The organism is Mesorhizobium sp. WSM4819, from assembly GCF_055811215.1.
Map to the genome: position 1 here is coordinate 1 of NZ_JBVVQO010000002.1, position 56,994 is coordinate 56,994.

The following is a 56,994-nucleotide window of genomic DNA, read 5'->3' on the forward strand; positions in this document are numbered from 1 at the left end:
CTTACCCTTCCACGGGAATCGGTGATCGCAACGTCACCAGCGTGCCATGGCCGCCCCTCGCCTCAGAGTAAGGGCTGTTCTCTCTCCAAAGCTTTTTGCAGAACCTTCAGGACACTATCATGGTAAGTCTTTGTTCCGATCGTCTTGGACATCGTTTTGTCGTCCATGTACTCGTCAGCCCTGATGCAGTCACTTCCCTTTTATCGGCGCTTATCCAATATGCGATAGTCCAACTTGGATTGGCCATTCTCTCCGAAAGTACAGGATAAACAGATAGATTTTTGATATCCGTGTCGTTCTGGTCGCTTCGTTGTCGCGCGGATTCTTCGGAGTGCACGAAGTAAGCGAGTGTTGCCACAAGCACAGCCCCGGCCACCACCACGCTTACCAGCAGCGAAAGAGCGATACCGAACTTCTCTTTCAGTCCATAGTAAGTAACGAACGCAGCGATGGCGGGAAACATGCCCACCGTTTTCGCCAGCACCAACGCAGCGATCCCCGGAAGAACCCAGCCGAATGATCCACCACCACTTTTCTTTGCTGTAGCGTTTATTGTCTTAGTATTTTGATCCACGATGCCCCTTAGTCTTGGAACGCTGTGACTGCTAAGCCCGCTTTCTCATGGCCGTATCCAGGCGGTCACTGCTTTCTCGTCTGACACGCCCATTTCGGCGATCCCTGAAACTTGGTTTCAGGGATACCAGATCGGCCGTTGAAGTTGTGGTGGCGGTTGCTACCTAATGGCGGGATTTTCAACCGCCGCTAAAATGCGGAAGGATCTTGGTCGTTTGCTGCTCGGACCTTTTACGAACCCGAATTTCGATACGACGCCGCGCTTTCACGTCACCCTGTTGTGCGCCGTCCGTAAGCCTGTCTCCGGGGAGGATGAGTTGGCCGCCGGACATCGGCAGAATGGTGAACCCGTCTAGTTCCGGTAGCCTTTCGAGCAATTCTGCAACCGAAATCGCTCGGGCGAGCCCCAAGCCTGCATTGTCGGCCGGGTGCAGCGACCCGATCGGCTTCTCGCCGTCGAGAACTGGCTTTAGGCCGCTGTCCATATTCGAAAAGTCACCTGCCATGACCTGTTCGTCCGTGTGGCCGATTACCTCGATGATGTCGACGCGATACTGCTTGGCGGTTTCCGCGATTTCCGCCGATTTGTCCTTAAGCTTGGTTCTGAAGGTTTCTGACAGCTCGGCGCTGCCGACCCTGAAATTATAGCCCTCGAGTTCGCTGAGACTGATGATGGGCGGCCATTCATGCGGCTTGGCGTCGCCGTCTGCGGCTTTGGACAATGCCGCCGTCAATTCCGCGGCTGTCTTCTCAGCATAGCCGCTGTCCTTGAGAGCCTTCATGGATTCGGCCATTGCCGCCGCCTGTTCCGGTGAGATGCCGTGTTTCGCCAGTTTCTTCATCGCGGACACGAGTTCTTTCGCCATCTCTTCGACGATGGCGTTGTCTCGCAGAACTTTGGTGGCGGCCGCGTACTCGACGGCTTCCTCAAGTGTAAGCCCAGTTTCGGCGATGGCGGCGGCGGCGTTCCTGGCGGTGACCAGCTTGTCCCAGTCGTCATCCGGAATCGGGCGTCCGGTTGCCGCCCGCATGAGTTTCCCCACTTCGGCAAGCAGCCGTTCCCTCTCATTTTCCGCCTTCGACTTCTCCAGTTCGGCCTGCAGGACGCGTTCCTCACCGGCCTCGACCGCCTTGAGCGCTGCCTGGGTTTCCTTTTCCTTCTTCGAGATGATCGCGCCGGCGGCCAGCAGGAGGCAGAAGACGAGCAGCAGCATCGTTTCGGCCATGGTGAGGCCGAGGATCAGGCCGCGTGCGTAGCCTTTCCTCTCGAAGTTGACTGACGTTGAACCGAGGCCGTTCATCGGCTCCACCAGGCTCTTCTCGGTGCCTCGGCTTCGACGGCAGGCGGCGCTCCGTTGGCGTCCGGAAGGTGTCGGGATACGGCGGCGGTTCGACGGATGCGGTTCCTTGATCGACAAATTCCTGCGCGGCATCTTCGATCAGTTTTTCAGCCTCCGACGTGAGCGCCGTACCGCGTTCGCTTCTGTCCACAAGACGGGTCATCAGCTGCTTCGTCTCCTGCGACTGCTGCTGCATTAGCTTGACGACCGCTTCCATGACCCGCTGCTGGCTTGCCGCGGCCTCCATCGACTTTTCGACGGCCGCCGCGGATTTTTCCGCCGCCGCTGCGGTCCTGTCCGACTTCTCGACCATCTCGCGGACGACAGACGTGATCTCGGAAATCCGGGCCTGCTGCTCGACCGACGCGGCTTCCGTCTTGACGGCGTACTGGGCGACGGCGTCCGACAGCGACTTGACCATCGGTGCCAGTTCGTTTTTCAGGACTTCGTCAGGAATGACGACCTTCTCGAGCTTCCCGGCGACGCTGTCGGCCTGCTGGCCGAGCTTGAGGACCGACGCCGACATCGCGCCGTTCGCCCGGTCGAGCAGTTCCGCCGACGAATCCACCTTCTTCACGATCTGGGAGAACTGCGTTTCGATCCTACCGAAGTTCTCCTCCATGGCGTTTCCCAGCTTGCCCGACGCCTCCTGCACGGGTTTTATGGCCTCCATCGCCATCTTTTCGAACGACGCCCTGATGTGCTCGCCGTTGCGGCCGGCCTGTTCAGCGATCTCCCCGAACCCTTCCTCCAGCATCTGGTTGCTGACGCGCCGGAAGTCGGCGAATTCGCGCGAGACGCTTTCAAGCTCGGCCCTGACGCGCCTTGTCATGGTCGCCAGCTTCGTGCCGCGCGGAACGTTCGATGTCGGCAGGATCGCGCCGCATCTGGTTGTACAGGATCCTGAGCATGATGCCCGCGATCGTGGACGTGATCGCGACGCCGAAGTTCCTGACGATCTCATCGGTCGAGGTTTCCGAACCGAACTGGAAGAGGGCGACGCCGAGGCTGGTGAGCGTGAACAGGAAGCCCATGTAGTACAGGTTGTCGCCTGTCTGCTCGTCGTGGAGCCTGAGCCTGCCGACAAACATCGGCAGCAGGCCGTAGGCGAGCATGAGCAACACCGGAGTCGCAGTCGTGACCAGCCTGTCGATGCCGTATGTCTTTGACGCGACAATGAACAGGATTCCCGAAACCGTGACGCCGGCGTATGCGAACAGCGGCAGCCTGGGGTTCGACAGGAATGCAAAGCCTTGGCGTCTTGCCATCAGTTCAATCCTTCAAGCTTTTCGGCTTCTTCCCAGTCGCCCCCTTCGTCGCGGACCCACGTTGCCCAGAACTCCACGTGCTCGCGGCTGCTGAAGGCTTTCTTTTCGCGGTTGACGTAGAGAACCTTGACGGCAATTCCGTCGAGGCTCGTGCCGTAGATTTGCGCGGCCTTGCTCTCCTTGAACGCGCCGTAGTCCAGGCTCGACCGGTACTGCGAATAGAGGCTCGTGTGCTCGATCATGTCGGAAGCGACAATCAGGCGCTTCGCCGCCTTTCTCGATATTTCGGCGTCGAACAGCATCAGCTTGACCTGCTGGATGGCCGCCATGATTGGCGACTGGTCCGCCGACGAGCCGTTGGCGACTTCGTCCGGGAGCTTTTCAAGCGGTTTTCCGAATTCCTCTTCCCATTTCTTCTGTTGCCGCTTCGGATTGCTGGTCCAGATGTCCACGGTTGACCCATCGCCCGGATTGCAGCCGTCGAACAAGGTGACGACTTCCCCCGGCTCCGCGGTCAAGCTGACGATGCGGATGTACCCGCCCGGCCCGACCTTCGATCCTTCGGTCCTGAAATGGTTCTTCAGGTCGCTAAGGGTGACCTCAGACAGCGGGTCCGTCGTGTCGAAAAGGAACGCCGTGGCGCTTGACGGCCCGGCGACAGGACAGTTCGTGTCGGGGTCGAGCTCCACCGTTTCGGCCGACTTGACGAAGAGGAAAATGAGGCCTGCGGCCATCGCGGCGAGCACGACGCCCAGTCCAGCGATTCCCAGGATCGTGGAACCGTGGCCTTTGCCGCTTCTTTTCCTGGCGGCGCTTCGCCTACGTGGTCGTCTGGACATTCATGCTATCCGGAAAGAGGTTGTCGAGTGCCTTGTACTGTTCGATGCCCTTCTCGCATTCCAGCCCGATCAGCTTCACCTGGGCAGAAAGCTCGTCCTGCGCCGTGCGGATGTCGGCAGACAGGTCGGCGTCGTTCCACGACCCGTCCGACGACACCTTCACCTTGACGCGTTCGAGCTTATAGGCGTTCGAGAAATGTTTCGGCGGCGGTTCGGCGCGCGCCTCAATGTTGGCCTCGCGGTATTTGGCAAGCAGCTGGTTGCAGGCGCGCTCAAGCTGGACCTGGTGCTGCTCGAACAGTGAAACGAGCCTCGCCCGGTGGTCCACTATGGCGTTGAATTCCCGCTTCCTGCTGCCGAGTTGCTTGACCACGTCCTCGGCTTTTCGTTATGGTCGTCGCGCGTATCCTTCAGCGTTTCGATCAGGTCGGCCTTGGCGTTCACGTATTCCTCGCGCGCGGAGCGGAGCCGCTTCTCGACGCTTGAGTAGCCCCAGTAGGGATCGACGATGAAGCAACCGTCGATGAACGCGATCAGGGAGAAGACGAAACCGATCAGGAACAGCAGGATCGAGTTTACGTCGGTCAGGCCCAAAAGGTTCTCCCTCATGCTGGTCAGCACGAGGGTTCCCGCGTTTCCTGTCCAGTCTTCCGACATCCTGGTGCTGACCTCGCGGTAGTGCGCGAGGAGGAGGTTCAGCCCGAATGCGAACGCCAGGTAGAGGAGGATGGCCGTGCCTCCGACGGCTCTCCTCAGCCACGACCTGTGGGTCACAAGCCGGGCGCAGAACACAGCCGCGAGCACCGCAACGACGATGTTCAGGAACGAAAACATCCACGCCAGCATGATGCCGCCGAAAAAGCCCTGCTCGCTGCCGGTGGCGAGAAGGCTGGCGTTGCCGATGGTTTCCAGCCCGAACATCACGATGAGAAGCATGAACCTGAAGATGTGCCAGGGTCCCTCGTGCAGCCGCGCGGCCCGGACAAGTCCGTGCTTCTCCTTGAACCAGGTATGTTCGGTTTCCGCCGTGTTGAGCGCCCTGCGCAGCCCGTGCAGCATGTCCAGGCCGACGGCGATCTCGCCCTTGAAATCCGCCAGTCCCGACGCGTTCGCCTGCCGTAGAGCGCTGAACTGTTCGTCGAACTCGAGGCTGCCGAGCCTTCCCGAGAAGGACTGCAGCTGGTCCTCGATCGTCTGGTGGGATTTCCGCTTTTCTTCCTCGACCAGCTCGATGACCGTGTGCTCCAGGTCGTCCGGGTTCCTGGATGCCTTGGCGGGCTGATTGCTCTCGCCGCGGCGTTTCCCTGCGGCGACGAGATCGAGATCCCGAGCGACCTTGTCGACGTTAAGGCTCGAGAAGATTTCGGTTCCTCCGCGGAAGTCGTGGTCGGACTCCCGAAGTCTTTCCCTCAGCTTTTCAAGCGCCTCGAATTTTACTGCCAAGTCCCACCCCCACAGCGAGATTCACAATGTTCTTGATGCGGCCGCTACTTGCGGGCCGGCCGCCAGCCTGCGGCAACCGCTTCGGCATCGCTGCAGAACCAGCGTTCGCCCTTGCCTTCAGAAATCCTGGTGCGGGCGTAGTGCTCCTGTCCGGGGACATGGAAGATGCGCTCGCCCTTCGCGCTGATGTTTCCCTTGATTTTGCAGCCGCTTGCGGCTGAAACTTCGGCCAGCGGGGTAAGCAGCGGGAGGGCTGTGGCAGGCTCGCTCCTGCTTGCCCGCCATTCCCAGGGAAGGTCGAAGGATCCGGACCACAGGCCGCGCTTTGAGGCGCGCGCTTCCTTCTGCTTCCCGGCATAGGTTCCGTTGCTGTAGCGCGGCCAGTCGAGAGCGTGACCGTTCGCTACGAGCCATTCCTGCACGCTGGCACCGTCTGCCCTGAAGCAGTTGCCGACAAACCGCCCGTAGCGGTCCCGTTCAACGAATTCGCAAGCGGTCGGCGAAGATTTCGAGAGATACGAGGCAAGTGCATCGGCTGACTTCGCGCCGCAGCCGTATTTCGTCCCTTTGCCGTTCAGGCAGACCTGCGCCGATTCGGGCGCGTCGACCCCGTTGAAGCGGATGCTTTCGCCGTGGATTTCGATCGTGTCCCCGTCAACGACGGAAGCCTTGCCCTTCAGCACCTGCCCGGCGGAGGCAGCCGGCCACGCGCACGAAACCGCGCACGCCGCTGCCAGCAATGCATTCCGGACGCCCGAAAGAGGGAATCCCCCCTCACTAAAAGATTTCATTTAGCCCCCGCAGGCTGTTATGCGGCTACCTAAACGACAGCCGCCAATTATGCAATCCTTGATGTTCCAAATCGGCGAAGATCAGAAAGTCCGGTTTCTCTCCCGCTCTTCCGTCTATCTCAAAGACTAGGTTGTTCCCAATTTACAAGGACGTGCTGCCCGGTCGAGCGTGGCGGCCATCAAGGCGAGCTTTGATCACCCCCATCGACAGTTCTTCGATATGGTGGTTCATGGATTTGCCCCGTTGACCGACTGCTGCTTCATGCTCGAACATAGCGGGGGTGACTGCTTGCTGCATCGAGATGGATAATCGAATGAGAGTGCTTTTCCTTTCTTGGTTTCTCTTTGCCACACCGGCGGCTTTGGCCCAAGTAACCACCTGCTACGGCGATCAGTGCACTATCGAAGAAAATGGCACCAAGAGAGTACTGACTGTCAAAGAGGTCGGAAAAGTCAAAAGGCAAAACGCCCGGACAGCGCTGGGAAATGTCGAATGCAAAGCTGCCACTGACCCCGCTGTCTACGAAAAAATGATGACCGAGCTTTCGCCCAATTCCCCTATTAGCCCGATCGGTACGGTTCAGATGGCCCGCTCGACGCGCTCGCGCCTCAACCCACCACTCCCACGGACGAGGAGTGGGCGGACGGGCGGACGGCCATGCGCGCGGTCCTGACCGACGCGGCAGACGCGCGCGTGGTTCTCGGCGGGCGCGTGAGCGGCTACAAGGGGCGCATGCCGGGTATCGCCTGAGGAGACGCTCTTTGCGCTCCAGGCCGGACAGCCAGTTTTCCTCCTCGGAGGCTTTGGCGGATGCGCGCGCGACATCGCGCAAAAATTGAAGCTGCTTGCGCCCAAAGCCGCGCCGCTGGCTTGGCCCGGCCGAAATGCTTTTGACGGGTTCGATCCTTCCAGCTTGAACAATGGCCTGACGGAGGAGGAGAACCGCAAATTGGTACGGACAGTTCACGTTGACGAAGCGGTCGCCTTGATCCTGCGGGGTCTGCTGAGGCTGGCCGGCCGCTCGGCTGGGAGCGCCTGACATGCGCTGCTGACCGAAGCGTAGATGACGCAGAAGGCGGCCACCGCGATGGCCGGAACCTCGATGGCTAGAGCGATCAGAGGTCGGGAAATCGGAGGCAGCGGACCTGCGATTTGCTCACGCACCATGGAATGCGATCGAGAGGACTTATCTGGACCAAGCTCGAGTAACGACAGCAATGGGCTTTTGAGATAAGGTTGGGACGCGATGGCATTGAGCAAATAGATCCGGGAACCGAGACAATCCACAGAAATATTTTGTTGGTATTTTTGTTGGCTAGTCCTGCTATAGCGTGAGTCCTAACGATTTGGAAACAGAGAGAGTTTTCCATCGTTTGGATTCCGCCTCTGGGCACCATTTTTCCAAGGCAATTTCAGCAAGTTGCGCATGACGCCCGCTTGGCTGAAATCGGTTGGGGGAATTCAGGTCGCCGTGTTGCGGCAGGTTGCGTAGCGGTTCTCGGCGACCTCCAATCATTTTTCCCGCGCCCGACAGGGCCGGCACTGCCGAAACTGTTTGCTCGCATTGGGCGAATGACGGATTTGATTTGCTTGGTGATCCCCTATCCTTAGGGCAAACTGCCCGCTGGGGCTCCAGGAGGCGAAATGAGAGCACGCGCAGCAACGGTTGGAGATCTGGAAAGTGTTTTCCGTGATCTGTCCAAGCGGATATCGGACGAGTACGTCGCGGCCGGCAAGGACAGCAAGATCGCCTACGACAATCTGATGATGAACTTGAAGGAAGGCCGTGCTCATGCGCTCGTGCAGGGCGAAAAAACCGTAGCGCTCATCGCCTGGCACGAGAATAGCGACGCTGCCGATACGCTGTTCGCCGCGCAGGAAGATTTCTTCAGCGCCGCGACCGTTCGCTTCTGCAAGCGGCACATTCGCCATATCCAGGCGCTTGCAGGCAACCTCCCCATTCACTCGCGCAGCTGGCTCCAGAGACCGGACGTCGCAAAATGGTTCCGGATAATCGGCTATGTCGAGCGCGGCCAGGAGAATGGCGCCCATCTGTTCGAACTGCCGCCGGCTCCCGCCGCCTGACAAATTTCGGCGGGCTGCGAAACGCTGCCGCAACCGGTAGCCACGTTCGGGGCCGATGCTCTAGCCAAAAAGGCCCGCCGCTCCATTTGCGAAGCGGCGAGGCCCGATATTCGGGAACGACTTCCGGGCCGTTGCCCCGGCATTGGTTACTGTGCAATTCAGGTGCCAGACGGGTTGACCGATAATGGGACACCGCACCGGGAAAGCGCGAACCATCTTCCGCGATCACACCACTGCCATACCGCGCCATTCCTTGCTATGTTTGCTCGCGGCGGACCTGATTTCCGCTTGGCCGGCGCCCATCAGGCAATCTACCCCAACGCCCCCCCAAAGTGGCGCCGGCCACTCTTCACCACCAACCCAATCTTCGCCGCCGGCCCAATCTTGGCCACCGGCAACTTCACGCGCGGTCAGGCTGAAGCCAGGACCGCGGTTCTGCTCCAGAGCGGCGGCCTTTCATGTCAAAACGCCCTGACTGGCGATTCCAGTGCGACAGATCGCCTGGAACGGCAGCACGATCCGACCTGAAGCGCGTCGCGTTTGACCGGCGACGCGCTTCAGGTTGTTGTTTTTTTGCATGTCGTTACCGCAAAACCGCTGCACACCCTCGGGTCAGGCCCAAGGGCATGCTTGTGCGCGACATGCATTAAATCCAAAAAGACGGTAGCAAGCCGCGGCCAGAAAGTGTTGAAGACCGTGCCGATGGCATTGAACGCGTCGCGATCCGGTTGCACTCGGCAAGGCTTGATGATTTGTTGCCGCTTCAAGGAGAATGAATGATGCACGAGCCTGCCGGACAAGACGAATATGGGTCGGCCAGCCCCTTCGACCCGGACGACCTGACGACGTTGAACGTGATGGGTCCGGGTGTGGCCAGCAACGATTTCGAGAAATACGCTGTCGCCGTGATCATCGTGTTCGGCGCCCTCATCATTGGCGGCTTGATGGCCGCAAACCTTGCCCTGGGGCACCGTAACGGCTTCCTGTACGCACTTGGCGGCGCCACCGCGGCGTGGATATCGGGAAATGCGCTGCTGCTCGATCGGCCGCGTATCTATGCCTTGTTCGTCGGCATCGCAGCGGTGATGCTGATTGCGTCCACCATAACGCTGGTCATCTGACGGGCCCGGCGCGGCCTGACCTGAATCTCAACAGACCCGGGGCGCACGAATCTAATATCCAATCGCCTCGCCGGACGCGGCGCGGCTGTCGATGGCGCCATTGTAGCGGGCGCCGCCGCCCTTTTCGATCTCGGCCAGGCTCTTGCCGCCGACCAGGATACCGGCCGCCTGACCCCAGGTCGCATCGGCGACATCGAGGTGGTAGCCCATCCCGGCAAGCAGTTTTTCGGTATCGGGCGACAGGCCGAACGGTTCGACATAGACCGTGTCGGGCAGCCATTGGTGATGGATTCGCGGCGCGTCGATCGCCTCCTGGATGTTCATGCCGTGGTCGACGACGTTGACGATCGCTGCCAGCGTGATGGTGATGATGCGCGATCCGCCGGGGCTGCCGATAACCATGAACGGCTTGCCGTCCTTGGCGACGATGGTCGGGCTCATCGACGACAGCGGCGTCTTCCTCGGGGCGATCGCATTGGCCTCGCCCTGGACGAGGCCGTAGAGATTGGGCACGCCCGGTTTCTGGGTGAAATCGTCCATCTCGTTGTTGAGCAGGATGCCGGTGCCGTCGGCGACGACGGCGGCGCCGAACGAGCCGTTCAGCGTATAGGTCACCGCGACGGCGTTGCCATCATTGTCGACGATCGAATAATGCGTCGTCTCCTGGCTCTCGCCAAAACCCTTCGGCATCAGATCCTGCGACACGCCGGCCCGGTACGGATCGATCTTTTCGCGGATTTCTTTCGCATAGTTCTTGTCGAGCAGCTTTTCGACCGGATTGTCGACGAAGTCGGGATCGCCGAGCGCCGAATTGCGGTCGACATAGGCATGGCGCATCGCCTCGACCATGACTTTGACGGTTTCGGCAGAACCCGCGCCGAGATAGGACAGCGGATAGAATTCCAACACGTTGAGGATCTCGCAGATGATGACGCCGCCCGAGCTCGGCGGCGGCGAGGAGGTGATCTCATAGCCGCGGTAATCGCAGGTCACCGGCTCGAGTTCGCGGACCGCGTAGGTCTCGAAATCCGCCTTGGCCAGAATGCCGCCCTTCTGCGCGCTCGCCTTGACGATGCCGTCGGCGATCGGTCCTTTGTAGAAGGCATCACGACCTCGTTCCGAGATGGCCGAGAGCGAGGCGGCGAGATCGGCCTGGACAAGGCGCTCGCCGACGGCATAGGGCTTGCCGTCAGGCTTCAGGAAGATGGCGGCCGCGGCCGGGTCCTTGGCCAGCCGCGCGGCGCCGCCTTCGAGCGAGGCGACATCACCCTGCTCCAGCACAAAACCATCCCTGGCATAGCGGATGGCCGGCGCCATCAAGTCCTGCCGCGTCAGCGTGCCGTATTTTTCCCGTGCGGTCTCGAAACCTGCCACCGAGCCCGGCACGCCGACAGCGAGATAGCCGTCGAGGCTGGCGCCTTTCACCGGCTTGCCGTCCTTGTCGAGATACATGGTTTTCGTCGAGGCGAGCGGCGCGCGCTCGCGGAAATCGAGGAACGTCGAGCGGCCGTCCGTGAAGCGGATGGTCATGAAGCCGCCACCGCCGATATTGCCGGCGTTTGGATAGACCACAGCCAGTGCGTAGCCGACGGCGACCGCGGCATCGACGGCGTTGCCGCCCTTCTTCAGCACCTCGACGCCGACTTCAGACGCCAGATGCTGGGCGGTCACCACCATGCCATGCTCGCCCTTCGCCGGCTGCGGCGAGGCGGCCAATGCGGCCGCCAGCGGCGCAAAGGTCAAGGTGAGGGAAAGACTGAGTGCGATTAGGGTGCGGCGGTGCATGGCCGTTCTCCGGGGCGTGGGATGCGCCTAGAAAAGCCGTTTGGAGCGGTTGAGTCTACTGACAATAAAGAAGATTTCGGCGGGCTTGCACGCCTGCGCCGGTTCGGTTCGTAACCACCGTTGCGATCTTTGGCTGATGTAACGGCATGGATCCTAGGGTCTCCGCGACGTCGCTTCGCTCCTGCTCCGCCCTAGGATGACGAAGGCGTGTTGGCTTGTAGCTAATCGCAGATGGCGGAGATTTGGCAGTTGCGTCGCAGCTTAGGTAGGCTGATGACAAGCGAAGGCTTTCGAAATTAGCCGACGCCTCTCTCGCATCGCGCCGCAACCCGCCTCAGGCGGGTTTTTTGTTTCAGGCCGACATCAAACAATCCCACCGCCGCCGCCGGCAACCGCCGGCCGTTCCGCCGCGACCTTGGCTCGGTAGCCGGCGGCGCGATAGGTGGCGACCGGATCGATGGCGCCGCCCGTGTTCAGCCGCGCCATGGCGAGGATCGGCTCGACATCGGTGCGATAGGCGGCTTTCAGCGTCTGCGTCGCCATCAGCGCGTCGTTGGCATCCTGATAGCCTTCCAGCGCCTGGCGATCGACCAGCAGCGCCTGCGCATAGGCGCGCTGCACCTCGACCGCCGACAACATCAGGCTTTCGATCGGGTCGGTGACATTGTGGCTCTGGTCGAGCATGTGAGCCGGATCAAAATCTTCGGCACCGGCAAGCTCGGCATCGACCAGTTCGTTGAAGACGAGGAACAGCCGGTAGGGATCGATCGAGCCGGCATCGAGATCGTCGTCGCCATATTTCGAATCGTTGAAATGGAAGCCGCCGAGTTTCTTGAACTGGATCAGCCGCGACACGATCATCTCGATATTGACGTTGGGCGCATGATGGCCGAGGTCGACCAGGCAAAAGGCCTTGTCGCCGAGCTCTTTGGCGATGATGTAGTTGGTGCCCCAATCCTGCACGACCGTCGAATAGAAGGCCGGCTCGTACATTTTGTGCTCGGTGAACAGCTTCCAGTCGTCCGGCAGCTTGGCGTAGATCTCCTTCATTGCGTCGAGATAGCGCTCGAACGCCTTTGCGAAATTGACTTGGCCGGGGAAATTCGAGCCGTCGCCGATCCACACCGTCAGCGCCTTGGAGCCCAGCTTCTTGCCGATCTCGATGCATTCGAGATTGTGCTCGACCGCCTGCCGGCGGGTGCCGGCGTCGGCATGCGACAGCGAGCCGAACTTGTAGGACAGTTTTTGATCACTGGCGTCGGAGAAGGTATTGGAGTTCATGGCGTCGAAGCCAAGGCCGAAGCGCGAGGCCGCCTGTTTCAGCCGGTTCGGGTCGGCCGTGTCCCACGGAATGTGCAGCGAGACGGTGGGTGTCGCCTGCGTCAACTGCCGGATGACGGCGCAGTCCTCGATCTTGTCGAAGATATCGCGCGGCTCGCCGGCGCCGGGAAAGCGGGCAAAGCGGGTGCCACCGGTGCCGACGCCCCAGGACGGGATCGCCACGGCGAATTTTTCGACCTTGTCGCGGATGGCGTCGACGGCGATGCCGCGGCGGTCGAGGCGTTCGCCGAGCGCATCGTAATCGCGCTTGAGCCCGGCCGCGCGCGCGAGATTGTCCTTGTCGACGATGTCAGCGGAGATGATGGTTTCGGACATGGTGCTTCCTCCCAAATGCGTTCGGTTGGCGCTGCCCCTCATCCGCCTGCCGGCACCTTCTCCCCGTATAGCGACGGGAGAAGGACAAGCGTGTCCGGCATTGGCGACCCCCTCTCCCCGTTGTTCGCGGGGAGAGGGTAAGGGTGAGGGGCAGCGCCACCCTCAAAAAATGATCGCCTAGCGCGTAAAACTCTGGGCGTTGCCGGCGTCGACATTGACGATATTGCCGGTCGACTTGGCCGACATGTCGGAGGCGAAGAAATAGATCGCCTCGGCGATGTCTTCGGGGAACACCGAACGCTTCAGCATCGAGCGTGAGCGGTAGTGTTCCTCAAGGTCGTCAGTCGACATCTTGTAGGCGGCGGCGCGCTGTTCCTTCCACTCGCCGGTCCAGATCTTCGAGCCGCGCAGCACGGCGTCGGGATTGACGACATTGACCCTGATCTGGGCCTCCGCGCCTTCCAGCGCCAGGCAGCGCGCCAGATGGATTTCGGCGGCCTTGGCCGTGCAATAGGCGGCGGCATTGGGCGATGCGGCAAGCCCGTTCTTGGAGGCGACGAAGACGACATTGCCGCCGATCTTCTGCGCCCGAAACAGCCGGAATGCTTCGCGCGACGCGAGGAAATAGCCGGTCGACAAGATGTCCATGTTCTTGTTCCACAGCGCCAGCGTCGTCTCCTCGATCGGCGCCGAGGTTGCCAGGCCGGCATTCGACACCAGGATGTCGATGCCGCCGAACTCGACAGCCGTCTCGGCGAAACCGGAGATCACCTGGTCCTCTGACGTGACGTCGATCACCACCGGCCGCACGAAATCCTTGCCATGGGCCTTGGCCAATTCGTCATTGGCGCTGGCAAGGGCGGTCTCGTCGATGTCGGCCAGCACGACGCAGGCGCCCTCGCGCAGCAGCCGGTTGGCCGTCGCCCGGCCGATGCCGCCGGCGCCGCCGGTGACCAGCGCGATCTGGCCGGCAAGCGCTTTCGGCTTTGGCAGGCGCTGCAGCTTCGCCTCTTCGAGCAGCCAGTATTCGATGTCGAAGGCTTCCTGCTCGGGCAGGCCGACATAGGTCGACACTGTCGAGGCACCGCGCATGACATTGATGGCATTGACGTAGAATTCGCCCGAAATGCGCGCCGTCGCCTTGTCGCCGGCGAAGGTGAACATGCCGACGCCGGGCATCAGATAGACCACGGCGTTCGGATCACGCACCGGCGGCGAATCCGCATGCTTGCACCTGTTATAATAGGCCTGGTAGCCAACGCGATACTCGGCCACATCGTCGGCGAGACGGGCGATGACGGCGTCGACATCGGGATTTTTGGGATCGAATTCGATGACCAGCGGCCGGATCTTGGTGCGCAGGAAATGATCCGGGCAGGAGGTGCCGAGCGCCGCCAGCGGGCGCAAATCCTTCGAATTGACGAATTCGAGCACGGCCGGCGAATCGTCGAAATGGCCGAGCTTGTGGCTTTTCTCCGAGATCAGGCCGCGGATCCTCGGCATCAGCCTTGCCGCCACGGCACGACGCGCCGGCGCGTCGAGCGATTTGACGACTTCGCCGCCGAAGATCGGCTTGCCTTCAGACTTGCGCTCGAACCAGTCGATCGCCTGGTTGATCACCGAGATCGTCGTCTCGTAGCATTCCTTTGGAGTGTCGCCCCAGGTGAACAGGCCATGGCTTGCCAGCACAACGCCCTTGGCCTCAGGGTTTTCGGAGCAGAATTTTTCCAGCCACAGGCCGAGCTCGAAGCCCGGACGCTTCCATGGCAGCCAGCCGATCGCGTCACCGAAGATCTCCCTGGTCAGCGCCTGCGAATCCTTGGCGGCGGCAATCGCGATGATGGCGTCGGGATGCATGTGGTCGACATGCGGCTTCGGCACGAAGGCGTGCAGCGGCGTGTCGATCGAGGCCGCGCGTGGGTTAAGATTGAAGGTGCAATGGGGCAGATAGGCGACCATCTCGTCCTCATGCTCGAGGCCGCGATAGAGACCCTTCAGCGCGCGCAACTTGTCCATGTAGAGGGTGGCGAAACCGTCTGTTTTAATCGAGGCGCTGTCGCCGCCGGATCCCTTCACCCACAGCACTTCCACGCTTTCGCCGGTGAGCGGATCCTTTTGCCAGATCTTGGAAGAGGTGTTGCCGCCGCCATAGTTGGTGACGCGCTTGTCGGAGCCAAGAACATTCGAGCGATAGACGAGACGTTCCGGCTCGCTCATTCCCAGGGCTGTCGCCTCATCCCAAAGATTGGCGAGGCGCGTGCCGGAGCGCTTGTCAAGCATAGGTAATCCTCCCGTGACGTGAGACGCGCAAACGGTGCGGTCAATTGCGACCGCATAGCGGGTCAGCTTCGGTCGAATGTCCACGGAAGCAGCGGCATTGTCAATCACAAACGATCAAGATTGATCATATTGCACTGCACAATGGAATTATATGATCGGAAATGATTGACACTGCGCGTTTTGGGTGCCTAGATGCTGAAGCAGGGAGGAACCATGCACGAGAAAGAGCGCCACAGGATCATTTTGTCCGCCGTCCAGGAAAAGCCTGTGGTGACGGTGCAGGAGATGGTCGACCTGACGGATTCATCCGAGGCGACGATCCGGCGCGACATCGCCGCACTGCATGTGCAAAAGCGCCTGCGCCGGGTGCGTGGCGGCGCCGAGGCGATCACCCCGCCGCAATTCATCGGCCTTGCCGGCCGGCCTTTTTCCGTCAACGAGACGATCAACGCTGCGCAGAAGCGGGCGATCGCGCGGGACGCCGTAGAACTGTGCAAGGACGGCGAGCCGATCATCATCAATGGCGGCACCACCACCTTCCAGATGGTGCATTTCCTGACCGGTCGCCGCATGCCGATCTTCACCAACTCCTTCCCGATCGCCGAGCACCTGCTCAAGCACTCCAAGAACACGGTGATGCTGTCGGGCGGCACCATCTACCGCGAGCAGAACATCATCCTGTCGCCCTTCGACAATGACGTGACGCGCAATTTCTATGCGCGCCGCATGTTCATGGGGGCGCAAGGGCTCGGGCCACTCGGCCTGATGGAAGGCGATCCGCTGCTGATCCAGGCCGAGCAGAAACTGATCGATCAGGCCGACGAACTGGTGGTGCTGGTCGACTCGTCAAAATTCCGCAAACGCTCGAGCCTGATCCTGTGCGGCCTGTCGCGCATTGCCACGGTCATCACCGACGACGGCATCGAGGATCGCGAGGCCAAGATGTTGGAGGCCGCCGGTGTGACGCTGGTCGTCGCCCGCACAACGCTAGGCAACAAGGAAGAATCTTCGCTGCAGGCCTGAGACGACCGCAGCGGTGATGGAATGCAACGCTCAAGGGAGGATATTCGAATGAGCTTCTTGAAGAAATTGATGGTCACGGCGGCGTTGTCGGCCGCCATGTTCGTGAATGCGGCCTATGCCGAGAACGTCAAGATCGCGCTGGTTGTGAAGTCGCTCGGCAACGGCTTCTTCGATGCCGCCAACAAGGGCGCCGAAGAGGCGGCCAAGGAACTCGGAGATGTCGACATCATCTACACCGGCCCGACAAAGGCGACCGCCGAAGCGCAGATCGAGGTGATCAATTCGCTGATCGCCCAAAAAGTCGACGCGATCGCCATTTCGGCCAATGACGCCGACGCGCTGGTGCCGGCGCTGAAGAAGGCGATGGATCGCGGCATCACCGTCATCTCGTGGGATTCCGGCGTCGCTCCGGAAGGCCGCCAGCTCCACCTCAACCCGTCGGACACCAACCTGATCGGCGAGACCATCATCAAGCTTGCCGCCGACTATCTGCCGGAAGGCGGCGATGTCGCCATCCTGTCGGCTTCGTCGACTGCGACCAACCAGAACGCCTGGATCGAAGCGGCCAAAAAGGTGCTGCCGGAGAAATTCCCCAAGATCAATCTCGTCGCTACCGTCTATGGCGACGACGACTCGGCCAAGAGCACGGACGAGGCCAAGGGCCTGCTGAAATCCTATCCGAACCTCAAGGCAATCATCGCACCGACCACCGTCGGCGTCGTCGCCGCCGCCCAGGTGGTGACCGACCAAGGCCTGATCGGCAAGGTCAACGTCACCGGCCTGGCGCTGCCGTCGGAGTTCAAGAAGTTCATCGACAACGGCGCCAGCCAGGCGGTTGCGCTGTGGAACCCGATCGATCTCGGCTACTCGGCCGTCTACCTCGCCCATGATCTGGCGGTGAAGAAGGAAGAAGCCAAGCCGGGTGCGACGCTGTCGATCGGCCGCGTCGGCAAAGTCACCCTCGACGACACCAACTCGGCCGCGATGGCTCCGCCCTTCAAGTTCGACAAGTCGAACATCGAAGAGTTCTCCAAGATCTATTGATCCTGGAGCGCTTCAAGCCGGCGCGGCGGGGCTCAGGTTCCGCCGCGCCTTCAAACGAACCTTGCTTCAGGGCTTGATACGACCATGGACACGACAGCCCAACTCGACCCGACCACCGAGCAGCCTTTGGCTGCGGCTCCGCGCCTGACCCTGGCCGGCATCTCGAAGAGTTTTCCCGGCGTGCGCGCGCTGCACGACGTCAGCCTGTCGCTCTACCCCGGCCAGGTAACCGCGCTGATCGGCGAGAACGGCGCCGGCAAGTCGACGCTGGTCAAGATCATGACAGGCATCTACCAGCCTGACACAGGCACGATCAGTATCGATGGCCAGGCCGTCACCTTGCCCAGCGCGCATGCCGCCTTCGGGCACGGCATCACCGCCATCCACCAGGAAACCGTGCTGTTCGACGACCTGACGGTGGCCGAAAACATCTTTCTCGGCCATGCGCCGCGATCGCGCTTCGGCACCATCGACTGGCGCACCATGCGCAAGAATGCCCGTGAAGTACTGAACACCATGGGCGCCGGCCACATCGACGCCGATGCGCGGCTGAAGGATCTCGGCATCGCCAACAAGCACCTCGTCGCGGTCGCCCGCGCCATGTCGATCGATGCCCAGATCGTTATCATGGACGAGCCGACCGCAGCGCTGTCGCTGAAGGAGATCGAGGAGCTGTTTTTGCTGGTCGAGTTCCTGAAGAGCGAAGGCAAGGCGATCCTGTTCATCAGCCACAAGTTCGACGAAATCTACCGCATCGCCGATCGTTATACGGTGTTCCGCGACGGTGAGATGGTCGGCGAAGGCCTGATCAGGGATGCCGGCCAGAGCCAGATCGTGCGCATGATGGTCGGCCGCGCCGTCGATCACATCTTTCCGCAGCGCAAGGCCGAGATCGGCGCGCCGGTGCTTGCCGTCTCCGGCCTGTCGCATCCGACCGAGTTCGACGACATCGGCTTCGAGCTGCACAGGGGCGAAATCCTCGGCTTCTACGGCCTTGTCGGCGCCGGCCGCAGCGAGGTGATGCAGGCGATATCAGGCATCACCCGCACCAGCAGCGGCACCATCACGCTGGAAGGCAACTCGATCGCCCCGAAATCGGCGGCGGATTCGATCGATGCCGGTATCGTCTACGTGCCGGAAGAACGCGGCAAGCAAGGCGTGGTGATCGGCCTGCCTATCTTCCAGAATATCTCGCTGCCCTCGCTCAAGCGAACGTCCAAGTCAGGTGTGTTGCAACTGGCGGAAGAGTTCGCGCTGGCCCGTGCCTACACCGAGCGGCTCGACCTGCGCGCCGCCTCGCTCAGCCAGGATGTCGGCACGCTGTCGGGTGGCAACCAGCAGAAGATCGTCATCGCCAAATGGCTGGCGACCGCGCCCAAGGTGATCATCCTCGACGAGCCTACCAAAGGCATCGACATCGGCTCGAAGGCCGCCGTGCACGGCTTCATGGCCGAGCTGGTCGCTCAAGGGTTGTCGGTGATCATGGTGTCGTCCGAACTGCCCGAGATCCTTGGCATGTCCGACCGGGTCGTGGTCATGCGCGAGGGCCGCATCGCCTCGATCTATGACAACAAGAAGCTCGACGCCGAGACGCTGGTCAAGACGGCAGCAGGGATCGCAGCATGAAGGCTTTTCTGAAGTATCGCGAAGTCTGGCTGCTCGCGGCAATCGTCGTGCTGATCGGGCTGATCTCGATGCGCTTTCCGGGTTTTGCCAATCCGGCCAATCTGCGCCAGGTGTTCAACGACACCTCGATCCTGATGATCCTGGCGCTGGGGCAGATGGTGGTGATCCTGACCCGCTCGATCGACCTGTCGATGGCGTCCAACCTGTGCTTCACCGGCATGGTGGTGGCGATGCTGAACGCAGCGCATCCGGCAATCCCGATCCCGCTGCTGATCGTCATCGCACTTCTGGTCGGCCTGGTGCTCGGCGCGATCAACGGCCTGCTGGTATGGCGGCTGAACATGCCCTCGATCGTGGTGACGCTCGGCACGCTCACCATCTATCGCGGCGCCACCTTCGTCATTTCAGGCGGCGCCTGGGTCAATGCCGATCAGATGAGCCCTGATTTCATCGGCCTGCAGCGCGCGGCCTTTCTCGGCATTCCAGTGCTGTCGTGGATCGCCATACTGGTCATCGCCTTGTTCTTCCTGTTGATGACGCGCACCGCGCTCGGCCGCTCGATCTATGCCATCGGCGTCAATCCGACAGCATCGATCTACGCCGGCATCGATGTCGGCCGCACCAAGTTCATTGTCTTCTGCATCTCGGGGATGGCCGCCGGTCTGTGCGGCTATCTCTGGATCTCGCGCTATGTCATCGCCTCGGTCGAGGTCGCCAATGGCTACGAGCTCAACATCATCGCCGCCTGCGTCATCGGCGGCATCTCGATCGCCGGCGGCATCGGCTCGGGGGGCGGAGCGGTGCTCGGCGCGCTGTTCCTCGGCATCATCTCCAACGCGCTGCCGGTCATCAACATCTCGCCGTTCTGGCAGATGGCGATTTCGGGCAGCGCCATCATCCTGGCCGTGGTGCTCAACGCGCGCGGCGAACGCCGGCAAGGCCGCATTATTCTCAAGAAGGCGGAAGCGGCATGACCGACACCCCAGCCCCGCGCCACATTCCCGACCGGCTCGACACGCCGCTCAACTCGGCGATCTTCTCGTGGGAGGCGCTGCTGGTCGCGGTGGCGGTCGCCATCTTTGCCGTCAACAGCTTCGCCTCGCCCTATTTCCTCGACGCGTGGTCGCTGTCGGACCTGACCTTCAACTTCACCGAGAAGGCGCTGATCGCGCTCGCCATGGCGCTGCTGATCATTTCCGGAGAGATCGACCTGTCGGTCGCCGCCATCATTGCACTGGCCTCGACGATGATGGGCATGGCGGTGCAGGCCGGCGCCGGCACGCCGGTGCTGGTGGCGATCGGCATCCTGGTCGGGCTCGGCTGCGGCGCCTTCAACGGGCTGCTCGTCACCAGGCTCGGCCTGCCGTCGATCGTCGTCACCATCGGCACGATGAGCCTGTTTCGCGGCATCGCCTTCATCGTCCTCGGCGACCAGGCCTACAAAGGCTATCCCTCCGGCTTCGCCTTCTTCGGCCAGGGCTATGTCTGGTGGGTGGTGTCGTTCGAGCTGACGCTGTTCCTCGTCGCGGCGGTCATCTACTGGTTCCTTCTGCACCGGACCAGCTTCGGCCGCCGCGTCTTCGCCATCGGCAACAACCCGGTCGCGGCACAGTTTTCCGGCGTGCGCGTCGGCCGCATCAAGTTCATCCTGTTCTGCCTGACCGGGCTGATGGCGGGCATCGCCTCGGTGCTGATCACCTCGCGGCTCGGCTCGACCCGGCCATCGATCGCGCAAGGCTATGAATTGGAAGTCATCACCATGGTGGTGCTGGGTGGCGTCAGCATCCTGGGCGGCGCCGGCAGCATTTTGGGCGTGGTGCTCGCCGCCTTCATCATGGGGCTGGTGACTTTCGGCCTGGGGCTGCTCAATGTGCCGGGCATCGTCATGTCGATCTTCATCGGCCTGCTGCTGATCATCGTCATCGCGCTGCCCATCGTCTGGCGGCGGGTGCGGCGGGAGCGTTTTACCTGATGGCCGAGAAATACGCGTTCAAGATGAAGCTCAATCCCGGCATGAAGGCCGAATACAAAAGGCGTCATGACGACATCTGGCCGTCGCTGGTCGCACTGCTGAAACAGGCCGGCGTTTCCGACTATTCGATCCATCTCGACGAAGAGACAAACATACTGTTCGGCGTGCTGTGGCGGCGCGACGGCCACGGCATGGACGAATTGCCGCAGCACAAGGTGATGCAGCGCTGGTGGGCTGAAATGGCCGACATCATGGAGACCAGGCCTGATAACGAGCCGGTGGCGGTGCCGCTGGAAACAATGTTCCATATGGAATGACCCGCCACGTCGCCGTCATCGATATCGGCAAGACCAACGCCAAGGTGGCGCTGGTCGATCTCGCCGATCTGCGCGAAGTTGCGCTGCGCCGCATGGCCAACGCGCCTGTCCTTGACGGTCCCTACCCGCACCACGATGTCGAGCTTCTGTGGTCGTTCATCCTCGACAGCCTCGCCGAGATCAATCGCGAACAGCGCATCGGCGCGATATCGATCACCACCCATGGCGCGACGGGCGTGCTGGTGGACACTGCCGGCGAGTTGGCGTTGCCGGTGCTCGACTATGAATTTGCCGGGCCCGACACCCTTGCCGAGGACTATGACACGAACCGTCCGGCCTTCGCCGAGACGGGCACGCCGCGCCTGCCGGTCGGCCTCAATCTCGGCGCGCAGCTGTTCTGGCAACAGAAGCGCTTCCCGGCGGAGTTCGCCAAGGCCGCCGCGATGCTGATGTACCCGCAATACTGGGCGTTGCGCCTGACCGGCGTCGCCGCCAACGAAGTGACTTCGCTTGGCTGCCACACCGATCTGTGGAACCCGTGGAAGGCGGATTTTTCGTCGCTGGTCGACAAGATGCAATGGCGCCGTCTGATGGCGCCGATGCGGCCGGCGAAGGATCGCCTCGGCCCGGTCCTGCCCGCGCTTGCGATACGGACCGGGCTTGATCCGCAAACGCCGGTGTTTTGCGGCTTGCACGATTCCAACGCCTCGCTGCTGCCGCATCTCCTGTCCGACACGCCGCCTTTCTCGGTCGTCTCGACCGGCACCTGGGTGGTGTCGATGGCGGTTGGTGGCAACAAGGTCACGCTCGACCCGGCGCGCGACACGCTCGTCAACGTCAACGCGCTCGGTAATCCGGTGCCGTCGGCGCGTTTCATGGGCGGCCGTGAGTTTTCGCTGCTGACGGAAGGCCAATCGGATGACTGGACCGAAGCGGACATAGCCACAGTGCTCGCGCGGAAGACGTCCCTGCTGCCTTCGACCCAACAGGGTTCGGGGCCGTTCCCGCACCACAGAGCAGCATGGCTCGACGCCGACGGCATCAATGGCGGCCAGCGCTTTGCCGCCATCTCTTTCTACCTGGCGCTGATGACCGCGACCTGCCTCGACCTGATCGACGCCGGCGGCCCGACGACCGTCGAGGGGCCGTTCGCCCGCAACCGGCTTTTCACGTGCATGCTCGCTGCAGCCACCGCACGTGCCGTCATCGCGTCGGAGGCCGCAACCGGCACCAGCATCGGCGCCGCCCTGTTGGCGTCGGACCAAGGAACGGTACAAGGCCCCGGCGAAACGTTCGAACCGCCGGTCGACCCGGCCTGGGCGGATTATGCACGTTCATGGCGCGCGGCGGTCGACGCACAGGGCTGATCACAAAATCCGCTTGCCAAACGCCGACATGACGAAATTGACCGTTTCCGCCGCCAATCGCGGTTCCAGACCTGATGTCAGGCCGGAAACGTCCATCGACAACAGCCCGCCGGACAACGCGATCGCCTCCATGGCTTGATGCGTTTCGCGCACCGTAATGCCGCCGGAGCCTGCCGCCCAGCCGGCGAATTCGGTCACCTCAGGCGAATAGCTGACATGAAAGCCTTGCGTGCCGGAGGAGGCGATGCGGATCGCCTCGTGCATCACGTCGCGCATGCCCATGGCGTCGATGTCGGTCATGGTGAAGGCGCAGACGCGCGAATCCTTCAGCACCCGGGCCTCGGCCGGATCTGCATGGCGCAAACCGACAATGACGACGTTTTCCGGCGACAGTTGTGGCTGCAGCGCGCCGGGCTTGTGATCGAGGCCGAGCGCCCGCGCCAGCACCGAAGCTTCCGGCAGGTCAATGCCGTCTTCGTCCTCGGGCATCAGCGCGGCGATGGAATCGATCCAGATCAGGCCAAACGAGTGCGTCGCCCGCGCGGTCGCCGTCAGCGCGTTGTGGGCGATGCGCCGGTCGCTGCCGGCGGTGAGCCGGACCAGGCCGGACGGCGGCCGCTCGATATCGGCCAGTTCGACGACATCGAAATTCATCGCCTCCAGCCGGGCGCCGGTCGCCTCCCTGGCCAGGATGCCGGCCGCCGCCGGTTCGGCAGATATCGACACCATCTTGCGGCCGGAGAAATCCTCGACATCGTGCATTGGCGCCTTTTCGACATATTCCGAGGTCATTGCCAGCAGCATGGCGCCATAGCTCATGCGGAAGGCGACACGATCGCCGACGGCGGGTGGCGGCTCGGCATCGGTCACGTCGAGAAGCAGATGGTCGCTGGAGGCGCCGAGCACCCGCACGCCCTTGGCAATCGGCGTCAAACCTTCGATCAAGACATCCTCGCGGCCGATATTGGCGATGGCGCGCAACCGGTCGCCATCGTCGGCAAACACCGGCTGGTTGCCGAAAGCGTCGTAGCCGGATTGGCCGATCGGCCGCGACGGCTTCAGCTTGACCTCGATGATGTCGCTGGTCAGCCGGCAGGCATCGGGTTCGAGTTCGGCCCACGGCGTCTCGCGGAAGGTTTCGACGCCACCCTGCAGGATCGCCTCGCCAACCCGCAGATTGTTGATGCCGGCGGGCAGCCTGCCTTCGAGCAGCAGCGTCAGCGACGATGACGCGCCGCCCGAGATCCAGTCGAGCCGTGCGCCGGACAGGCGCTCGGTCTTGTAGGCATGGGCGACGAGCTGTCCGAGATTTTCCTGCGTCGGCATGATGGCGCCGAAGCAGCCGAGATTGGTGCCAATGCCTGCGATGCGCACGCCGCTGAGCGCCAGTATCTGTTCGACCGTCGGAATGAGGTCGTTCGGCCAGATGCCTTCCCTGAGGTCGCCAAGATCGATCATCAGCATGATGTCGTGGACGCGGTCCATACGCTCGGCGATGCGCGATAGTTCGCGGATGGTGGCGAGTTCGGATTGCAGGCTGATGTCGACGGTGCGCACAACCTCCTCGATGCGTGCCATCGGCGGACTGCGCAGCAGCATGATCGGGGCGGTGATGCCGCTGTCGCGCAGCCGGCGGATGTTTTCGAAGCGCGATTCGGCGATGCCGGCGACGCCGCCGCGCAGCATGGCGCGCGCCACCTGCGGCATGCCGCAGGTGCCCTTGGTAACGCCGAAGACCCTGATGCCGGACAGGGCGCAGCGGTCGACGATCGTGCGCGCATTGCGCTCGATGCGGCCAAGGTCGATGGCGACTTGCGGTCCCGACATTTTTCTACTCAGAATTTGTGCACGGTATTAGACGCGATTTATCTTCCCGGTGCCGACACGACGATTAATTCTCCCTCAATTGACATAGACCAGCCCTTGCGGGTCGATCTCCGGCTTGCGGCCGGCGACCACATCGGCAAGGAATTTTCCCGAGCCGCAGGCCATGGTCCAGCCGACATGGCCGTGGCCGGTGTCGAGATAGAGATTGCTGTAGCGCGCCCGGCCGATGACCGGCACCGAGTTCGGCATCATCGGCCGCAAGCCGGCCCAGAGCTCGGCCTTGTTCTCGTCGAAGGCGCCTGGGAAAAGCTCCTTGCCGGTCCTGAACATGGCGGCGAAATCGCTCGGCTTGTGGCTGCGATCGAAGCCGGTGAACTCGGCGGTCGAAGCAAGCCGCAGCCGGTTGCCGAGCCTGGAATAGCCGATAAGCTGATCCTCGTCGGCGCCGCCCATGGTCGGCCCTTTGCCCTCGTCCTCCAGCGGCACGGTCGCGGTGTAGCCCTTGACCGGATAGACAGGCAGGTCGATGCCGTAGCGGCGGCCGAGCAGGCCACTCTCCGGCCCCATCGAGATGACCACGGCGTCGGCTGTTATCGGGCCGGCCGAGGTCATCACCGCGCGCACCCGATCGCCTTCGATGTCGAGGCCTTCGACCGTCGTGCCGTAGAGGAACTGGACGCCGAGTTTCTCGGCGGCATAGGCAGCGAGGTTTCGGGTGAATTGGCTGGAGTCGCCGGTCTGGTCGATCGGCGAATAGACGCCGCCGGCTATTCTGTCCCTGGCGCCGGCAAGGCCGGGCTCGATCTCGACCAGCCGCTCGCGGCCGACGATCTCGATCGGCAGACCGTGCTCGGCGAGATAGCGGTAATTGTCGGTGCCGGTATCAAAACTCTGCTGCGAGCGGAAGAAATAGAGAATGCCCTTCTTGCGCTCGTCATAGTGAATGCCGGTGTCGGCCGAGATGGCGTTGATGCAGTCGCGCGAATAAAGCGCCAGGCGCAGCTTGATGTCGGTGTTGGCGCGCAGTCGCGCATGCGTGCATTGGCGCAGGAAGCGCAGACTCCAGGCGAAGAAATAAGGATCGAAGCGCAGCCGCACCTTGATGCCGAGATCGTGGTTGTAGAGCGCGCGCAAAAACGTCTTCAGCGCAGCGGGCGAGGCCCAGGCGGTGGCGTCGCCGGGTGACACCAGACCGGCATTCGATTGGCTGGTGCCGCGCGCCGCCATCGGATGGCGATCGATCACGGTCACCTCGTGGCCGTCGCTCGCCAGATAATAGGCCGCCGCCGTGCCGACGACGCCAGCGCCAAGGACCAATATCTTCATGCCGCCCCCAAGGATCAGATACGGCCGAAACGCCTCCACGTTTCAGCCGCGCAGCTCCTTCAATAGCGCTTCTACGCTCGACCTACGAGCCCACGGAGAAAAAACCGGGACTTCAGCTCCGCGCCGAATTCTTGCCGGTCAGGATACGCTCCCAGGCCAGCGCGTCGGCGACGATCTGGTCGAGGTCGTCGCGTTGCGGGGTCCAGCCGAGCTCGCGGCGCGCCAGCTCCGAATTGGCGACCACCGCCGCCGCGTCGCCCGCACGGCGCTCGCCGATCCGCACGTCGAAATCATGGCCAAAGACGCGGCGCACGCTGTCGATAACTTCGAGCACCGAATAGCCGTGGCTGTAGCCGCAATTGGCGACGAGGCTTGGTCCCCCGGCGCGCAGCCGTTCCAGCGCCAGCCGATGCGCCGCCGCCAGATCGCTGACATGGATGTAGTCGCGCATGCAAGTGCCGTCGGGCGTCGGATAGTCGGTGCCGAACACCTCCATGAAGGGCCGCTTGCCGAGCGCCGTCTCGCAGGCGACCTTGATCAGATGCGTGGCGCCCGGCGTCGACTGGCCGGTGCGGCCCCTCGGATCGGCGCCGGCGACGTTGAAGTAGCGCAACGCCGTATAGCGCAAGCCGTGGGCGATTGCGGCGTCGCGCAGCATCCATTCGCTCATCAGCTTGGACAGGCCATAGGGCGATTCCGGTGCAAGGCGCGCATCCTCGCGCACCGGCTCCAGCCCGGCGCCGCCATAGACGGCGGCGGTCGAGGAAAAGATGAAATTGGGCACGCCTTCGCGCACCGCGGTCTCGATCAGCGTGCGCGTCTTGCAGGTGTTGTTCTCGTAATAGCCGAGCGGGTCGGCGACCGATTCGGGAACCACGATGGAGCCGGCAAAATGGATGATCGCATCGACATGATTGTCGCGGATGACCCCGCCGACCAGCTCCTTGTCGGCGACATCGCCGACGACAAGCTTTGCCTCCGGCGCCACCGCCCATTCGAAGCCGGTCGAAAGCCGGTCGAGGACGACAACGCTCTCGCCCGCGTCCAGCAGTTCCCAGACCATATGGCTGCCGATATAGCCGGCGCCGCCTGTCACCAAAACCGTCATCCGTGTCCTCGCTGCTCAAGATTTGTCGGAAGCTGTCTCAACACCCGCCTTACTGGAAAGTCTGCCGCCAGGCCATTAGTCCATGTCCACCAGTGCCTTCGGTAACCAGTCTCATCGGCGCATGGCATCGTCCTGAAACAAAATTGATCCACATCAAGGGAATAGGCCATGATCCGTGGCCGTTAGGAACAGGCTTGGGGCGTGGCATTTTGACCAAAAAGGCCAAGTAGACGGCGAATAGGGCAATGATTATGATCCCACGGAAAAATTTGGAAGCCGAAATGAACTATCAGCGGTTCTTCGAAGACGCGATCGACCAGCTCCACGCCGAGCGCCGCTATCGCATCTTCGCCGACCTCGAGCGCATCGTGGGGAACTTCCCACGCGCCATCTGGCGCGCCAACGGCCGCGCCCAGGAAATCACCGTCTGGTGCTCCAACGACTATCTCGGCATGGGCCAGCATCCCGACGTCATCGCCGCGATGCAGAACGCCGCCGGCAAGATGGGATCCGGCGCCGGTGGCACCCGCAACATCTCCGGCACCAGCAATCCGCTGGTCGAGCTCGAACTGGAACTGGCCGACCTGCACGACAAGGAAGCCGCGCTCGTCTTTACCTCCGGCTTCGTCTCCAACGAAGCTTCGATCTCGACCATTGCGCGGCTGCTGCCCAACTGCCTGATCGTCTCGGACGAGTTGAACCACGCCTCGATGATCGAGGGCGTGCGGCGTTCGGGCGCCGAGAAGAAGATCTTCCGCCACAACGACGTTGCGCATCTCGAAAGCCTGCTGCAGGCGGCGGGCCGCGAGCGCGCCAAGCTGATCGTCTTCGAGAGCGTCTATTCGATGGATGGCGATATCGCGCCGATCAAACAGATCGTCGAACTTGCCGAGCGCTACAACGCCATGACCTATATCGACGAGGTGCATGCCGTCGGCATGTACGGACCGCGCGGCGGCGGCATCACCGAGCGCGAAGGGCTGGCCGACCGTATCGACATCATCGAAGGCACGCTGGCCAAGGCGTTCGGCACGCTCGGCGGCTATATCACCGGCACAAGTGCGGTGATCGATGCCGTGCGCTCCTATGCGCCGGGCTTCATCTTCACCACGGCGCTGCCGCCGGCCATTGCCGCCGCGGCGACCACGTCGATCCGCCATCTCAAGCGCTCACAGGCCGAACGCGCCGCGCAGCAGCGCCAGGCGACGCGGACGAAGCAGGTTCTTACCGCCGCGGGCCTGCCGGTGATGGACTCCGCTACCCACATCGTGCCGCTGCTCGTCGGTGATCCCGAACTGTGCAAGATGGCCAGCGACCGCCTGCTCGGCGTCCACGGCATCTACATCCAGCCGATCAACTACCCGACCGTGCCGCGCGGCACCGAACGGCTGCGCATCACCCCGACGCCATTCCATTCGGATCAGCTGATCGCGGCGCTTCAGGACGCGCTGGTCGAGACCTGGGATGCCTTGGGCATCTCTTACGGTTCTGCGGGCCGGCCGGCGGTGAGGGAAAGCGACCGCATCATTCCGCTGCTGGTGCCGAAGTCCGGCGGCTGAGCTTCCGCTACCTTTGTCTTCCTAGGGCGTAGCAAGGAGCGAAGCGACGCGGCGCAGACCCCAGGATCCATGCCGTTACGTTGGCCAAGGAGTGCAACGGTTCGCAGCTGTCCGGCTTGGCGCGGACCTCAACAACCTCACACACTTTTCATCCACTTCGCCAGCCGGTGCGCGGCCTCCTCGAGCTGGTCGAGGCGGCGGTGGAAGCATAGCCTGAGGAAGGCTTCGCCGCCGGGACCGAATGCGGTTCCGGGCGCCAGGCCGACATTGGCGCGGTCGACGATGTCGAAGGCGGCGGCGCGTGAATCGGTGATGCCGTCGACTGCGAAGAACAGATAGAACGCGCCCTGCGGCACGGTAAAGCGTGCCCTGCCGGTCGCAGCCAGGATGCCGCAGACCAGGTCACGCGCCGCCCTCGCCCGCTCCACCTGCTCGACGATGAAGGCGTCGCCTTCGTCGAGGGCGACGACCGCGCCGCGCTGCATGAACTGGGCAACGCCCGAGGTCGAATACTGGACCAGGTTCTCGAACACCTGCTGCAGGCAGGGATGGACCTTGATCCAGCCGACCCGCCAGCCGGTCATCGACCAGTTCTTGGAAAAACTGTTGACGAACAGGATGCGATCCTCGTCGGCCATGATGTCGATGAAGGACGACGCGCGGCTGTCGCCGTAGTGGAACAGCGAATAGATCTCGTCGGCGATGATCCACAGCCCCCGTTCGCGGGCAAGGTCGAGGATCGCCTGCAGCGTCTGCCTGTCGGCGGTCCAACCGGTCGGGTTGGACGGTGTGTTGACGAACAGCGCCTTTGTCCTTGGCGTGATCGCCGCGTCGATCTTGCCGATGTCGCAGGACCAGCCATTGCCGGACTGGTCGAGCGTGACTGCGACCGGGACGGCGCCCGCCACGCCGGCGGCTGCGGCGAAGTTCGGCCAGGCCGGCGACAGATAGACGACCTCGTCGCCATTGCCAGCGACAGCGTCGAGCGCCAGCTGGATGGCATGCATGCCAGAGCCGGTGACGATGAATTCTTGCTCGGCGAAGCTCTTGCCGAAATGCCTGATGTAATAGCGGGCGAGCGCCTGCCGCAGTTCGGGGATGCCTTTCTGCCAGGTATAAAAGGTTTCGCCGCCGGCCAGCGCCCGGGCAGCGGCATCGGTGATGAAGGCGGGCGTCGGTAGGTCGCCCTCGCCGGCCCAGAGCGGGATCATGCCGTCGCGGTCGCGGCCGCGGTTCATGACGGCGACAATGCCGCTTTCGGGCGCGGCCCGGGCCGCGGCGCGCAAATTCTCGATCAGGGTCATGGATGGATCCGTTTTTCGCCTTCCGGACAGCTAGCGTGTTTTGCGACAGGCGAAAATAGAAAACCCCGGCCGAAATCGACCGGGGTTTTGGTCCAGAGATCTTGCCCCTGCGCTATTTCCTGGCGAGGAGATCGCGAATTTCGGTGAGCAGCGCGACATCGGCCGGCGGAGCGGCAGCCGGCGCAACGGGCTTCTCACGCTCCAGCCGCCTGCGCAGATCGTTCACCGCTTTGACCATCAGGAAGATGATGAAGGCGAGGATGATGAAGTTCAGCGCCACGGTGATGAAACTGCCATAGGCGAAGACTGCGCCCTGCCTCTTGGCTTCCTCCAGCGATGCGGCGTTGACCGCTGAGGACAAGGGCAGGAAATAATTGTTGAAGTCGAGTCCGCCGAAAATCGCCCCGATTATCGGCATGATGATGTCGTTGACTAGGGATTCGACGATCTTGCCGAAGGCGGCGCCGATGATGACGCCGACGGCCAGGTCCATGACATTGCCCCTGGAAATGAATTCCTGGAATTCTTTCAGCATCCGACCCTCCTTGTCCTGACGGGTCAGGCCGCCGCCTCTGCCCGCTTCGTTCGGCCCCGCTTCGTACCCCCAACTGGCACAATAGCAAAAACCTGCGGTTGCAGCATCGGCAAAAGACCGGTTCCGGCCAAAATTTCCCGAAGCCGCAGCCATCCTGCGCCGAAAGCCGCGATGGACTTGATCGCCAAGCTGTGATTGCGTCTCAGCATGCCGGATGCAAAAACCGGCAAGGGAGGATTTTTGGGCCGTGCAGGGCTGGTTCATCGTCATCATCGCGATCGCCTATGTGACGTTGCTGTTCGTCATCGCCAGCCTCGGCGACCAACGTTCGACGACATCCGGGCCTGACCGGGCCCGGCCCTTCATCTATGCGCTCAGCCTGGCGATCTACTGCACCTCCTGGACCTTCTTCGGTTCGGTCGGCCTTTCGTCCGAGCGCGGCCTCGAATTCCTCGGCATCTATATCGGCCCGGTGCTGGTGTTCGTGTTCGGCTTTCCGCTGCTTCGGCGCATCGTCAGGCTGGCCAAGACAGAGAAGATCACTTCGATCGCCGACTTCCTCGGCGCCCGCTACGGCAAGAGTTTTGCCGTAGCAGCGATCGCCACGCTGATCGCGACGATCGGCGCGGTGCCTTACATGGCGCTGCAGTTGAAGGCGATTTCCGGCTCGGTCAGCCTGATGGTCGAGCATTATACCGGCTCGCCACCTTCCTTCGATCCCTTCGTCAGCGACATTTCGCTGGTCGTCGCCATGCTGCTTGCGCTGTTTGCGGTGCTGTTCGGCACGCGCCACGCCGACGCCACCGAACACCAGGACGGGCTGGTGCTGGCGGTAGCCGTCGAAACCGTGGTCAAGCTCGCCGCCTTCCTGGCGATCGGCCTGATGGTGACCTTCCTGATCTTCGGCGGCCCGGGCGATATGGTCGACAAGCTCGCCGAGAATTCGCAAGTTCAGCAAGCGATGAGCTACAGCACCTCGCTGGCAACCTGGCTGGTGCTGACATGTTTGAGCGGTTTCGCCATCATCATGCTGCCGCGCCAGTTCTATGTCACCATCGTCGAGAACCGCAGCGAGGCCGAACTGCGCACCGCGACATGGGTGTTTCCGCTCTATCTGGTGGCGATCAACCTTTTCGTGCTGCCGATCGCGCTCGCCGGCCTGGCGCTGGTCGGCACCAGGACCAGCAGCGACCTCTACGTCCTGTCGCTGCCGCTGCTCAGCGGTCACGATGTGCTGGCCATGGCGGCGTTCATCGGCGGCCTGTCGGCGGCGACCGCGATGGTGATCGTCGAAAGCGTCGCGCTGTCGATCATGATCTCCAACGATCTCGTCATTCCACTGTTTGTGCGTCGCCTGCTCAAGACCACGACATCGGAGAACGAGGACTGGTCAGCGCTCATCCTCAACGTGCGACGGGCGGCGATCTTCATCATGCTGTTCGTCGCCTTCCTCTATTATCGCGAGAGCACCAACAGCGCGCGGCTCTCCTCGATCGGCCTGATGTCGTTCGCCGCGATCGCGCAGTTCGCGCCGGCCTTGATCGGCGGACTGATCTGGCGCGGCGCGAACGGCAGGGGGGCGGCGCTCGGCATGGTCGCCGGCATCGTCGTCTGGAGCTATACGCTGCTGCTTCCTTCGCTCGCCGCGTCCGATACCGGCATCGTCGTCCACGGCCTGTTCGGTTTCGAAGCGTTGCGGCCGCAAGCACTGTTCGGCACGGTCGCCGAGCCGCTGAACCACGGTGTCCTGTGGAGCCTGTCGGTCAACACGCTGTTCTTCGTGCTAGGTTCGCTGTCGCGCGCGTCGGTGCCGCTGGAGCGCATCCAGGCGTCGATTTTCGTGCCGCGCGAGGCGAGCCCGATGCCGAGCCTGCGCCGCTTCCGCACCACCGTCACCGTCAACGACCTCAAGGACACCATCGCGCGCTATCTCGGCATCGAACGCACTGAACGGTCGTTTCAGTCGTTCGAAAAGAGCAACGGCGCTTCGCTGCACGGCAACGAGCAGGCCAGCATGGACGTCATCCGTTTCTCCGAGCAGCTTCTGGCAAGTGCCGTCGGCTCCTCTTCGGCGCGGCTGATCCTGTCGCTGCTGCTGCGCCGCAATGATCGAGAGGCGAAGGACGCCTTTCGCCTGCTCGACGACGCCACCGAAGCGCTGCAGCACAACCGCGACCTGCTGCAGATCGCGCTCGACCAGATGGAACAGGGCATCACCGTCTTCGACAGGGATTTCCGGCTGATCTGCTGGAACCGCCAATATCGGGCGCTGTTCGACCTGCCCGACGAGATGGGCCAGGTCGGCGTCTCGCTCGACCGCATCCTGCGCCACCTTGCCGAGCGCGGCGACATTCCGGCCGACCAGCGGGTGGCGATGCTCAACCGCCTCACCAGCTTCGTCAGCCCCTGGCAGATGGAGCTGAAGACCAGCGGCCGCATCCTGGAATTGCGCTCCAACCCGATGCCGGATGGCGGCATCGTTGCCACTTATGCCGACATTTCCGGCCGCGTTGAGCAGGATCTGGCGCTGAAGCGCGCCAATGAAACGCTCGAACAGCGCGTCAAGAACCGCACCGTCGAATTGACCCGCGTCAACGAGGAGCTGGCACAGGCGCAGATGCTGGCGGAGGAGGCCAATCTCGGCAAGACCCGCTTCCTCGCTGCCGCCGGCCATGACATCCTGCAACCGCTGAACGCTGCTCGTCTCTATTGCTCGTCGCTGATCGAAAAGGCCGGCAAGGGACCTGCGGGCAAGGCCGCGATCAACATCGAATCCTCGCTGGAATCGGTCGAGACCATTCTCGGCGCAGTCCTCGACATTTCCCGTCTCGACGCCGGCGCGATGAAACCGGACGACACGGCCTTCAGCCTGGACGGACTGCTGCGCCAGATCGGCAACGACTTTCAGCCGCTTGCCGCCGAGAAGAAACTCAGCCTGACGATCATGCCATCGTCGCTCAGCGTGACGACTGACCGCAATCTGTTGCGCCGCCTGATCCAGAACCTCATATCCAATGCCATCAAATACACCCGCCATGGCCGCATCCTGGTCGGCGTGCGGCGGCGCGGCGAACTGGCCGAGATACAGGTGATCGACACCGGCATCGGCATTGCCGCCGACAAGCTGAACACGGTCTTTCACGAATTCACCCGGCTCGATGAGGGCGCCCGCGAAGCCGAAGGCCTGGGGCTCGGCCTTTCGATCGTCGACCGCATCGCTCGCGTCTTGCGCCTCGAACTCCAGATATTTTCAAGCCCGAGCAAGGGCACACGCTTTTCCGTCGTCCTGCCGGTCGCGGCAGTGCAAGAGCCGCGGCGCGAGATCGAGGCCAAGGCGCCGGTCCGCACGGCTGCTTCGCTTGCCGGGCTCCGCGTGCTCTGCATCGACAACGACGCCCGCATCCTCGACGGCATGCGGCTGCTGCTCGAAGGCTGGGGCTGCAGCGTCGACACGTTTGCCGGCTCGGGGGACCTCGAGGGGTCCGGCATGCGTCGACCCGACATCGTGCTTGCCGACTATCATCTCGACGGCGAGACCGGCCTTGACGCGATCGCCAAACTGCGCGCTATCCACGGCCATGACGTGCCGGCGGTGCTGGTCACCGCCGACCGCTCGAGCGAGGTGCGCGCCAGCGCCGGCAGGCTCGACGTACCGGTGATCAACAAGCCGCTCAAACCAGCGGTGCTGCGCTCGATGATGGCGAGGGTCAGACCGCTGGCGTCAGCAGCCGAGTAGCGCCGGAGGTCAGCCGGCCGCCGCCAGCGGGTCGCTGCCGATCTTGGACAGCAGGATCACCGCCTGGGTGCGGCTGTCGACGCCAAGCTTCTGCAGAATGGCCGAGACATGCGCCTTGATCGTCGCTTCGGAGACACCGAGCTCGTAGGCGATCTGCTTGTTGAGCAGACCTTCGGCCAGCATGCCGAGCACGCGCGTCTGCTGCGGCGTCAGCGTCTGCAGCCGCTTGATCAGATCGGATATCTCGGGATCGCGCTCGACGCCGAGATCGATGCCGGTGGGCGCAGCGATGTCGCCGGCAAGCACCGACTGCACAGCGCTGCGGATCTCCTCCATGCTGGCCGATTTGGAGATGAAACCCGAAGCGCCGAGGTCGAGCGCGCGCCGGATGGTCACCGGATCGTCATGCGCCGACACCACCACCAGCGGCACCGTCGGATGGATGCCGCGCAGCGAGATCAGGCCGGAAAGGCCGCTCGCGCCCGGCATCGACAGGTCGAGCAGCACCAGATCGACGTCCTCATTGGCCACGACCAGCGCCTTGGCGCTTTCGAAATCGCCGGCCTCATGAATGCCGGCGACGTCGCCGATGCCAGCAAGCGCCTCTCTCAGCGCGCCGCGAAAAAGCGGATGATCGTCAGCGACGACGAAAGTATAGCCCGACGGCACATGGCCCTCCCCGAATCCCATTGGTGATTGTCTGCTTCTTACGGGATCAGTCGAACGATTATGCGGCGATATCAGCCGTTTTCAAGCGGCAAGCCGGTGCGCCGGGCTTCCCCGGTGAACGGTGCTCAGGTTTTTTGCGAATTGGGCTTGAGGCCATCCTCGCCGCTGTCCTTTTCCATGTCCTTGACGATGCCCATGAAGCCGCGCAGGAAGCGCTCCATGTAGCTCATCGTCTTGTTGAAATCCTCCTCGCTGGGCAATGTCGACTCAAAGCGGGCGGCAAGCGAGTTCTCGAGCTTGACGACGCGCTGGTCGAGCGCCTTCACCGAATTTTGCAGCCGGTCGATCTCGTCCTGGAAGGCGGCGCGTTCATCGGCCGCCATCTTGCAGACGAGCTGGCCGGAACGCTCCTCACAGATCGACATCGCACCGGTCTGCGTGTCCATGCGGACATAGCCGGTGGCCGACTTTTCCAACCGGTAGCGGTCGGCTTCCTCGGAAAAGGCTGATGCCGCGACGAGCGAGACGAGGGCTGCAGGGATCAAGACGTGCTGCGGACGCATATTGTTTGTCCTCCATAGGCCAGTAAGCATAATCTTATCGCATGTTTGCGCCGGAAATGGGGAAGAACCCTGGCCTTTACCTTGACGCAGGTTCCTGTCGGAAAACCGTGTGACACTTTTCCGGAACCTGCTTGCCTCTTCCCCGTACGATTGGTTCGGACTATAGCGCAACCATGTCTCAGCTTATCTACAAGATAGTGCCTGAACCGCTGTGGCGCGAGGCCGAAAGAAATCGCCGCTTCACCGGCGCGCCGATCGATGTCGCCGACGGCTTCATTCATTTTTCCACCGCCGGCCAGGCCAAGGAAACCGCGGCAAAACACTTTGCCGGCCAGACCGGGCTGCTGCTGGTCGCCGTCGATGGCGCCAGACTGGGTGATGCGCTGAAATACGAGGTCTCGCGCGGTGGTGCGCTGTTCCCGCATCTTTACGGCCCGCTCGACCTCAACGCCGTCGTCTGGGTGCAACCTTTGCCGCTCGGCACCGATGGCCGGCACCAATTCCCGACGCTGGAGGCCGAATGAGCGTGCTCGACCGGCTCGGCCAGAGGTTCCTGTTCGCATTCGATCCGGAAGCCGCCCACGGCCTGTCGATCGCGGCGCTGAAATGCGGGCTGCCGATAGGCGGGAGACCCGTGCGCGACGACAGGCTGAAAGTCAGCGTCTGCGACATCGATTTCCCCAATCCGCTCGGCATGGCCGCCGGCTACGACAAGAACGCCGAGGTTCCCGATGCGCTGCTTGGCCTTGGCTTCGGCTTTGCCGAGGTCGGCACGATCACGCCGCTGCCGCAGGCCGGCAACCCGAAGCCGCGCATTTTCCGGCTGACATCCGACGAAGCGGTGATCAACCGGCTGGGCTTCAACAACGAGGGTCACGCGGCCGCCGAACAACGGCTTGCCGCCCGCAAGCGCCGTGCCGGCATCGTCGGCGTCAATATCGGCGCCAACAAGGACAGCACAGACCGCGTCGGTGACTATGAACGCGGCGTTGCCAGGTTTGCGCCACACGCCAGCTATCTGACGGTCAACATCTCCTCGCCGAACACGCCGGGCCTGCGCAACATGCAGGCGCGTGAACAGCTTGGCGAGCTGCTGTCGCGCGTCGTGGCCGCACGTGCGGCAGCGGCCGCGCAGCCGGCCATCTTTCTGAAGATCGCGCCGGATCTGGTCGAGGCCGAACTGGAGGACATCGCCGCCGAGGTCACCGAGAAAGCAATAGACGGCGTCATCGTCTCCAACACCACCATCGCGCGGCCGCGGCTGCGCAGCGCCGATCTTGCTGGCGAGACCGGCGGGCTTTCGGGAAAACCGCTGTTCGAGGGCTCGACCATCGTGCTGGCAAAGATGCGCAAACTGCTTGGCCCGGACCCCGCCATCATCGGGGTCGGCGGCGTCGATTCCGCGGAGACCGCACTCGAAAAGATCCGCGCCGGCGCCGATCTCGTCCAGCTCTACACCGGCATGATCTATGCCGGGCCGGCACTGCCGGGCCGCATTGTTGCGGGTATGGTCCGGTTCGCCGACATGCAACGGCTCAAATCCCTGCGCGAGTTGCGCGATACCAGCCTCGACCGATGGGCATCCAAGCCGCTCTAACCCGAAGTCGCTCTAAAAGCACCTGCCGCTCATGCCCCTGCAGATCGTTCATCATCCCGACTACGACGCCGGTTTTGCCGTCAACCATCGTTTTCCGATGAGCAAATACAAGCTGCTGATGGAAGCCTTGGGCGCGCGCGGACTGGCCGGCCACGCCGCGCTCAACATGCCCGAGCCGGCCCCGGCATCATGGCTGAAGCTTGCCCATGCCGCCGGCTATGTCGACCAGGTGCTGGCCTGCGAAGTGCCAGAAAAAATCGAGCGCGAGATCGGCTTTCCGGTAGGCCCGCGCGTCTCGCTCAGGGCGCAGCTCGCAACGGGTGGCACCGTGCTGGCGGCGCGGCTGGCGTTGCTGAACGGTATTGCCTGCAATACCGCCGGCGGCAGCCATCATGCGCGGCGCGCGCAAGGCGCCGGCTTCTGCACCTTCAACGATGTTGCGGTGGCTTCACTGGTGCTGCTTGCCGAAGCCGTCGCCGGCAATATCCTGATCGTCGATCTCGACGTGCATCAGGGTGACGGCACGGCCGACATTTTGGGCGCTGAACGGCGCGTTTTCACCTTTTCCATGCATGGCGATCGTAACTATCCGACGCGCAAGATCGCTTCCGACCTCGATATCGCCCTGCCCGACGGCATCGGCGATGCGGCCTATCTCGAAAGGTTGGGCGGCATCCTGCCGGAACTCACCGCCAGGGCGCGCTGGGACATCGTTTTCTACAATGCCGGGGTCGACGTTCATGCCGAGGACCGGCTCGGCAGGTTGTCGCTGTCGAACGACGGGCTGCGTGCGCGCGACGACATGGTGATCCGTCATTTCCGCGCGCTCGGCATCCCGGTCTGCGGCGTTATCGGCGGCGGCTATTCGACTGACGTGGCGGCTTTGGCCGCGCGCCACGCCATCCTGTTCGAAACGGCCTCAGGCTTCGCCTAACCGCCTTACGGTTTTGGCCTCGAATCCGGCTTCCGTTATTGCACGCTAACCTTCGGTTCGGCGTCTGCTCTATTTCCGGTAGTTGGCGATCCTGAGCAGGATGAAGGCTGGAATGACGATCGCCGCGCCGAGAAGGATGTAGCCGAGGAAACGGTCAATAGCGCGGAAGCCGAGGTTCCAGAGATCGACGAAGACATTGCGGATGCCGTAGAGCACATCCATCGGCGACCAGCCGAAAGCGTTCATGACAAGGCCGACGAGGAACGACAGCACCAGCAGCTTCAGGAGCACCCGGAGCGGCGTGTCGCCGAGAAAGCGCGTCAGTGCGGACAAGGCGTGTCTCCAGATTCGGTTGCCCCGATTCGGGCACAACTCCAGAAATACGCACTTGGCCGCCCGGCATCAAGGCGATCGCTCAGGTGCTACTCAGTTGCTCTGGGCGGCGCTTTGCCGAATTGTGCTCTTGACACTTATGTTGCAGTGCAGCAAAATTGGGCGACAGAGGGTAACCAGTTGATATCGAACTGCCAGACTCATCGCCCGGTGATGGACGGACTGCGCTGCCTCACCGCGACTTGCGAACACAGGGCTTCTTGAATGAAGTACAGGCGCGATATCGATGGTCTTCGGGCCGTTGCGGTACTGCCGGTCGTACTCTTCCATTTCGGCATCTCGGCAATTCCAGGCGGCTTTACCGGCGTCGATATCTTCTTCGTCATATCTGGTTACCTGATCACCGGAAGCCTGCTGGACGACCTTGAACGCGGCCAGTTTTCGATCGTCAGCTTCTACTGGCGCCGCGCCCGGCGCATCCTGCCGGCGCTGATCTTTGTCACGCTTCTCACCTGTATTGCGGCCTTGTTCATTCTTCTACCGTCGGATCTGCATGAGTTCAGTCTCAGCGTCATAGCGGCTTCGACTTTCTGGTCGAACATCTATTTCTGGAAAACGTCAAATTACTTCTCGATCGATGCCGAGCTCCGACCGCTGTTGCATACGTGGTCGCTTTCGGTCGAGGAGCAGTACTATATCTTTGCCCCGATTCTGATGTTCCTGATCTATCGCTATTTTGGCAAACGCTGGCTGACGATACTCCTGCCGATCATCCTCGGCAGCTTCGTGCTGGCGGTCATGGCGACGTGGCTGGCGCCAAACGCGGGATTCTACCTGCTGCCGACACGGATCTGGGAGCTCATGCTGGGCGCCGTGCTCATGCTGAAACGCCCCCCGCCCCTGAGCAACCGGTTTGTTATGGAACTGCTCGGGTTGGCCGGATTTGGCCTTCTTGCCATCGGGTTCTTCACGATTTCGGAGAGCGATCCGTTCCCGGGCTACAACGCCTTGTATCCTTGCGTCGGAACGGTCCTGCTTATCTATGTCGGCCAAAACAGCCCCTCGACGATCATTACCCGCCTGCTCGAAGTCCGACCGCTGGTCTGGATCGGCCTCATCTCCTATTCGCTGTATCTTGTCCACTGGCCGATCAATGCGTTTGCGCACTATCTCTCACTGGAAGAATTCGACCCCTCGATGACCGTTGCGTTGACGGTAGCAAGCTTCGCGCTGGCTGCGTTTTCCTGGAAATACGTCGAGCAGCCGTTTCGGCAGAAAAGGAGCTTCACCGCCCCAGCGCCCATCTTCGCCTTTTCAGCGGGCGCAATCGCTGTTCTTTGCCTTGGCGGGGCGGCCGGGGCGCTCGGCAACGGCTTTCCGCAACGCTTTCCAGATTATGTCCAACAGCGGATTCCTGTCGGGGACTGGGGCAATGGCACCTGTTTCAACGAGGGCGGCAGCCGGATCGAAAACTGGAATATCGAGGATTGCACGCGCACACGCGGCTTCCCTACAACCGTTTTGTTGTGGGGTGACTCGTTCGCCGCCCACTATGTTCCAGGCCTGGACGCCAACATAAATCAACTCCGGGCCAATATCGTGGAATACACCTACGCGGGCTGTCCCCCGATTCTCTCCTACTTCTCCTATGGACGCCCGGATTGCATGCGGTTCAATCAGCAAGCCCTGAAGATCATCCAGGACGCTGGCATCAAGACGGTTGTACTCAGCGGTCGGTGGACCGACTACGAGGCCAGAAGTTTCGACGGTCTCCAGCAAACGATCGATACGCTTCGTGGTCTGGGTGTGCGCGTGTTTGTCATCGGCCAGTCTCCACAGTTCATAACCGATGTTCGGAAAATCGCGTTCTTCGCAAAGCGCGAAAATCTCGATGATACATCGTGGCCAATGGCCATGGATCCCGACATCAACAACCGTGTGCGCGCATTTACCAAAGGCGCCACCTTCATCGATCCGCTGAATTTCCTCTGTAGCGCCGGACGCTGCTCCTACGCCGACGCAGGCCAGTTCCTCTATTTCGACTATGGCCATTTTTCTACCGTAGGGGCCACGCTGGCAATTTCGAAATACTGGCCGGCCTTTGCCTCAGACGATGCCGTTGCCACGACGGAATAACAGTCTGGCGGCTGGCAAGGCATGAGTGCACACGAGTGCACGCATAACGATTGCCCGAATGCCGGCTTGCGTGGTAACGAGGCTGCTGCGCGGGTATGATGTAATGGTAGCCTGTCAGCTTCCCAAGCTGAACGCGCGGGTTCGATTCCCGCTACCCGCTCCAGCTTACCCAGTCGGGCCGGCCGGCGCCGCACCTCACAGGACCACATCATCAGGTCTAGGTGAGCGGCCTATATCAGCTGAACAGAACATAACGTGATTCTAATAAGAGGCGGCAACAAAAGATGCCGATCCGCGTTGCGTTTGATCTGAAGGCCAGCCAGGGAGGAACCAAAATGGCCGACGACAAGGGCAATAGAGGTTCTGGCGACGGAAACCGCGTCGCGCGCGACCAAGACTATGAATTCCGCTATTTCGCTACCAAGTTCGGCCTCTCAATACCGCAGATCCGCGAGCTTTTTGGCAAGCACGGCAATGATCGCGAGACCCTTTATCGGGAGGCTCGGAAGCTCGGAAACGCCGTGACCACACAAGAACGGATCTCGAACGACGACCGAACTTTTCACAACCAGAGCCGCCCATGACCGGCAAGCGACATAGCGAAGAAGTCAAACATGAGAGCGACCTTTTCTATCTGTGTCCGACAGGCGGCCAAGTCGTAGTTGCTCGGGACCTGCGGCATGTCAATTGGCACGAGCCGCTGGAACTCGATGCCTGATCTGCTCAAAAGGCACCGCGATGTTCGGCAAAGACCTCCTGGTTCAGATGCTCGACTGCCGCGACACCCTGCCGCCAGACGAGATCGCGCTCATTGAGGCTCTTCCGGTTCGGCCGGTAACTTTCGGACCCGATGAGGAGATCGTCAGGGAGGGATCCCGCCCCACCGAAAGCTGCCTTGTCGCGAATGGGTTCGCAGTTCGAAACCAGGCTATTCGGGAAGGAAAGCGTCAAATAACGGCAATTCACGTGCCGGGTGACTTCGTCGATCTGCATAGTTTACTGCTAAAAGTGATGGATCACAGCGTGAGCGCGCTGGGTTCGTGCGATGTAGTTTTCATTCGACACAAAGACCTGCTTACAGCAATGGGTGGAAGTCCACATCTCACCCGGATGCTCTGGCTTTCGACGACTATCGACGCCTCGATCCAAAGGACTTGGATAACCTGCCTCGGGCGTCGCTCCGCCAAACAGCATCTCGCACATATAATTTGCGAGTTGTATGTCCGATTAGAGATAGTCGGATTGGCCTCTGACCAGAAGTTCGCTATTCCACTGACGCAAGCGGAAATGGGGGACGTGCTTGGTCTATCTGTAGTTCACGTGAATCGGACACTGCAGGAGCTTCGAGCGAAGGACCTGGTTATCTGGAAAGACCGGAGGATTGTTATCCTTGATTTCCAGCGATTGGCCTTACTGGCCGACTTTGATACGACTTACCTAAATCTCTTCCATGAGCCACGGTGACCGCCCTCGGCCAAGACGCGTCGGCGCACTGATGCGGCATCAAGATTTCTCGTCAAATAAACAATGTGAATGAGCCCTCGCTCCGGATCGATTACGGCTGGGTTCAATTGGCACAGTTGACGTCAAAGAAGGATTGCACATGCGTGAGCTCGAAAATCTCATCGAACAGTATGTAAATAGTCGGAGGCGGCGCCATAGTTTCATATCGACGGGGCTCGCCGTTAAGGCGCTCAAACAGATCGTACCGGCATGTTCGGTCTCAGATTCCGACCTGGCGAACATGATTGCCAATCGTGCAATAGACTACAACCTTCCGGTGAGCTTTGACCTTAATGAGAGCTAGGCGTGGCGCGTCATTATGCAGTCCGACCATGAGCCTTCCGAGGCCTACGAAACGGTCAAGGAAGAGGCCGACCGGCAAGGCTCGGGTGGAGATGCAGGCACCCTAGCAGGCAAGGTCGGCAAAGTTGTGGAATCGACCGCAAACAAAACTGAGGAAGCCATTCGCGATCGTTTGCCGGGGTCGTCGGACGGGTCTTCAGCCACCTCGTAGCTCGCCACCGGCCTGAAGGCCAGGTCCATAGGACGTCATCCGGCATCGTCTCCGGCGCGCGCCCGGGCCTTGCGAGAGCAGGTGGCGGGCCAGTCCGCTTTGCTACGGGGCAAGCTCGTCGACGGCGCCGGCGGTCTCGTCCTTGAACTCGACCTTCGTGCCCGGCTGCACCATGGGGCCGAGATCTTCGACATCCCAATTGGTCAATCGGATGCAGCCATGCGAGAAGGTTGTGCCGATCTTGCCAGGTTCGGGCGAGCCGTGGATGCCGTAGCTTTCGATGGAGAGATCGATCCACACCGATCCCACAGGATTGTTCGGCCCGGCGGCGATGGTGAAGGGACGCTTGGTCTTGACTCCCTTGAAGGCAAAATCCGGATCGTAGTGATAGGTCGGATTGCGCACCACGCGCTTGACCTGCGCCGTGCCGCTTGGCGCCGGCTTTTCATCGCTGCCGATCGAGGCGGGGTAGACTGCGAGCCATTTGCCGGAAGCATCGAGCACGCGCACCAGGCGAGCGCCCTTGTCGACCTCGATGCCGGCTACGCCGGCGGGAGGATCGCCGCGGCCAACATCAGGCACGATCAAGGTCTTGCCGGGCTTCCTGAAGCCGGCGCCCGGATTGAGCATCCTGAGCAACTTTTCGCTGACATGGAAGCGCTCCGCCAGCTTCTCCAACGCGTTGCGATAGGCGAGCCGCCGCAGACGGGCCATCCTCTCCATGCGAGCCGGAATACGCCTGGTGAAAGGTCCGCGCAAATCCTTGCGCGTCACCTCATGGGTGACCAGCACCGGGTCGGCGGAGGTCGCCGTGAGCTTGCGCCAGGTCTCCGCAGTGAGCTTGCCATCGGATCGGAGTCCGTTCGCCTGCTGAAAGGCGGCGAGTGCCTTGGCGAAGTTCTCTGAGAGGCGACCGTCGATCAGCCCCGGCGAGAAGCGGGCGCGATCCAAAAGAATCTGCGCCTTGAGCAGCGTCGGATCGACCTCCTTCGGTTCGCCGGCGGTGAATTGGGCCTGATTGACGGTCGCCAGGTCCAGCGTGGCCGAACGCGCCCCGCCGCACGCGACGGCAAGCATCGCGGCGAAGACGAGGAGAAGCCTGATCATCGATAGCTCCCTGGGCCCTGCACAGGAGCCCGCTTCTATGACGCGGCACGGCCCGGTGTGGTTCCTTCGCTCGAGCGATATTCTGATTGAAGCGACCCGGGATTGAAGCGACATGGCCGAAGAGTGGATTGGCAATGGATCGCTTGACTTAACGCCGTCAGCCCACCTCGCGCAAAATGAAGTCGTGCAGCATCTTGGCCGCCGGCGAAAGCACGCGATTTTTTACGGTGATCAGACTGTATGGCCTGACCTCGATGTCGAATTCGGTCTGGACGACGTCGATGGCGCCGGCCAGCGACTCGGGGTTCTGGATGAACTTCGCCACCTGGATCGACACCGGCGCGATGGCGTCCGACTGCGCGACCATGACCAGGGTGAGCAGCAGCGAGCTGGTGTTGAGGATGCGGTCCGGCAGCGCGATGTTGCGGTTCAGGAAATTGCTCTCCATCGCCTGGCGCAGCGGCGAGCCGCCCGACTGGAAAACCCAGTCATAGGCGGCGGTCTCCTCCAGCCGCACCGCCTTGCCCTTGGCCAGCGCGTGGCCGCGGCGCACGATGAGGCAGGCTTTCTCGACGCCGATGACGCGGGCCTCGAACAGCCGCGGATTGAGGTCCTCGGGGATGCGCGCGATGATGAAATCGTGACGTGTGGCGATCAGTTCGCGCGCCAGCACATTGGAGGTCTCGACCTGCATGGTGATCTCGATACGCGGATAGATGCGCCGGATCTCGCGGATCGCCGGCACGGCGAGCTCGATTGCAGGGGCCGTCACCGCGCCCAGGAACACCGAGCCGCCCTTGCCCGCCTTGAGCTCGGATATCTCGCGGTCGACCTCGCGCATCTCGAGCAGGATCGAACGTGCGCGCCTCGCCAACGCCTTGCCATAGGGCGTCAGCGTGATGCCGCGTGGCAGCCTCTCGCACAGCTTGACGTCGAGCACCGCCTCCATCTCGGCGATCATGCGCGAGGCGGCGGGCTGGGAGATGTTCATGACCTGGGCTGCCGCGCTGACCCGGCCATGGTCGTCGAGGGCTGCGATCATGCGCATGTGGCGCAGACTGAGGCCGCTGCGCAGCAAGGTCTCACTCCTGCCGGGACGTTGCCCATAACCATCCGAAAGTCCGCCAGAATCCCGTAGCGCCGCCATGATCTCCGTTTGCTCCTCGCTGGTGGCCGGCCGGCAATCCCGGCCCGATCTTTTGGCCACTTTCAATTCTTTTGGCCACTTTCAGTATACCAGTTTGGGTATAGCAACTACCAAAGATCGCATTTGACAGTTATGGCAAAGCGCCACACCTTTGCGCGTCCTGAAACCTGACCGTCGCCAGCGAGAAAAATCGCATCGACCGGAACCAGAGTCTCAGGGCCGATTGGGAGGATACCGGAGATCGATTTGGCGGCAGCGGCGCGTTTTGGCGCTCCTGCACGATCGCGCGGCCCACGAAACCCAGGGTGCGCGTCCATCAACCAGGGAGAGTTAATGTGAAGATCATCAAGACACTGGCCGCCGTCGCGGCCCTTAGCATCGCGGCCATGACGGTCCCGGCGCAGTCAGGCGAAGGCCTCATCGGCGTGCTGATGCCGACCAAGACCTCGCAGCGCTGGATCAACGACGGCGACGCCGTCAAGTCCCAGCTCGAGGCTCTGGGCTACACTGTCGACCTGCAATATGCGCAGGACGATATCCCCAATCAGCTCAGCCAGCTCGAAAACGAAATCACCAAGGGCCCAAAGGCATTGATCATCGCCTCGATCGACGGCACCACCTTGTCGGACGCGCTGCAGAAGGCGGCTGACGCCGGCGTCGTCGTCGTCGCCTATGACCGGCTGATCAAGAAAACCCCGAATGTCGACTACTACACCACGTTCGACAATTTCGGCGTCGGCGTCATCCAGGCGAAATCGCTGCTCAAGGGCCTCGGCTATCCCGAGAACAAGGGTCCGTTCAACGTCGAACTGTTCGGCGGCTCGCCTGACGACAACAACGCCTTCTTCTTCTACGACGGCGCCATGTCCGTTCTGCAGCCGCTGATCGACGACAAGACCCTCGTCGTGAAGTCCGGCCAGATGGGCATGGACAAGGTCGGCACGCTCCGCTGGCTGGCAGCCACCGCCCAGGCCCGCATGGACAATCTGCTCTCCGCCCACTACTCGGATGGCAGCCGCGTCGATGGCGTGCTCTCGCCATATGACGGCCTGTCGCGCGGCATCATCGCCTCACTGCGCGCCGTTGGTTACGGCACGGCCGATCAGCCATGGCCAATCGTCACCGGTCAGGACGCCGAAACCGCTTCGGTCAAGGCGATCATCGCCGGCGAGCAGTACTCGACCGTGTTCAAGGACACCCGCGAACTCGCCAAGGCGACGGTCGAGCTCGTCGACAAGGTGCTCTCGGGCGGCAAGCCGGAAGGCCTCGACACCAAGACCTACAACAACGACGTCAAGGTCGTCCCCTCGATCCTGCTGACGCCGCATGATGTCGACAAGTCGAACTACCAGGAACTGGTGGTCGATTCCGGCTACATCAAGGCCGAAGAACTGAAGTAACCGCAGACGTAAAACCCGGGGTCCTGCGCAACGCAGGGCCCCGCTTCGTCAGTGAACGACCCCGGTATGTTTCCGGACCTCGCAGGAGTGGTATTGCCGATGGCCCAGACGATTTTGGAGATGCGTGACATCACCAAGACGTTTCCCGGCGTCAAGGCGCTTTCGAATGTCAACCTCAGCGTCGAGGAAGGCGAGATCCACGCCGTTGTCGGCGAGAACGGCGCCGGCAAGTCGACACTGATGAAGGTGCTGTCGGGCGTCTATCCAGCCGGCACCTATGATGGCGAAATCGTCTATCGCGGCGATGAGTGCCATTTCAAAGGCATCCACGACAGCGAGCGCCGCGGCATCGTCATCATCCACCAGGAACTCGCGCTGGTGCCGATGCTGTCGATCGCCGAAAACATCTTCCTCGGCAACGAACACGCCAGCTACGGCATCATCGACTGGAACGCCAACGAAACGCGCACCAGCGCTCTGCTCAAGAAGGTGGGCCTCAAGGAAGACCCCAAGACGCTGATTACCAATATCGGTGTCGGCAAGCAGCAACTGGTCGAGATCGCCAAGGCGCTCAGCAAGGAAGTGCAGTTGCTGATCCTCGACGAGCCGACGGCGAGCCTGTCCGAAAAGGACAGCCAGGCGCTGCTCGACCTGCTGCTCGAATTCAAGCGGCAGGGCATCACCTCGATCCTGATCTCGCACAAGCTCAACGAAATCAACCGGGTCGCCGACAAGGTCACGATCATCCGCGACGGGCGGACGATCGAGACGCTGGCCAAGAAGGACATCTCGGAAGACCGCATCATCACCTCGATGGTCGGCCGCTCGCTGGACGACCGCTATCCGTCGCGCGAGCCTGACATCGGTGAGGTCGTGCTCCAGGTGAAGAACTGGTCGGTCTATCATCCGATCCATGCCGAGCGGCAAGTGATCAAGGGTATCGATATCGACGTCCGCAAGGGCGAGGTGGTGGGCATCGCCGGGCTGATGGGCGCCGGACGCACCGAATTCGCGATGAGCCTGTTCGGCCGCTCCTACGGCCGCGGCATCACCGGCGAGGTGCTGCTTAAGGGCAAGCCCATCGATGTCTCCTCTGTCAGCAAGGCAGTCGAACACGGCATTGCTTACGTCACCGAAGACCGCAAGACCTACGGTCTCAATCTGATCGATCATATCAAGCACAACATCACGCTGGCCAATCTTCCCGGCGTGTCGCGCCACAGCGTGATCGACGACATGCGCGAGCTCGCCGTCGCCAACGACTACAAGGCCAAGACCAACATCCGCTCGTCCAGCGTTTATCAGATGACCGGCAATCTATCCGGCGGCAATCAGCAGAAGGTGGTGCTGTCGAAATGGCTGTTCGCCAATCCGGAGGTGCTGATCCTCGACGAGCCGACGCGCGGCATCGACGTTGGCGCCAAGTATGAAATCTACACGATCATCGCGCGGCTCGCCTCCGAGGGTAAGGCGATCATCGTCATCTCGTCCGAGATGCCCGAACTGCTCGGCATCACCGACCGTATCTATGTCATGAACGAAGGACGTATCGTCGGCGAAATGGCGGCGAGTGATGCCAGCCAGGAAAAGATCATGCGCGCCATCGTTCGCGGAGAAGGAAAAGCATCATGAGCACCGAAAGCGGTCCCGTCCCGAAAAGCGGCGTCGCCGAAGATGTGCAGCAAGGGCCGCGCATTGCTGTCTCGGCGCTGGTCACCAACCTGCGCGAATACGGCCTGATCCTGGCGCTTATCGCCATCATGGTGTTCTTCCAGTACACGACGTCCGGAACGCTGTTCAAACCGGTGAACTTGAGCAACCTGGTGCAGCAGAACAGCTTCATCATCGTGATGGCGCTGGGCATGCTGCTGGTGATCGTCTCCGGCCATATCGATCTCAGCGTCGGCTCCGTCGCCGGTTTCATCGGCGCGCTGGCGGCGATGATGATGGTCATCTGGCCTCTCGGCCCTTTCAGCAATCCGCTGGTGGTGTCGATCATCTGCCTGATCGTCGGTGGTGCCATCGGCGCGGCACAAGGCTACTGGATTGCCTATCACCGAATACCGAGCTTCATCGTCACGCTGGCGGGGATGCTGATCTTCCGCGGCATCTGCCAGGCGCTGCTGGGTGGGGGGTCTTCCGTGGGGCCGCTTCCGGTCGGCTTCAAGGCGCTCAGTTCCGGCTTCATTCCCGACGTGATCGGCTCATTGACGCTGATACCGCCGGTCGTGAACGCCGCCGGCAAGACAATCGTCGGCAGCGGCCTGACGCTGCACATGACGACGATCGTGCTCGGCATCGTCGCCGTGGTCGCCTATGCTTATTTCGGGCTCAGGGCACGGCGCAGCCGCGAGCGGCACGGCTACCAAGCCGAGCCCTTCTCGCTGTTCGTCGTCAAGACCGTGGTGACCAGCGCCCTGGCGCTGTTTCTGGTCTACCAATTCGCCACCTACAGGGGCCTGCCAATCGTTCTCGTGGTGATGGGCGTGCTGATTGCGCTGTTCGTCTTCGTCACCAAACGCATGACGGTCGGCCGCCGCATCTACGCAATGGGCGGCAATGCCAAGGCGGCGCAGCTATCGGGTATCAAGACCGAGCGGCTGACCCTGATGGTGTTCATCAATATGGGCGTGCTCTCGGCGCTCGGCGGGCTGATTATTGCGGCGCGCCTTGGCCAGGCGGTGCCGGCGGCCGGCCTCGGCAGCGAGCTCGACGTCATCGCCGCTGTATTCATCGGCGGCGCTTCGGCGATGGGCGGCGTCGGTCAGGTGGTTGGCGCGGTGGTCGGCGGTTTCATCATGGGCGTCATGAACAACGGCATGTCGATCATGGGCGTCAATGTCGATTGGCAACAGGTGGTCAAAGGCCTGGTGCTGCTCGGCGCCGTGGTCTTCGACGTCTACAACAAGAACAAGGCTTGAGGGCGAGGGAACTCATGCATGTCGCCAAACGTGTGCAGCGTGTTGGGACAACGGCACGCATGAAAGCAAGGATTAAAGCGGGCCCGTTTTCAAACGCGGCGCGCTTTTAGGAGGCACGGGTCACATCGCGGCGCTGCCGGGCGACGCAAGGAAGTCCCCCCAGGGGACCGGGCCCGCGAGCGCAATCCGGACGAAGAATTTCACCCGTGGCGCGGACACCGTCCGAGCTGCGCCAGGAAAAGCTTGCCAGACCGGCAGGCCGGCCAAGGCAATTGAGAGAGGGTACGTCATGCTGATTTCCCAGATCCTCGACGAGGCGGAGACCATCCGCGTCATCGCCCGCAACGGCGGCAAGACCAGAATCATCAACGGCGCCCGCAGCGTCTATTCGCTGGCGATGGAGGCCGCGCGCACCGGCACCGGGCTTGTCGCCCTCATCGAGCGCAAGGGTTTTGGTGAAGCAATCGACCTCGATGCCGCCTACAAGAAGGGGCGGCTGTTGTCGCCGATCAACCATCCCGACCCGGCGCATCTCCACCTCACCGGCACCGGGCTGACACATCTCGGCTCCGCCGCGACCCGCGATTCCATGCACAAGAAGCTCAGCAGCGACGGCGAGGAGCAGCTCACCGATTCGATGAAGATGTTCCGCATGGGGCTGGAGGGCGGCAAGCCGGCCACGGGCCAGACCGGCGTGCAGCCGGAATGGTTCTACAAGGGCAACGGCACCATGGCAGTGGCGCCCGGTGCGGCACTTCTGTCGCCCGCCTTCGCCGAGGATGCCGGCGAGGAGCCGGAAGTCGCCGGCATCTATGTCATCGGCGACGACGGCGTCCCGTTCCGCGTCGGCTTCACGCTGTCAAACGAGTTTTCCGATCACGTCACCGAGCGCGTGAACTATCTTTTCCTCGCGCATTCCAAGCTGCGCAACGCTTCGTTCGGACCGGAGATCCTGATCGGCGACCTGCCGTCCGACGTCAGGGGTATCTCGCGCATCCTCCGCGACGGCCAGCTGCTGTGGGAAAAACCTTTCCTGTCGGGCGAGGCGAACATGTCGCACACCATAGCCAACCTCGAACATCACCACTTCAAATATTCGGCCTTCCGCCAGCCGGGCGACGTGCATGTGCACATGTTCGGCACCGCGACACTGTCCTTCGCCGACGGCGTCAGGACCGAGGCCGGCGATGTCTTCGAAATCGAGGCCAAGGATTTCGGCCTGCCGCTGCGCAACCCGCTGGAAATCGAGCAGCCGGTGAAGGTCGCGGTGAAGGCGCTTTAGGCGCCAACCTTCTCCTTCTCCCCTTCTTGTGGGAGAAGGAGAAGGTTGGCGCGCAGCGCCGAGACGGATGAGGGGTGCTGGAAGGAATGAGACGTTGGTGTTCCCTGGAACACCCCTCATCCGACCGAGCTTCGCTCGGCCACCTTCCCCCACAAGGGGAGAAGGAAGAACGCGCAGCTTCAACGCCTCAATAAATATCGAAGTCGAAATATTTGGCCTGGATCTTCTTGTAGGTGCCGTCGGCGACGATCGCGTCGATTGCGGCGTTGAGCTTTTCGCGCAGCGCATTGTCTTCCTGGCGCACGGCGATACCGGCTTCGGTCTCCGTGCCCTTGACGTCGCCGACCATCTTGCAGCAGTCGTCGCTCGACTTCTTCATCCAGTCCATCAGCACGAATTTGTCTGAAAGGACGGCATCGAGACGGCCGTTCATCAGGTCGGCGACCGCCTCCTCCTGGGTTGGATAGAGCTTCGCCTCGGCGCCGGCCTTGCCATAGACATCCTGGGCATAGTCGGCCTGGGTGGTCGAAGCCTGGGCGCCGACTGTCTTGCCGGCGAGTGCCGCCGGTTCGGTCGAGGCAATATCGCTGTCCTTCAAGGCCACCAGCGAAAGCGGCGTCGTATAGTATTTGTTGGTGAAGGAGACCTGCTTCTTGCGCTCCTCGGTAATGCTCATGGACGCGATGATGGCGTCGAATTTTTTGGCCTGGAGCGCCGGGATCATGCCGTCCCAGTCCTGCGTGACAAGTTCGCATTCGACCTTCATCTGAGCGCAAAGCGCATTGGTGATGTCGATGTCGAAGCCGACGAGCTTGCCATCCGCGGTGATGGTGTTGAACGGCGGATAGGCGCCTTCAGTGGCGATCTTCAACTTTTCCTGTGCTTGCGCCGACAGCGACCCGACTGACATCGCCAGCATGACGGCTGTTGCTGCCGATGCGATCCATCTTGAAATCTGCATTTTTTGTTCCCCTTGTTCCAACCGTATTGACGGCTAAGACAGCCAAGCACGACCCGTAAGGTCAGGCAAGCATGGTCTGATCTTAGCGGGCGATCAGCGCGCGGCGCGAAAATGCTTGGACAGTTTCAGGCCCTGCGCCTGATAGTTCGAGCCGAGATCTGTGCCGTAGAGCGCCTGCGGCCGCTTCAGCATGTGCTCGTAGACCAGCCGTCCGACGATCTGGCCGTGGTCGAGGATGAACGGCACTTCGTGGCTGCGCACTTCGAGCACGGCCCGGCTGCCGGTGCCGCCCGAGGCCGAATGGCCGAAACCCGGATCGAAGAAACCGGCATAGTGGACGCGGAATTCGCCGACCAGCGGATCGAAGGGCGTCATCTCGGCGGCATAGAGCGGCGGCACATGCACCGCTTCCTGGCTGACGAGGATATAAAATTCGTCCGGATCGAGCACCAGTTCGCCGGCGCCGCTCTTGTAGAGCGGGTCCCAGAAATCGACGACATCCTGCGCGGCGCGCTTGTCGACATCGACCAGGCCGGTGTGGTGCTTGCCGCGGTAGCCGACCAGCCCGTCCTTGTCGCCATCGAGGTCGATCGACAGTGCGATGCCGCCGCCGGAAATGTTCGGCGGCTCGGTGGCGACGAGCGTCTCGGCACGGTGCAATTCGTGCAGCTCGCTTTCCGACAAAAGCGCATTGCCGGTGCGGAACCGTATCTGCGACAGCCGCGAGCCGGCGCGGACGATGATCGGAAAGGTGCGCGGGCTGACTTCGAGATAGAGCGGGCCGTTGTAGCCGGCAGCGATCTTGTCGAACTCGTGGCCGCGATCGGTCATCACCCGGGTGAAGATGTCGAGCCGCCCGGTCGAGCTTTTTGGGTTGGCCGAGGCGGAAATGTTTGCCGGAAGCGCTAGGCTCTCGAGCAGCGGCACGATATAGACGCAGCCCGTCTCCAGCACCGCACCATCGGTGAGATTGATTTCGTGCAGCTTCAGGCGGTCGAGTTTTTCAGCAACCCTGTGGTTGGGGCCGGGCAGGAAGGAGGCGCGCACCCGCCAGGCCTTGTCGCCAAGCCTGAGGTCCAGGCTGGCCGGCTGGACCTGGTCGGCGTCGAGCGCGCGCGGCGACTTCAGCGCGCCCGACTGGTACAGCACGGAAATATCCTGATCCGGAAGAATGCCTGTCTGCCGCAAAGCTGGCTCCGCTCGAAGGCCGGGCGTGGTCTCGTCTTGTCGCAGGTTCTTGCCGTGGAACCCGCTGGTACAAACCTCTTAATCATGCCGGCAATTGACGCAAGCGCGGTGCAGGTCTAAAGGATCGTTATCCCGTGGTGATTTGGCCGGTCGGCTTGCAGCCACGTTAAACAAGTCGCTAAAGGACCGTCGGGCCGAAAGGCCGTACGACCGGTTGCGACTTTCGCGGCCGGTTTTTTTGTGTTTGGACCATTTTTTGTGTTTGGAACAAGGTGATGACGAGCAAAACGCGCAACTGGAAGCCTCAGACCGCCCTCGTGCATGCAGGAACGCTGCGTTCCGGCTTCGGCGAAACCTCCGAGGCGATGTATCTCACGCAAGGCTATGTCTACGACACGGCGCAGGCGGCGGAAGCCCGCTTCAAGGGCGAGGAACCGGGCTTCATCTATTCGCGCTATGCCAATCCGACGGTCGACATGTTCGAGAAGCGCATGTGTGCGCTGGAAGGTGCCGAAGATGCCCGCGCCACCGCATCCGGCATGGCGGCGGTGACGGCGGCGTTGCTGTGCAGTGCCCGGGCCGGCGACCACATCGTGGCGGCGCGCGCGCTGTTCGGCTCCTGTCGCTGGGTGGTCGAGACGCTGGCGCCGAAATACGGCATCGAGGCGACGCTGGTCGACGGCACCGACATCGCCAATTGGGAAAAGGCGGTCAGGCCCAACACCAAGTTGTTCTTCCTTGAAAGCCCGACCAATCCAACGCTGGAGGTCGTCGACATCGCAGCCGTGGCCTCGCTTGCCGATTCGATCGGCGCGCGGCTGATCGTCGACAACGTTTTTGCCACGCCCTTGCAGCAGAAGCCGTTGCAACTCGGCGCCCATATCGTCGTGTATTCGGCGACCAAGCACATCGACGGTCAGGGGCGCTGCCTCGGCGGCATCATCCTGTCGGACAAGAAGTGGATCGACGAGAATTTGCACGACTACTTCCGCCACACCGGTCCCAGCCTCTCGCCCTTCAATGCCTGGACGCTGCTGAAGGGCTTGGAGACGCTGCCGCTGCGCGTGCGCCAGCAGACGGAAAGTGCCGGCCGGATCGCGGACTTCCTCGCCGAGCGATCGGAAATTGTCCGCGTCATCTATCCCGGCCGCGCCGATCACCCGCAGGCGGCGATCGTCAAGAAGCAGATGTCGGGCGGCTCGACGCTGATCTGCCTCGACGTCAAGGGAGGCAAGCAGGCGGCCTTCGCCTTCCAGAACGCGCTCGATGTCGTGCTGATCTCCAACAATCTCGGTGACGCCAAGAGCCTGATCACCCATCCGGCGACGACGACACACAAGAATCTGAGCGACGAGGCGCGGGCCGAACTTGGCATCGGGCCAGGCACGCTCAGGCTGTCCGTCGGACTGGAGGACACTGACGACCTGCTCGAAGACATCGAGCAGGCCTTGAAAGCCGCCAGGTAGGGATACGCGCCGAACTGCTGCGCTCTGATCTGCAAAGCAGGCGGGGTCAGGCGCCCGACGGCGTCTCTTCCAATTCCGCAACGGCGCTGGTTTGGATGGTCATCGTGTTGCCGCGCCAGTCGACGGCACCGCTGAGCCAGCCGCGCACCCAGATGGCGGGAAGCATCACGTCCCGCGCAACCATCGCCGGCATCATGCGCAGCGACAGGTGCCAGCCCTTGGCCGAGGCGAGAGCGCATTCCGGCAGATAGGCGACTATCAGCACGGCGATGGCGGTAGCCGGCAGGCTGAAACCGGCGCCTGCTGCCGCAACCAGCGCAAGCACCAGCGGCGGCGCCGCTCCGATCAGGATCTCGGGCGCGAAAAACAGTGGGAAGGTGACGCGACGGAGGCGTGCCCAGCGGGCCTGGCGCGACCAGATTTCGCCAAATGTGCGCAAGCCGAGCGGCTGTTCGAAGGGCGCGGCAACGAGATTGACGCGCAGTCCGAGCCCGTTGACCAGCTTGGTCGCGGCGGCATCCTCGGCAATCTCGGCGGCAAGCGCACGGATGCCGCCATTGGCGTCGAGCAATGGCTTGTTCCACAGCATGCTCTTGCCCTGGGCGAAACCGAGGCCGAGCGCCTCGCCGGTATATTGCCAGCGCGCCTGCAGCGTGTTGAGGAAAGCGCATTCGACCTCCGCCCAGAACCCGTCCGGCCGCGAGGCGATCGGCGTCGAGCAGACGAGGCCGGTGTCCTGCCGCCATGCCGTCATCAGATGCTGGACATAGTCCCTCGGCATCAGGACGTTGGAATCGGCAAGGATGACCCAGTGGTGGCGCGCGGCCTCCCAGGCCTTCACGCAATTGTTGAGTTTCGGATTGCCGCTGATGCGGTCGTCGCCGACCAGCAGCCGGGCCGGCACGGCCGGAAAGCGGGCTATCGCATCGGTGATCGGCCCGACCACCGGGTCGTCGGCATGGGCGACGCAGAAAATGAGCTCATAGTGCGGCCAATCGAGCGAGAAGGCGCGCTCGAGCGTCTCCTCGGTAAACGGCTCGACGCCGCGCGACGGCACGACGATCGACACCGGCGGCGCCTCGACGGCTGGCGGCGTGATCCTGCCAGGCCGCTTCAGCTTCAACGAAGCGAGCAGGATGCTGGCGAGATTGACAACAAGCAGAGCTATGGAAAGCAAGGCGGCTGTGACTGTCAATTCCATCAATATCTGGTCGCTCCAGAAAAAACCGGCCGCATGAAGCCGTTTTCAACAGTTCGACAGAATGCTGAGTCGCCCGGCCCTGCACACCATCCCCGGCCCTGCACACCATCATTGTCACGTGTCACTTAAATGACATTGTTGTTCGGCACCTGCGCTTAACAAATTCGGGCAACGATGGCAGACACCGAGGGGACGCACCCCGTTGACCGAACTGCGGAGAGGGTCGAATGTTCCGTCTGCATAGTGTGGAGTGATTTATGTACAGCGCCGTCACGCGCGACATCGAAGTGCAGGTCAGGCCGTTCTATCTGGAAGATCGCTCCGACCCGTCGGAGAACCGCTATGTCTGGGGCTACCAGGTGACCATCGACAACCAGTCGGATGAATTCGTGCAGCTTCTGTCGCGCTATTGGCAGATCACCGACGGCACCGGCCGGGTCGAAGAGGTGCGCGGCGCCGGCGTTGTCGGCGACCAGCCTGAACTCAATCCCGGCGATAGTTATCAGTATACGTCTGGCTGCCCACTCTCGACGCCATCCGGCATCATGGTCGGCCACTACACGATGCGCAATAAGCGGGGTGAGACGTTCGACGTCGCCATCCCCGCCTTTTCGCTCGACCTGCCGGGCACGCGGCGGACGGTGAACTGAGGCTCACTTGGGCTTCTCGCCCCAGGGCGAGGGGCGAGAAACCAAGCTCTGCGAAGGCACCGAGGCAGCACTGACGCCGGCTATTGAGCCGCAGCAAATTCCGCCGGGTCGAAGTCATATTGCTTCGAGCAGAATTCGCAGGCGACGTGAATGCCGCCATCCTCGGTGCTGTCCCTGATCTCGTCGGCGGAGAAGCCTCCAAGAATGCCGCGGATCTTCTCCCTGGAGCATGAGCACTGGTCGGCTACCGGCACGCCGCCGAAGACGCGCACGCCGTGCTCGTGGAACAGCCGGTAAAGCAACCGCTCGGCGCCGATCGTCGGGTCGATCAGTTCCGTCGGCTCGATGGTGCCAAGCAACGCCAGCAGTTCCTGCCAGGAATTGTCGGCCGGATCATGGATCTCCTCGCGCGGATCGCCGTCGCCACCCGGAAGGTCGGGCACGCGCATGCGCTCCGCCGATTGCGGCAGGAACTGTGCCAGGATGCCACCGGCGCGCCATTGCTCGCGGGCACCGCCGATGCCGGGCGTCAACAGCTTGGCCACCGAAAGCCTGAGATCGGTCGGGATCTGCTCCGACTGCCGGAAATAGGTGCGGGCGGCCTCCTCCAGCGTCTCGCCGTCGAGTTGGACGATGCCCTGATAGCGCTGCGTGTGGGCGCCCTGGTCGATAGTCAGCGCCAGCACACCGCTGCCGAGCAGCGTCCGCTGCGAGGTCTCGCCGGCAGAAATCAGTGCCTCCAGCCGGTCGGCGTCGAAGCGGGCATAGGCGCGCAGCGCATGCGGCGTGGAAAAATCCGCCACCAGCATGTCGACCGGCCCGTCGGTGCGGGTCTGCAGGATAAACTTGCCTTCGAACTTGAGCGAGGTGCCGAGCAGCACCGTCAGCACGCAGGCTTCCGCCAGCAGGCGGGCGACCGGCTCGGGATAGTCATGACGGCTGAGGATCGCGTCGAGCATCGGCCCGAGCTGGACGGTGCGGCCGCGCACGTCGAGCGGGCCGACCTCGAAGGGCACGACATGATCGTCGCCGGCGTAGCCGAATTCGCCGAGTTTGGGTTGATGTTCAGCCAATTGACGGGTTTCCAACATGACAAAGCTCCGGGGCGCGGCGATGCCGCCCTCCGGGGCGCATGCGTCGAAACGCGCTCGATTTGCGTGATGCGCCTGAGATAGGCATCACGCACTCCCGGATCAAGGCGGCCGGGATCAAGGCGGCCCGGATCACGGTGACCAGGATCACAGCAGCCCGGATCAAGCGCCGAGGCACCAGGCCAAAACCGCCTTCTGGGCGTGGAGCCGGTTCTCGGCCTCGTCGAACACCACCGAATGCGGGCCGTCGATGACTTCGTCGGTGACCTCCTCGCCGCGATGCGCCGGCAGGCAGTGCATGAACAACGCGTCGGGCTTTGCCTTCGCCATCAGTGCCGCATTGACCTGATAGGGTGAGAAGACATTGTGGCCGCGAGCACGGTGCTCCTGGCCCATCGACACCCA

General features: G+C 62.3%; 50 protein-coding genes, 1 tRNA gene, 2 pseudogenes and 1 riboswitch (1 of these 54 only partly in view). Of the genes and pseudogenes, 27 read left to right on the forward strand and 26 right to left on the reverse strand.

Translation table 11 applies throughout. The features are described 5' to 3' along the window. Positions 1 to 106 precede the first annotated feature (106 nt). The 8 genes from AC0L18_RS02125 to AC0L18_RS02160 form a co-directional block, all read right to left on the reverse strand. A complete protein-coding gene (locus AC0L18_RS02125; protein WP_473490447.1) occupies positions 107 to 574 on the reverse strand; it encodes a hypothetical protein in 468 nt (155 codons plus the stop codon). Positions 575 to 752: 178 nt separating this feature from the next. Beyond that, positions 753 to 1,604 (reverse strand): OmpA family protein, encoded by an 852-nt coding sequence (locus AC0L18_RS02130; protein WP_473490448.1) that lies wholly within the window; start codon positions 1,602 to 1,604, stop codon positions 753 to 755. 82 nt (positions 1,605 to 1,686) lie between these two features. After that, positions 1,687 to 2,670, reverse strand: a complete 984-nt coding sequence (locus AC0L18_RS02135; RefSeq protein WP_473490449.1) for a hypothetical protein — start codon at positions 2,668 to 2,670, stop codon at positions 1,687 to 1,689. A gap of 46 nt (positions 2,671 to 2,716) precedes the next feature. Further along, complete coding sequence (locus AC0L18_RS02140; RefSeq protein ID WP_473490450.1) at positions 2,717 to 3,181, reverse strand: hypothetical protein; 465 nt, start codon at positions 3,179 to 3,181, stop codon at positions 2,717 to 2,719. Further along, on the reverse strand, positions 3,181 to 4,020 hold the full coding sequence (locus AC0L18_RS02145) for a hypothetical protein (protein ID WP_473490451.1): 840 nt from the start codon (positions 4,018 to 4,020) through the stop codon (positions 3,181 to 3,183). The genes AC0L18_RS02140 and AC0L18_RS02145 overlap by 1 nt, the downstream gene beginning before the upstream one ends. Then, positions 4,001 to 4,348 (reverse strand): hypothetical protein, encoded by a 348-nt coding sequence (locus AC0L18_RS02150; protein WP_473490452.1) that lies wholly within the window; start codon positions 4,346 to 4,348, stop codon positions 4,001 to 4,003. The genes AC0L18_RS02145 and AC0L18_RS02150 overlap by 20 nt, the downstream gene beginning before the upstream one ends. Further along, positions 4,348 to 5,463: a hypothetical protein gene (locus AC0L18_RS02155; RefSeq protein ID WP_473490453.1), complete on the reverse strand. Its 1,116-nt coding sequence runs from the start codon at positions 5,461 to 5,463 to the stop codon at positions 4,348 to 4,350. Before AC0L18_RS02155 ends, AC0L18_RS02150 begins: the two co-directional genes overlap by 1 nt. A gap of 44 nt (positions 5,464 to 5,507) precedes the next feature. Further along, positions 5,508 to 6,203: a thermonuclease family protein gene (locus AC0L18_RS02160; protein WP_473490454.1), complete on the reverse strand. Its 696-nt coding sequence runs from the start codon at positions 6,201 to 6,203 to the stop codon at positions 5,508 to 5,510. Between the two features lie 673 nt (positions 6,204 to 6,876). Between AC0L18_RS02160 and AC0L18_RS02165 the strand changes: the two are divergent. The 4 genes and pseudogenes from AC0L18_RS02165 to AC0L18_RS02180 form a co-directional block, all read left to right on the forward strand. Continuing rightward, a pseudogene (locus AC0L18_RS02165) lies at positions 6,877 to 7,005 on the forward strand (hypothetical protein); the annotation flags it as partial. A gap of 10 nt (positions 7,006 to 7,015) precedes the next feature. Next, positions 7,016 to 7,294, forward strand: a pseudogene (locus AC0L18_RS02170) (hypothetical protein); the annotation flags it as partial. A 605-nt stretch (positions 7,295 to 7,899) separates the two neighbouring features. After that, positions 7,900 to 8,340: a hypothetical protein gene (locus tag AC0L18_RS02175; RefSeq protein ID WP_128177700.1), complete on the forward strand. Its 441-nt coding sequence runs from the start codon at positions 7,900 to 7,902 to the stop codon at positions 8,338 to 8,340. Between the two features lie 776 nt (positions 8,341 to 9,116). Then, on the forward strand, positions 9,117 to 9,461 hold the full coding sequence (locus AC0L18_RS02180; protein ID WP_036263803.1) for a hypothetical protein: 345 nt from the start codon (positions 9,117 to 9,119) through the stop codon (positions 9,459 to 9,461). Positions 9,462 to 9,512: 51 nt separating this feature from the next. Here AC0L18_RS02180 and ggt read toward each other — a convergent pair whose 3' ends face one another. The 3 genes from ggt to AC0L18_RS02195 form a co-directional block, all read right to left on the reverse strand. Beyond that, positions 9,513 to 11,246, reverse strand: a complete 1,734-nt coding sequence (gene ggt, locus AC0L18_RS02185) for a gamma-glutamyltransferase (protein WP_473490455.1) — start codon at positions 11,244 to 11,246, stop codon at positions 9,513 to 9,515. Positions 11,247 to 11,609: 363 nt separating this feature from the next. After that, entirely contained in the window at positions 11,610 to 12,902 is a 1,293-nt protein-coding gene (gene rhaI, locus AC0L18_RS02190; protein WP_473490456.1) for an L-rhamnose catabolism isomerase, read from the reverse strand. Between the two features lie 177 nt (positions 12,903 to 13,079). Next, the gene (locus AC0L18_RS02195) at positions 13,080 to 15,182 is read right to left on the reverse strand and encodes a bifunctional rhamnulose-1-phosphate aldolase/short-chain dehydrogenase (protein WP_473490457.1); all 2,103 of its coding nucleotides are present in this window, start codon (positions 15,180 to 15,182) and stop codon (positions 13,080 to 13,082) included. A gap of 213 nt (positions 15,183 to 15,395) precedes the next feature. Here AC0L18_RS02195 and AC0L18_RS02200 point away from each other — a divergent pair, with 213 nt between their 5' ends. From AC0L18_RS02200 to AC0L18_RS02230, 7 genes are all read left to right on the forward strand, one after another. Further along, positions 15,396 to 16,205, forward strand: coding sequence for a DeoR/GlpR family DNA-binding transcription regulator (locus AC0L18_RS02200; RefSeq protein ID WP_128247541.1), 810 nt, complete (start codon positions 15,396 to 15,398; stop codon positions 16,203 to 16,205). 48 nt (positions 16,206 to 16,253) lie between these two features. Then, on the forward strand, positions 16,254 to 17,249 hold the full coding sequence (rhaS, locus tag AC0L18_RS02205) for a rhamnose ABC transporter substrate-binding protein (RefSeq protein ID WP_128247542.1): 996 nt from the start codon (positions 16,254 to 16,256) through the stop codon (positions 17,247 to 17,249). An 84-nt stretch (positions 17,250 to 17,333) separates the two neighbouring features. Beyond that, complete coding sequence (locus AC0L18_RS02210) at positions 17,334 to 18,875, forward strand: sugar ABC transporter ATP-binding protein (RefSeq protein ID WP_473490458.1); 1,542 nt, start codon at positions 17,334 to 17,336, stop codon at positions 18,873 to 18,875. Further along, positions 18,872 to 19,849, forward strand: coding sequence for an ABC transporter permease (locus AC0L18_RS02215; protein ID WP_473490459.1), 978 nt, complete (start codon positions 18,872 to 18,874; stop codon positions 19,847 to 19,849). The genes AC0L18_RS02210 and AC0L18_RS02215 overlap by 4 nt, the downstream gene beginning before the upstream one ends. Next, a complete protein-coding gene (locus AC0L18_RS02220; protein WP_473490460.1) occupies positions 19,846 to 20,847 on the forward strand; it encodes an ABC transporter permease in 1,002 nt (333 codons plus the stop codon). Before AC0L18_RS02215 ends, AC0L18_RS02220 begins: the two co-directional genes overlap by 4 nt. Next, entirely contained in the window at positions 20,847 to 21,164 is a 318-nt protein-coding gene (gene rhaM / locus AC0L18_RS02225; protein WP_473490461.1) for an L-rhamnose mutarotase, read from the forward strand. Before AC0L18_RS02220 ends, rhaM begins: the two co-directional genes overlap by 1 nt. Beyond that, the gene (locus AC0L18_RS02230; RefSeq protein ID WP_473490462.1) at positions 21,161 to 22,531 is read left to right on the forward strand and encodes an FGGY-family carbohydrate kinase; all 1,371 of its coding nucleotides are present in this window, start codon (positions 21,161 to 21,163) and stop codon (positions 22,529 to 22,531) included. Before rhaM ends, AC0L18_RS02230 begins: the two co-directional genes overlap by 4 nt. Here AC0L18_RS02230 and AC0L18_RS02235 read toward each other — a convergent pair whose 3' ends face one another. The 3 genes from AC0L18_RS02235 to galE all read right to left on the reverse strand — a co-directional run bounded on the left by AC0L18_RS02235 (position 22,532) and on the right by galE (position 26,792). Then, entirely contained in the window at positions 22,532 to 24,358 is a 1,827-nt protein-coding gene (locus AC0L18_RS02235) for an alanine racemase (RefSeq protein ID WP_473490463.1), read from the reverse strand. A gap of 75 nt (positions 24,359 to 24,433) precedes the next feature. Next, positions 24,434 to 25,684, reverse strand: a complete 1,251-nt coding sequence (locus AC0L18_RS02240) for a D-amino acid dehydrogenase (protein WP_473490464.1) — start codon at positions 25,682 to 25,684, stop codon at positions 24,434 to 24,436. Positions 25,685 to 25,796: 112 nt separating this feature from the next. Further along, complete coding sequence (gene galE / locus AC0L18_RS02245) at positions 25,797 to 26,792, reverse strand: UDP-glucose 4-epimerase GalE (RefSeq protein ID WP_287236274.1); 996 nt, start codon at positions 26,790 to 26,792, stop codon at positions 25,797 to 25,799. A 281-nt stretch (positions 26,793 to 27,073) separates the two neighbouring features. Here galE and hemA point away from each other — a divergent pair, with 281 nt between their 5' ends. Beyond that, the gene (hemA, locus tag AC0L18_RS02250; protein WP_473490465.1) at positions 27,074 to 28,351 is read left to right on the forward strand and encodes a 5-aminolevulinate synthase; all 1,278 of its coding nucleotides are present in this window, start codon (positions 27,074 to 27,076) and stop codon (positions 28,349 to 28,351) included. A gap of 137 nt (positions 28,352 to 28,488) precedes the next feature. Here hemA and AC0L18_RS02255 read toward each other — a convergent pair whose 3' ends face one another. Next, the gene (locus AC0L18_RS02255) at positions 28,489 to 29,655 is read right to left on the reverse strand and encodes a pyridoxal phosphate-dependent aminotransferase (protein ID WP_473490466.1); all 1,167 of its coding nucleotides are present in this window, start codon (positions 29,653 to 29,655) and stop codon (positions 28,489 to 28,491) included. Between the two features lie 112 nt (positions 29,656 to 29,767). Further along, entirely contained in the window at positions 29,768 to 30,190 is a 423-nt protein-coding gene (gene mscL, locus AC0L18_RS02260) for a large conductance mechanosensitive channel protein MscL (RefSeq protein WP_473490467.1), read from the reverse strand. A 247-nt stretch (positions 30,191 to 30,437) separates the two neighbouring features. On the opposite strand from mscL, the gene AC0L18_RS02265 reads away from it, so the two are divergent. Continuing rightward, positions 30,438 to 33,926 carry a hybrid sensor histidine kinase/response regulator gene (locus AC0L18_RS02265; RefSeq protein ID WP_473490670.1) on the forward strand — a complete coding sequence of 1,163 codons (3,489 nt, stop codon included), beginning with the start codon at positions 30,438 to 30,440 and terminating at the stop codon, positions 33,924 to 33,926. 9 nt (positions 33,927 to 33,935) lie between these two features. Here the strand turns inward: AC0L18_RS02265 and AC0L18_RS02270 are convergent, their stop codons facing one another. Together AC0L18_RS02270 and AC0L18_RS02275 are read right to left on the reverse strand one after the other, a co-directional pair. Further along, positions 33,936 to 34,595, reverse strand: coding sequence for a response regulator transcription factor (locus tag AC0L18_RS02270; RefSeq protein ID WP_287221996.1), 660 nt, complete (start codon positions 34,593 to 34,595; stop codon positions 33,936 to 33,938). A gap of 125 nt (positions 34,596 to 34,720) precedes the next feature. Next, complete coding sequence (locus AC0L18_RS02275) at positions 34,721 to 35,158, reverse strand: hypothetical protein (protein WP_091600237.1); 438 nt, start codon at positions 35,156 to 35,158, stop codon at positions 34,721 to 34,723. Between the two features lie 173 nt (positions 35,159 to 35,331). On the opposite strand from AC0L18_RS02275, the gene AC0L18_RS02280 reads away from it, so the two are divergent. The 3 genes from AC0L18_RS02280 to AC0L18_RS02290 are packed head-to-tail and all read left to right on the forward strand — an operon-like array spanning position 35,332 to position 37,689. Then, a complete protein-coding gene (locus AC0L18_RS02280; RefSeq protein ID WP_128185240.1) occupies positions 35,332 to 35,682 on the forward strand; it encodes a DUF952 domain-containing protein in 351 nt (116 codons plus the stop codon). Further along, positions 35,679 to 36,755, forward strand: a complete 1,077-nt coding sequence (locus tag AC0L18_RS02285; protein ID WP_473490468.1) for a quinone-dependent dihydroorotate dehydrogenase — start codon at positions 35,679 to 35,681, stop codon at positions 36,753 to 36,755. Before AC0L18_RS02280 ends, AC0L18_RS02285 begins: the two co-directional genes overlap by 4 nt. Before the next feature lie 31 nt (positions 36,756 to 36,786). Continuing rightward, on the forward strand, positions 36,787 to 37,689 hold the full coding sequence (locus tag AC0L18_RS02290) for a histone deacetylase family protein (protein WP_236378349.1): 903 nt from the start codon (positions 36,787 to 36,789) through the stop codon (positions 37,687 to 37,689). 69 nt (positions 37,690 to 37,758) lie between these two features. On the opposite strand, the gene AC0L18_RS02295 is transcribed toward AC0L18_RS02290, so the two are convergent. Then, the gene (locus AC0L18_RS02295; RefSeq protein WP_027155530.1) at positions 37,759 to 38,022 is read right to left on the reverse strand and encodes a DUF6460 domain-containing protein; all 264 of its coding nucleotides are present in this window, start codon (positions 38,020 to 38,022) and stop codon (positions 37,759 to 37,761) included. Between the two features lie 264 nt (positions 38,023 to 38,286). On the opposite strand from AC0L18_RS02295, the gene AC0L18_RS02300 reads away from it, so the two are divergent. The 5 genes from AC0L18_RS02300 (at position 38,287) to AC0L18_RS02320 (ending at position 42,175) form a co-directional block, all read left to right on the forward strand. Then, a complete protein-coding gene (locus tag AC0L18_RS02300; protein WP_473490469.1) occupies positions 38,287 to 40,158 on the forward strand; it encodes an acyltransferase family protein in 1,872 nt (623 codons plus the stop codon). Between the two features lie 89 nt (positions 40,159 to 40,247). Beyond that, positions 40,248 to 40,321, forward strand: a tRNA-Gly gene (locus AC0L18_RS02305). 172 nt (positions 40,322 to 40,493) lie between these two features. Further along, positions 40,494 to 40,742 carry a DUF3606 domain-containing protein gene (locus AC0L18_RS02310; protein WP_473490470.1) on the forward strand — a complete coding sequence of 83 codons (249 nt, stop codon included), beginning with the start codon at positions 40,494 to 40,496 and terminating at the stop codon, positions 40,740 to 40,742. Positions 40,743 to 40,923: 181 nt separating this feature from the next. Then, positions 40,924 to 41,622 carry a Crp/Fnr family transcriptional regulator gene (locus tag AC0L18_RS02315; RefSeq protein ID WP_473490671.1) on the forward strand — a complete coding sequence of 233 codons (699 nt, stop codon included), beginning with the start codon at positions 40,924 to 40,926 and terminating at the stop codon, positions 41,620 to 41,622. A 358-nt stretch (positions 41,623 to 41,980) separates the two neighbouring features. Then, on the forward strand, positions 41,981 to 42,175 hold the full coding sequence (locus tag AC0L18_RS02320; protein ID WP_473490471.1) for a hypothetical protein: 195 nt from the start codon (positions 41,981 to 41,983) through the stop codon (positions 42,173 to 42,175). 102 nt (positions 42,176 to 42,277) lie between these two features. On the opposite strand, the gene AC0L18_RS02325 is transcribed toward AC0L18_RS02320, so the two are convergent. Together AC0L18_RS02325 and AC0L18_RS02330 are read right to left on the reverse strand one after the other, a co-directional pair. Next, a complete protein-coding gene (locus AC0L18_RS02325) occupies positions 42,278 to 43,282 on the reverse strand; it encodes a L,D-transpeptidase family protein (protein WP_473490472.1) in 1,005 nt (334 codons plus the stop codon). Positions 43,283 to 43,439: 157 nt separating this feature from the next. Continuing rightward, entirely contained in the window at positions 43,440 to 44,429 is a 990-nt protein-coding gene (locus AC0L18_RS02330; protein WP_473490672.1) for a LysR family transcriptional regulator, read from the reverse strand. Positions 44,430 to 44,764: 335 nt separating this feature from the next. Here AC0L18_RS02330 and chvE point away from each other — a divergent pair, with 335 nt between their 5' ends. The 4 genes from chvE to araD1 all read left to right on the forward strand — a co-directional run bounded on the left by chvE (position 44,765) and on the right by araD1 (position 50,032). Further along, positions 44,765 to 45,829: a multiple monosaccharide ABC transporter substrate-binding protein gene (gene chvE / locus AC0L18_RS02335; protein WP_473490473.1), complete on the forward strand. Its 1,065-nt coding sequence runs from the start codon at positions 44,765 to 44,767 to the stop codon at positions 45,827 to 45,829. 99 nt (positions 45,830 to 45,928) lie between these two features. Next, complete coding sequence (gene mmsA, locus AC0L18_RS02340) at positions 45,929 to 47,461, forward strand: multiple monosaccharide ABC transporter ATP-binding protein (RefSeq protein ID WP_128169180.1); 1,533 nt, start codon at positions 45,929 to 45,931, stop codon at positions 47,459 to 47,461. Beyond that, positions 47,458 to 48,750 carry a multiple monosaccharide ABC transporter permease gene (gene mmsB, locus AC0L18_RS02345; protein WP_473490474.1) on the forward strand — a complete coding sequence of 431 codons (1,293 nt, stop codon included), beginning with the start codon at positions 47,458 to 47,460 and terminating at the stop codon, positions 48,748 to 48,750. Before mmsA ends, mmsB begins: the two co-directional genes overlap by 4 nt. A 289-nt stretch (positions 48,751 to 49,039) precedes the next feature. Beyond that, on the forward strand, positions 49,040 to 50,032 hold the full coding sequence (araD1, locus tag AC0L18_RS02350; protein ID WP_473490475.1) for an AraD1 family protein: 993 nt from the start codon (positions 49,040 to 49,042) through the stop codon (positions 50,030 to 50,032). Between the two features lie 187 nt (positions 50,033 to 50,219). Here araD1 and AC0L18_RS02355 read toward each other — a convergent pair whose 3' ends face one another. Continuing rightward, positions 50,220 to 50,993, reverse strand: coding sequence for an ABC transporter substrate-binding protein (locus AC0L18_RS02355; protein ID WP_023802191.1), 774 nt, complete (start codon positions 50,991 to 50,993; stop codon positions 50,220 to 50,222). Positions 50,994 to 51,086: 93 nt separating this feature from the next. Next, positions 51,087 to 52,181, reverse strand: a complete 1,095-nt coding sequence (locus AC0L18_RS02360) for a 2'-deoxycytidine 5'-triphosphate deaminase (RefSeq protein ID WP_473490476.1) — start codon at positions 52,179 to 52,181, stop codon at positions 51,087 to 51,089. A 124-nt stretch (positions 52,182 to 52,305) separates the two neighbouring features. Beyond that, positions 52,306 to 52,383, forward strand: a riboswitch (SAM riboswitch). 73 nt (positions 52,384 to 52,456) lie between these two features. Here AC0L18_RS02360 and AC0L18_RS02365 point away from each other — a divergent pair. Then, positions 52,457 to 53,647, forward strand: coding sequence for an O-succinylhomoserine sulfhydrylase (locus AC0L18_RS02365; RefSeq protein ID WP_128177929.1), 1,191 nt, complete (start codon positions 52,457 to 52,459; stop codon positions 53,645 to 53,647). Positions 53,648 to 53,693: 46 nt separating this feature from the next. Here the strand turns inward: AC0L18_RS02365 and AC0L18_RS02370 are convergent, their stop codons facing one another. After that, positions 53,694 to 54,848, reverse strand: coding sequence for a ceramide glucosyltransferase (locus AC0L18_RS02370; RefSeq protein WP_473490673.1), 1,155 nt, complete (start codon positions 54,846 to 54,848; stop codon positions 53,694 to 53,696). Positions 54,849 to 55,105: 257 nt separating this feature from the next. Between AC0L18_RS02370 and apaG the strand changes: the two genes are divergently transcribed. Then, on the forward strand, positions 55,106 to 55,498 hold the full coding sequence (gene apaG / locus AC0L18_RS02375) for a Co2+/Mg2+ efflux protein ApaG (RefSeq protein WP_023802187.1): 393 nt from the start codon (positions 55,106 to 55,108) through the stop codon (positions 55,496 to 55,498). Positions 55,499 to 55,578: 80 nt separating this feature from the next. On the opposite strand, the gene AC0L18_RS02380 is transcribed toward apaG, so the two are convergent. Together AC0L18_RS02380 and argF are read right to left on the reverse strand one after the other, a co-directional pair. Further along, positions 55,579 to 56,589 carry an Hsp33 family molecular chaperone gene (locus AC0L18_RS02380; protein ID WP_167366584.1) on the reverse strand — a complete coding sequence of 337 codons (1,011 nt, stop codon included), beginning with the start codon at positions 56,587 to 56,589 and terminating at the stop codon, positions 55,579 to 55,581. Between the two features lie 162 nt (positions 56,590 to 56,751). Then, positions 56,752 to 56,994 carry the 3' portion of an ornithine carbamoyltransferase gene (gene argF, locus AC0L18_RS02385; RefSeq protein ID WP_473490477.1) on the reverse strand. 669 nt of this gene lie beyond the right edge of the window, so 243 of the gene's 912 nt are visible here — the last part of the coding sequence; the start codon falls outside the window, past its right edge — the gene reads right to left on this strand; its stop codon occupies positions 56,752 to 56,754.

Bases quoted from the DNA above. Each gene is read 5' to 3' on its own strand.
- AC0L18_RS02130 (WP_473490448.1), bottom strand. From the start codon at position 1,604: ATGCGGGCGGCAACCGGACGCCCGATTCCGGATGACGACTGGGACAAG.
- AC0L18_RS02135 (WP_473490449.1), bottom strand. From the start codon at position 2,670: ATGCTGGAGGAAGGGTTCGGGGAGATCGCTGAACAGGCCGGCCGCAAC.
- AC0L18_RS02140 (WP_473490450.1), bottom strand. From the start codon at position 3,181: ATGGCAAGACGCCAAGGCTTTGCATTCCTGTCGAACCCCAGGCTGCCG.
- AC0L18_RS02145 (WP_473490451.1), bottom strand. From the start codon at position 4,020: ATGTCCAGACGACCACGTAGGCGAAGCGCCGCCAGGAAAAGAAGCGGC.
- AC0L18_RS02175 (WP_128177700.1), top strand. From the start codon at position 7,900: ATGAGAGCACGCGCAGCAACGGTTGGAGATCTGGAAAGTGTTTTCCGT.
- AC0L18_RS02180 (WP_036263803.1), top strand. From the start codon at position 9,117: ATGATGCACGAGCCTGCCGGACAAGACGAATATGGGTCGGCCAGCCCC.
- ggt (WP_473490455.1), bottom strand. From the start codon at position 11,246: ATGCACCGCCGCACCCTAATCGCACTCAGTCTTTCCCTCACCTTGACC.
- rhaI (WP_473490456.1), bottom strand. From the start codon at position 12,902: ATGTCCGAAACCATCATCTCCGCTGACATCGTCGACAAGGACAATCTC.
- AC0L18_RS02195 (WP_473490457.1), bottom strand. From the start codon at position 15,182: ATGCTTGACAAGCGCTCCGGCACGCGCCTCGCCAATCTTTGGGATGAG.
- AC0L18_RS02200 (WP_128247541.1), top strand. From the start codon at position 15,396: ATGCACGAGAAAGAGCGCCACAGGATCATTTTGTCCGCCGTCCAGGAA.
- rhaS (WP_128247542.1), top strand. From the start codon at position 16,254: ATGAGCTTCTTGAAGAAATTGATGGTCACGGCGGCGTTGTCGGCCGCC.
- AC0L18_RS02210 (WP_473490458.1), top strand. From the start codon at position 17,334: ATGGACACGACAGCCCAACTCGACCCGACCACCGAGCAGCCTTTGGCT.
- AC0L18_RS02215 (WP_473490459.1), top strand. From the start codon at position 18,872: ATGAAGGCTTTTCTGAAGTATCGCGAAGTCTGGCTGCTCGCGGCAATC.
- AC0L18_RS02220 (WP_473490460.1), top strand. From the start codon at position 19,846: ATGACCGACACCCCAGCCCCGCGCCACATTCCCGACCGGCTCGACACG.
- rhaM (WP_473490461.1), top strand. From the start codon at position 20,847: ATGGCCGAGAAATACGCGTTCAAGATGAAGCTCAATCCCGGCATGAAG.
- AC0L18_RS02230 (WP_473490462.1), top strand. From the start codon at position 21,161: ATGACCCGCCACGTCGCCGTCATCGATATCGGCAAGACCAACGCCAAG.
- AC0L18_RS02235 (WP_473490463.1), bottom strand. From the start codon at position 24,358: ATGTCGGGACCGCAAGTCGCCATCGACCTTGGCCGCATCGAGCGCAAT.
- AC0L18_RS02240 (WP_473490464.1), bottom strand. From the start codon at position 25,684: ATGAAGATATTGGTCCTTGGCGCTGGCGTCGTCGGCACGGCGGCGGCC.
- galE (WP_287236274.1), bottom strand. From the start codon at position 26,792: ATGACGGTTTTGGTGACAGGCGGCGCCGGCTATATCGGCAGCCATATG.
- hemA (WP_473490465.1), top strand. From the start codon at position 27,074: ATGAACTATCAGCGGTTCTTCGAAGACGCGATCGACCAGCTCCACGCC.
- AC0L18_RS02255 (WP_473490466.1), bottom strand. From the start codon at position 29,655: ATGACCCTGATCGAGAATTTGCGCGCCGCGGCCCGGGCCGCGCCCGAA.
- mscL (WP_473490467.1), bottom strand. From the start codon at position 30,190: ATGCTGAAAGAATTCCAGGAATTCATTTCCAGGGGCAATGTCATGGAC.
- AC0L18_RS02275 (WP_091600237.1), bottom strand. From the start codon at position 35,158: ATGCGTCCGCAGCACGTCTTGATCCCTGCAGCCCTCGTCTCGCTCGTC.
- AC0L18_RS02280 (WP_128185240.1), top strand. From the start codon at position 35,332: ATGTCTCAGCTTATCTACAAGATAGTGCCTGAACCGCTGTGGCGCGAG.
- AC0L18_RS02285 (WP_473490468.1), top strand. From the start codon at position 35,679: ATGAGCGTGCTCGACCGGCTCGGCCAGAGGTTCCTGTTCGCATTCGAT.
- AC0L18_RS02290 (WP_236378349.1), top strand. From the start codon at position 36,787: ATGCCCCTGCAGATCGTTCATCATCCCGACTACGACGCCGGTTTTGCC.
- AC0L18_RS02300 (WP_473490469.1), top strand. From the start codon at position 38,287: ATGAAGTACAGGCGCGATATCGATGGTCTTCGGGCCGTTGCGGTACTG.
- AC0L18_RS02310 (WP_473490470.1), top strand. From the start codon at position 40,494: ATGGCCGACGACAAGGGCAATAGAGGTTCTGGCGACGGAAACCGCGTC.
- AC0L18_RS02315 (WP_473490671.1), top strand. From the start codon at position 40,924: ATGCTCGACTGCCGCGACACCCTGCCGCCAGACGAGATCGCGCTCATT.
- AC0L18_RS02320 (WP_473490471.1), top strand. From the start codon at position 41,981: ATGCAGTCCGACCATGAGCCTTCCGAGGCCTACGAAACGGTCAAGGAA.
- AC0L18_RS02325 (WP_473490472.1), bottom strand. From the start codon at position 43,282: ATGATCAGGCTTCTCCTCGTCTTCGCCGCGATGCTTGCCGTCGCGTGC.
- AC0L18_RS02330 (WP_473490672.1), bottom strand. From the start codon at position 44,429: ATGGCGGCGCTACGGGATTCTGGCGGACTTTCGGATGGTTATGGGCAA.
- mmsA (WP_128169180.1), top strand. From the start codon at position 45,929: ATGGCCCAGACGATTTTGGAGATGCGTGACATCACCAAGACGTTTCCC.
- mmsB (WP_473490474.1), top strand. From the start codon at position 47,458: ATGAGCACCGAAAGCGGTCCCGTCCCGAAAAGCGGCGTCGCCGAAGAT.
- araD1 (WP_473490475.1), top strand. From the start codon at position 49,040: ATGCTGATTTCCCAGATCCTCGACGAGGCGGAGACCATCCGCGTCATC.
- AC0L18_RS02355 (WP_023802191.1), bottom strand. From the start codon at position 50,993: ATGCAGATTTCAAGATGGATCGCATCGGCAGCAACAGCCGTCATGCTG.
- AC0L18_RS02365 (WP_128177929.1), top strand. From the start codon at position 52,457: ATGACGAGCAAAACGCGCAACTGGAAGCCTCAGACCGCCCTCGTGCAT.
- AC0L18_RS02370 (WP_473490673.1), bottom strand. From the start codon at position 54,848: ATGGAATTGACAGTCACAGCCGCCTTGCTTTCCATAGCTCTGCTTGTT.
- apaG (WP_023802187.1), top strand. From the start codon at position 55,106: ATGTACAGCGCCGTCACGCGCGACATCGAAGTGCAGGTCAGGCCGTTC.
- AC0L18_RS02380 (WP_167366584.1), bottom strand. From the start codon at position 56,589: ATGTTGGAAACCCGTCAATTGGCTGAACATCAACCCAAACTCGGCGAA.